This window comes from Pseudarthrobacter sp. NPDC080039 (assembly GCF_040702335.1).
GTDB lineage: Bacteria > Actinomycetota > Actinomycetes > Actinomycetales > Micrococcaceae > Arthrobacter > Arthrobacter enclensis_A.
Genome location: NZ_JBFBKY010000026.1, coordinates 1 through 51,246 on the forward strand (window position 1 = coordinate 1; position 51,246 = coordinate 51,246).

At 63.5% G+C, this 51,246-nt stretch carries 45 protein-coding genes and 4 pseudogenes; 26 read left to right on the forward strand and 23 right to left on the reverse strand.

What is annotated here, in order from left to right; translation table 11 throughout:
• The 3 genes from AB0313_RS18900 to AB0313_RS18910 all read left to right on the forward strand — a co-directional run.
• A partial coding sequence (locus AB0313_RS18900; RefSeq protein ID WP_366307518.1) for a hypothetical protein occupies positions 1 to 299 on the forward strand: 299 nt, incomplete at its 5' end.
• Positions 300 to 1,254: 955 nt separating this feature from the next.
• The gene (locus tag AB0313_RS18905; RefSeq protein WP_366307520.1) at positions 1,255 to 2,052 is read left to right on the forward strand and encodes an SGNH/GDSL hydrolase family protein; all 798 of its coding nucleotides are present in this window, start codon (positions 1,255 to 1,257) and stop codon (positions 2,050 to 2,052) included.
• Between the two features lie 65 nt (positions 2,053 to 2,117).
• Positions 2,118 to 3,212, forward strand: a complete 1,095-nt coding sequence (locus tag AB0313_RS18910; RefSeq protein WP_366307522.1) for an AI-2E family transporter — start codon at positions 2,118 to 2,120, stop codon at positions 3,210 to 3,212.
• 99 nt (positions 3,213 to 3,311) lie between these two features.
• On the opposite strand, the gene AB0313_RS18915 is transcribed toward AB0313_RS18910, so the two are convergent.
• Entirely contained in the window at positions 3,312 to 3,899 is a 588-nt protein-coding gene (locus AB0313_RS18915) for a DNA-binding protein (protein ID WP_366307524.1), read from the reverse strand.
• Positions 3,900 to 4,348: 449 nt separating this feature from the next.
• Positions 4,349 to 4,948, reverse strand: a complete 600-nt coding sequence (locus AB0313_RS18920; protein ID WP_366307526.1) for a hypothetical protein — start codon at positions 4,946 to 4,948, stop codon at positions 4,349 to 4,351.
• Positions 4,949 to 5,073: 125 nt separating this feature from the next.
• On the opposite strand from AB0313_RS18920, the gene AB0313_RS18925 reads away from it, so the two are divergent.
• Positions 5,074 to 5,424, forward strand: coding sequence for a hypothetical protein (locus tag AB0313_RS18925; protein ID WP_366307528.1), 351 nt, complete (start codon positions 5,074 to 5,076; stop codon positions 5,422 to 5,424).
• Positions 5,425 to 5,721: 297 nt separating this feature from the next.
• Here the strand turns inward: AB0313_RS18925 and AB0313_RS18930 are convergent, their stop codons facing one another.
• Positions 5,722 to 6,381: a hypothetical protein gene (locus tag AB0313_RS18930; RefSeq protein ID WP_366307530.1), complete on the reverse strand. Its 660-nt coding sequence runs from the start codon at positions 6,379 to 6,381 to the stop codon at positions 5,722 to 5,724.
• A gap of 99 nt (positions 6,382 to 6,480) precedes the next feature.
• Between AB0313_RS18930 and AB0313_RS18935 the strand changes: the two are divergent.
• Positions 6,481 to 7,533, forward strand: a pseudogene (locus AB0313_RS18935) (IS3 family transposase).
• A 65-nt stretch (positions 7,534 to 7,598) separates the two neighbouring features.
• Here AB0313_RS18935 and AB0313_RS18940 read toward each other — a convergent pair.
• Positions 7,599 to 7,838 (reverse strand): ParA family protein, encoded by a 240-nt coding sequence (locus AB0313_RS18940; RefSeq protein WP_366307532.1) that lies wholly within the window; start codon positions 7,836 to 7,838, stop codon positions 7,599 to 7,601.
• 569 nt (positions 7,839 to 8,407) lie between these two features.
• On the opposite strand from AB0313_RS18940, the gene AB0313_RS18945 reads away from it, so the two are divergent.
• Positions 8,408 to 9,349, forward strand: a complete 942-nt coding sequence (locus AB0313_RS18945; protein WP_366307534.1) for a ParA family protein — start codon at positions 8,408 to 8,410, stop codon at positions 9,347 to 9,349.
• A gap of 269 nt (positions 9,350 to 9,618) precedes the next feature.
• A complete protein-coding gene (locus AB0313_RS18950; protein WP_366307536.1) occupies positions 9,619 to 10,089 on the forward strand; it encodes a hypothetical protein in 471 nt (156 codons plus the stop codon).
• A gap of 152 nt (positions 10,090 to 10,241) precedes the next feature.
• On the opposite strand, the gene AB0313_RS18955 is transcribed toward AB0313_RS18950, so the two are convergent.
• The 3 genes and pseudogenes from AB0313_RS18955 to AB0313_RS18965 form a co-directional block, all read right to left on the reverse strand.
• Positions 10,242 to 11,984, reverse strand: a complete 1,743-nt coding sequence (locus AB0313_RS18955; RefSeq protein WP_366307538.1) for a MarR family transcriptional regulator — start codon at positions 11,982 to 11,984, stop codon at positions 10,242 to 10,244.
• 300 nt (positions 11,985 to 12,284) lie between these two features.
• Complete coding sequence (locus tag AB0313_RS18960) at positions 12,285 to 12,521, reverse strand: hypothetical protein (protein ID WP_138605593.1); 237 nt, start codon at positions 12,519 to 12,521, stop codon at positions 12,285 to 12,287.
• A 218-nt stretch (positions 12,522 to 12,739) separates the two neighbouring features.
• A pseudogene (locus AB0313_RS18965) lies at positions 12,740 to 13,494 on the reverse strand (chromosome partitioning protein ParA); the annotation flags it as partial.
• On the opposite strand from AB0313_RS18965, the gene AB0313_RS18970 reads away from it, so the two are divergent.
• The 5 genes from AB0313_RS18970 to istB all read left to right on the forward strand — a co-directional run bounded on the left by AB0313_RS18970 (position 13,478) and on the right by istB (position 18,893).
• A complete protein-coding gene (locus tag AB0313_RS18970; RefSeq protein WP_366307540.1) occupies positions 13,478 to 14,131 on the forward strand; it encodes a phosphatase PAP2 family protein in 654 nt (217 codons plus the stop codon). The pseudogene AB0313_RS18965 and the gene AB0313_RS18970 sit on opposite strands and share 17 nt — an antisense overlap.
• Before the next feature lie 32 nt (positions 14,132 to 14,163).
• Positions 14,164 to 15,249 carry a YihY/virulence factor BrkB family protein gene (locus tag AB0313_RS18975; RefSeq protein ID WP_366307542.1) on the forward strand — a complete coding sequence of 362 codons (1,086 nt, stop codon included), beginning with the start codon at positions 14,164 to 14,166 and terminating at the stop codon, positions 15,247 to 15,249.
• A gap of 146 nt (positions 15,250 to 15,395) precedes the next feature.
• On the forward strand, positions 15,396 to 16,280 hold the full coding sequence (locus AB0313_RS18980) for a multidrug DMT transporter permease (protein WP_366307544.1): 885 nt from the start codon (positions 15,396 to 15,398) through the stop codon (positions 16,278 to 16,280).
• Positions 16,281 to 16,392: 112 nt separating this feature from the next.
• Entirely contained in the window at positions 16,393 to 18,078 is a 1,686-nt protein-coding gene (istA, locus tag AB0313_RS18985) for an IS21 family transposase (protein WP_366307546.1), read from the forward strand.
• Entirely contained in the window at positions 18,075 to 18,893 is an 819-nt protein-coding gene (istB, locus tag AB0313_RS18990; RefSeq protein ID WP_366307548.1) for an IS21-like element helper ATPase IstB, read from the forward strand. The genes istA and istB overlap by 4 nt, the downstream gene beginning before the upstream one ends.
• Before the next feature lie 13 nt (positions 18,894 to 18,906).
• On the opposite strand, the gene AB0313_RS18995 is transcribed toward istB, so the two are convergent.
• From AB0313_RS18995 to AB0313_RS19005, 3 genes are all read right to left on the reverse strand, one after another.
• Positions 18,907 to 19,254 (reverse strand): DUF3024 domain-containing protein, encoded by a 348-nt coding sequence (locus AB0313_RS18995; RefSeq protein WP_366307550.1) that lies wholly within the window; start codon positions 19,252 to 19,254, stop codon positions 18,907 to 18,909.
• Between the two features lie 371 nt (positions 19,255 to 19,625).
• A complete protein-coding gene (locus AB0313_RS19000; RefSeq protein ID WP_366307552.1) occupies positions 19,626 to 20,474 on the reverse strand; it encodes a hypothetical protein in 849 nt (282 codons plus the stop codon).
• 268 nt (positions 20,475 to 20,742) lie between these two features.
• On the reverse strand, positions 20,743 to 20,919 hold the full coding sequence (locus tag AB0313_RS19005; RefSeq protein WP_366307554.1) for a CsbD family protein: 177 nt from the start codon (positions 20,917 to 20,919) through the stop codon (positions 20,743 to 20,745).
• A gap of 399 nt (positions 20,920 to 21,318) precedes the next feature.
• Between AB0313_RS19005 and AB0313_RS19010 the strand changes: the two genes are divergently transcribed.
• On the forward strand, positions 21,319 to 21,630 hold the full coding sequence (locus AB0313_RS19010) for a sensor histidine kinase (protein WP_366307602.1): 312 nt from the start codon (positions 21,319 to 21,321) through the stop codon (positions 21,628 to 21,630).
• A 101-nt stretch (positions 21,631 to 21,731) separates the two neighbouring features.
• Here AB0313_RS19010 and AB0313_RS19015 read toward each other — a convergent pair whose 3' ends face one another.
• Complete coding sequence (locus AB0313_RS19015) at positions 21,732 to 22,679, reverse strand: diguanylate cyclase (protein WP_366307556.1); 948 nt, start codon at positions 22,677 to 22,679, stop codon at positions 21,732 to 21,734.
• Positions 22,676 to 25,483, reverse strand: coding sequence for a response regulator (locus AB0313_RS19020; RefSeq protein WP_366307558.1), 2,808 nt, complete (start codon positions 25,481 to 25,483; stop codon positions 22,676 to 22,678). Before AB0313_RS19020 ends, AB0313_RS19015 begins: the two co-directional genes overlap by 4 nt.
• A gap of 984 nt (positions 25,484 to 26,467) precedes the next feature.
• On the opposite strand from AB0313_RS19020, the gene AB0313_RS19025 reads away from it, so the two are divergent.
• Together AB0313_RS19025 and AB0313_RS19030 are read left to right on the forward strand one after the other, a co-directional pair.
• Positions 26,468 to 26,644 (forward strand): DUF1059 domain-containing protein, encoded by a 177-nt coding sequence (locus tag AB0313_RS19025; RefSeq protein ID WP_366307560.1) that lies wholly within the window; start codon positions 26,468 to 26,470, stop codon positions 26,642 to 26,644.
• Positions 26,645 to 26,706: 62 nt separating this feature from the next.
• On the forward strand, positions 26,707 to 27,876 hold the full coding sequence (locus AB0313_RS19030; RefSeq protein WP_366307604.1) for an EAL domain-containing protein: 1,170 nt from the start codon (positions 26,707 to 26,709) through the stop codon (positions 27,874 to 27,876).
• 494 nt (positions 27,877 to 28,370) lie between these two features.
• Here the strand turns inward: AB0313_RS19030 and AB0313_RS19035 are convergent.
• Positions 28,371 to 28,535, reverse strand: a pseudogene (locus AB0313_RS19035) (DUF4383 domain-containing protein); the annotation flags it as partial.
• 286 nt (positions 28,536 to 28,821) lie between these two features.
• Between AB0313_RS19035 and AB0313_RS19040 the strand changes: the two are divergent.
• The 6 genes from AB0313_RS19040 to AB0313_RS19065 all read left to right on the forward strand — a co-directional run bounded on the left by AB0313_RS19040 (position 28,822) and on the right by AB0313_RS19065 (position 33,112).
• Positions 28,822 to 29,433: a hypothetical protein gene (locus AB0313_RS19040; RefSeq protein ID WP_366307562.1), complete on the forward strand. Its 612-nt coding sequence runs from the start codon at positions 28,822 to 28,824 to the stop codon at positions 29,431 to 29,433.
• A 197-nt stretch (positions 29,434 to 29,630) separates the two neighbouring features.
• Positions 29,631 to 30,380, forward strand: a complete 750-nt coding sequence (locus AB0313_RS19045) for a hypothetical protein (protein ID WP_366307564.1) — start codon at positions 29,631 to 29,633, stop codon at positions 30,378 to 30,380.
• A 38-nt stretch (positions 30,381 to 30,418) separates the two neighbouring features.
• Positions 30,419 to 31,132 (forward strand): class F sortase, encoded by a 714-nt coding sequence (locus tag AB0313_RS19050; RefSeq protein ID WP_366307566.1) that lies wholly within the window; start codon positions 30,419 to 30,421, stop codon positions 31,130 to 31,132.
• A gap of 56 nt (positions 31,133 to 31,188) precedes the next feature.
• Complete coding sequence (locus tag AB0313_RS19055) at positions 31,189 to 31,653, forward strand: cupredoxin domain-containing protein (protein WP_366307568.1); 465 nt, start codon at positions 31,189 to 31,191, stop codon at positions 31,651 to 31,653.
• The gene (locus AB0313_RS19060) at positions 31,650 to 32,132 is read left to right on the forward strand and encodes a hypothetical protein (RefSeq protein ID WP_366307570.1); all 483 of its coding nucleotides are present in this window, start codon (positions 31,650 to 31,652) and stop codon (positions 32,130 to 32,132) included. Before AB0313_RS19055 ends, AB0313_RS19060 begins: the two co-directional genes overlap by 4 nt.
• 200 nt (positions 32,133 to 32,332) lie before the next feature.
• Entirely contained in the window at positions 32,333 to 33,112 is a 780-nt protein-coding gene (locus tag AB0313_RS19065) for an isocitrate lyase/phosphoenolpyruvate mutase family protein (protein WP_366307572.1), read from the forward strand.
• A 507-nt stretch (positions 33,113 to 33,619) separates the two neighbouring features.
• On the opposite strand, the gene AB0313_RS19070 is transcribed toward AB0313_RS19065, so the two are convergent.
• From AB0313_RS19070 to AB0313_RS19090, 5 genes are all read right to left on the reverse strand, one after another.
• Positions 33,620 to 35,215, reverse strand: a complete 1,596-nt coding sequence (locus tag AB0313_RS19070; RefSeq protein ID WP_366307574.1) for a molybdopterin-dependent oxidoreductase — start codon at positions 35,213 to 35,215, stop codon at positions 33,620 to 33,622.
• 370 nt (positions 35,216 to 35,585) lie between these two features.
• Complete coding sequence (locus AB0313_RS19075) at positions 35,586 to 36,278, reverse strand: fasciclin domain-containing protein (protein ID WP_366307576.1); 693 nt, start codon at positions 36,276 to 36,278, stop codon at positions 35,586 to 35,588.
• A gap of 92 nt (positions 36,279 to 36,370) precedes the next feature.
• Positions 36,371 to 36,889, reverse strand: a complete 519-nt coding sequence (locus AB0313_RS19080; protein WP_366307578.1) for a hypothetical protein — start codon at positions 36,887 to 36,889, stop codon at positions 36,371 to 36,373.
• Positions 36,890 to 37,061: 172 nt separating this feature from the next.
• Positions 37,062 to 37,694 carry a hypothetical protein gene (locus tag AB0313_RS19085; protein ID WP_366307580.1) on the reverse strand — a complete coding sequence of 211 codons (633 nt, stop codon included), beginning with the start codon at positions 37,692 to 37,694 and terminating at the stop codon, positions 37,062 to 37,064.
• A gap of 2 nt (positions 37,695 to 37,696) precedes the next feature.
• Positions 37,697 to 38,113 (reverse strand): DUF4383 domain-containing protein, encoded by a 417-nt coding sequence (locus AB0313_RS19090; protein WP_366307582.1) that lies wholly within the window; start codon positions 38,111 to 38,113, stop codon positions 37,697 to 37,699.
• A 244-nt stretch (positions 38,114 to 38,357) separates the two neighbouring features.
• Here AB0313_RS19090 and AB0313_RS19095 point away from each other — a divergent pair, with 244 nt between their 5' ends.
• Both AB0313_RS19095 and AB0313_RS19100 read left to right on the forward strand, forming a co-directional pair.
• Complete coding sequence (locus AB0313_RS19095) at positions 38,358 to 38,813, forward strand: prevent-host-death protein (RefSeq protein ID WP_366307584.1); 456 nt, start codon at positions 38,358 to 38,360, stop codon at positions 38,811 to 38,813.
• Positions 38,814 to 38,816: 3 nt separating this feature from the next.
• Positions 38,817 to 39,161, forward strand: a complete 345-nt coding sequence (locus AB0313_RS19100) for a hypothetical protein (protein WP_366307586.1) — start codon at positions 38,817 to 38,819, stop codon at positions 39,159 to 39,161.
• 805 nt (positions 39,162 to 39,966) lie between these two features.
• On the opposite strand, the gene AB0313_RS19105 is transcribed toward AB0313_RS19100, so the two are convergent.
• A complete protein-coding gene (locus AB0313_RS19105; RefSeq protein ID WP_366307588.1) occupies positions 39,967 to 40,713 on the reverse strand; it encodes a biosynthetic peptidoglycan transglycosylase in 747 nt (248 codons plus the stop codon).
• A gap of 2,186 nt (positions 40,714 to 42,899) precedes the next feature.
• Between AB0313_RS19105 and AB0313_RS19110 the strand changes: the two are divergent.
• Positions 42,900 to 43,906: pseudogene (locus AB0313_RS19110) on the forward strand (DUF2156 domain-containing protein).
• Between the two features lie 70 nt (positions 43,907 to 43,976).
• Here AB0313_RS19110 and AB0313_RS19115 read toward each other — a convergent pair.
• The 4 genes from AB0313_RS19115 to AB0313_RS19130 form a co-directional block, all read right to left on the reverse strand.
• Positions 43,977 to 45,332: an alpha/beta fold hydrolase gene (locus tag AB0313_RS19115; protein WP_366307590.1), complete on the reverse strand. Its 1,356-nt coding sequence runs from the start codon at positions 45,330 to 45,332 to the stop codon at positions 43,977 to 43,979.
• A gap of 52 nt (positions 45,333 to 45,384) precedes the next feature.
• Positions 45,385 to 46,152: an SGNH/GDSL hydrolase family protein gene (locus AB0313_RS19120; protein WP_366307592.1), complete on the reverse strand. Its 768-nt coding sequence runs from the start codon at positions 46,150 to 46,152 to the stop codon at positions 45,385 to 45,387.
• A 124-nt stretch (positions 46,153 to 46,276) separates the two neighbouring features.
• Positions 46,277 to 46,936, reverse strand: coding sequence for a phosphatase PAP2 family protein (locus tag AB0313_RS19125; protein WP_366307594.1), 660 nt, complete (start codon positions 46,934 to 46,936; stop codon positions 46,277 to 46,279).
• A gap of 746 nt (positions 46,937 to 47,682) precedes the next feature.
• Positions 47,683 to 48,597, reverse strand: a complete 915-nt coding sequence (locus tag AB0313_RS19130) for a multidrug DMT transporter permease (RefSeq protein ID WP_366307596.1) — start codon at positions 48,595 to 48,597, stop codon at positions 47,683 to 47,685.
• A gap of 617 nt (positions 48,598 to 49,214) precedes the next feature.
• Here AB0313_RS19130 and AB0313_RS19135 point away from each other — a divergent pair.
• Together AB0313_RS19135 and AB0313_RS19140 are read left to right on the forward strand one after the other, a co-directional pair.
• Positions 49,215 to 49,505: a hypothetical protein gene (locus tag AB0313_RS19135; RefSeq protein WP_366307598.1), complete on the forward strand. Its 291-nt coding sequence runs from the start codon at positions 49,215 to 49,217 to the stop codon at positions 49,503 to 49,505.
• 148 nt (positions 49,506 to 49,653) lie between these two features.
• A complete protein-coding gene (locus tag AB0313_RS19140; protein WP_366307600.1) occupies positions 49,654 to 50,925 on the forward strand; it encodes a hypothetical protein in 1,272 nt (423 codons plus the stop codon).
• Positions 50,926 to 51,246 lie beyond the last annotated feature (321 nt).

The following is a 51,246-nucleotide window of genomic DNA, read 5'->3' on the forward strand; positions in this document are numbered from 1 at the left end:
TCGGCCTGAACCTCGGCGCCAACGCCGGTGTGGCCAGCACCATCCAAAACACCACGGATGAGAACAGCACCACCGGAACCGACCGCGGCTCGTTCACTTCAACCTCGAACCTCGGCCTGAACCTCGGCGCCAACGCCGGTGTGGCCAGCACCATCCAAAACACCACGGATGAGAACAGCACCACCGGAACCGACCGCGGCTCGTTCACTTCAACCTCGAACCTCGGCCTGAACCTCGGCGCCAACGCCGGTGTGGCCAGCACCATCCAAAACACCACCACCGGAGTCATCGGCAGCTAATCCAGCCAGCCGGAGGGCCGGATGCCATACACGGCATCCGGCCCGTTACGGTGCCAAGGTAGGCTTACCCGCCCTAGCAGAAGGCTCTGAAACAGACAATCAGTTCGGGGCAGTCCTCACCCCGGCGCTTGAGCCGGGAGACAGGCAACGTCGGCCTTGCTTCTGGGGAGCTTGACTATATGTCCTTCGAAAGTGGCGCTGATCCGCGGAACCCAAAACCTCTAGCCGCCTCATCCTCATCGCCTGCTACACCCAAAACCTCTGGGGCACCAACATCATCGTTGACGCCAGTCCCCTGCCAACCCAATAACTACTGGCCGGCTACGAGAGCCGGCTCAGGTGATGATTCCCGGCCGCGGACTATCAGGCATCATCCACACCACCACCCCACGCACGGGCCCGCGCGATGGCTAAACCAGGTGCTGGCTTGCTGACCACGCCTGGAGGGCTCACCGCCAGGCGTCGCCGACGACGTAGGCCACTTTCAACACCGACGTCCTTTTAGACCCATACGTTCTGACACCAACGAGTTTGGCTGCAAGCGGCATCCCGAACGATCCACGTAGCGCAATCTCGCAACCCGCCTACCGGAGCTGCCGGCCGGGGAAGGGGAACGCAGTGCCACACTGCTGGACACCACGCCACTACTAAGTATACTTACCAACGGCGTGTACCGGCGCGTCCGCGGACCGCACACATAAAATCCCTCCCGCAGCACCCCAGCGCTGACACCGGGCCCTCGTGACTGGGTGTTGCCCCGCAATACCCCCTAGACTCCGGCGAGGGCCGGGCCGATGCCGTGCACCCAGCACGAAAGCCCAGGTACATGATCCCGGGAGGCGGGACAGGGAGTGCACGTGTGTGGTCAGGAACTGGTGGTGACGGTCCTGGCCCTGGGGCTTCATGGAAGCCCCCGGACCCGCGCCCGCGCCCTGTGCTGTCTATTCTGGTTGTCATGGCAAAGCGATACGTCTGGGGTGGCAGCCCGGGAATCACGGTGAGTCTCGGCTTCCATTTCCGGGGGGACAGGATCGCTGTCCTGGGTTTTTCGGGCCTGTTTTTCGCTTTCGTCACCAGTGTCCTGGCCGGTTGTGTCCCTGCCGCTGATTCATCCACGGCCCGAACGAGTCCGCGGCACGACACTTCCGGCCCGGCCCCGTCCCAGAGCCCGCCGGTCACGAGGCCGGAGCGCGTGGTGGTCATCGGTGATTCCCTCAGCACTGGATACGGGACCTCCCCGGACGAGTCCTGGCCCAGCCAGCTCAGCCAGGAACGGCAGCAGCCCGGGCAGCAGCCGATGGAAGTTATCAACGCGGCACAAGACGGCGCGGGCTACCTGACCGCCGGAGACGGTGGGGAGACGTTCGGATCGGAGCTCGCCGCAAGTGTCGGTTCTTCTACGGACGTGGTCGTGTTCTTCGGCTCGGACAACGACGGAGGCCAGGACCCGGCGGACCTCAAAGCGGCGGTCACTAGCGCACTGTCCGAGAGTAAAGCCCGCGCCCCCCACGCAGTTAGGATCCTCATCGGCCCACTGACCGCATTCGAGCAGAATCAGGCCGATGTTGACCTCATTCTTGATCAGGAGCGGGCAGCTGCCCGTGAGGCAGGTGCAGTGTTCGTTGATCCGATCATGGAGCAATGGATAGCCTCGCCCGACTCTCCTTTGCTGGGCCCGGATGGCGAACACCCCAGCACCCAGGGACAGCAATTCCTCAAAGACAAGATCAAAGGCATCCTCACATCCCTGTGAAGCCCCGGCGCGCCGCTGTCCGTGCGCCTGCGCCCTTCCCGACCAGCGAAAGTGATTGAAGCTCCATGCCCGAAACTGAACCCGTGTTGCCGGCTATCTGGTCCGACGGCCTGGGCCGGGCGAGTATCCGCTCTGTCCAGGTCCTCGCTGTGGCCGCCCTGGCCTGGACTGGCATCTGGACGCTGACCCGGGTGCCTCTGGTCCTGATCCCTGTAACGATCGCCCTGATCCTGGCATCGGCCATCTCGCCGCTGGTGCGCTGGCTCGCCGGACACCGCTGGCCGCGCGGACTGGCCGTCCTCGCGTCGTTCATTGGAATCCTCGGCGTGTTCGGCGGAGTCATCACGGGCATTGTCTTCCTGGTCCGGGCGCAGTCCAGGGATCTGGCTGGCAAAGCCGCTGTCGGTATCGACAGGCTCCACGAGTTTTTGAAGACGGGACCTGTTCCGGTCAGCGACAATCAAATCAATGCGGCCAGGGACACCATCGAGCACTTCTTCACCTCAAGTTCGTTCGGCACCCAGGTACTCACAGGTGCCCGCACGATCGGGGAAATCCTGGCCGGGCTGGTCCTGATGGCTGTGATCCTGTTTTTCTTCCTCAAAGACGGCGAGAAAATCCGCAACTTCCTCATCGGCTTCCTGCCGGCCGGGAAGCGGGCCACCGCTCATCTGGCCGCTGACCGCTCGGGCGCCGTTCTGGGAGGGTATGTCCGTGGTACGGCCTTGGTGGCGGCCTCCAACGGCCTGATCGTGGGCATCGCCCTGACCGTGATGGGTATCCCACTTGCTGTGCCGTTGGCCGTGTTTGTCTTTGTCGGCGGCTTTATTCCGATTCTCGGATCCACCGCCGCGGGCACGCTTGCCGTTGGCGTCGCCCTGCTGTCCAACGGCCCCGTGCCCGCTCTCGTCGTCCTCGCCGTGATCGTGGGCGTGAACCAACTCGAACATCACCTTCTGCAGCCTGTGCTCATGGGCAAAGTTCTCTCCATCCACGGCTTGGCCATCCTGCTGGCCCTAACCGCCGGCACCTTCCTCGCCGGCATCGTCGGGGCCCTTCTCGCAGTGCCCATCACGGCCGTTGGCTGGACCGTCATCAAAACCGTGACCGGACCAGAACCCAATCCCGCGACAACGTCACCGGGCACTACCACGAACTAACCCCGGCCGGGAAGGAAAAGCGCGGCGTTCACCGTTCATGGTCAGTAACAGCCTGGGGACCTCTATCCCCCGCACCGGTGCAGCGCGAACACCTCCGCGTCAGTCCTTCTGCCTACGGATCGCATCGCGCAGCTCGTCACGTTCGGCCAGAAGACGGTCACGCTCGGAGATCAGGCGGTCACGCTCCCCCTCGACAGCCTGGGCACGGGCCTCGGACTTATCGGCCCGGGAACGCAGCTCACCCAGAGCCTCAGCGGCCGACGCTGCAGCAGCCGCAGCCCGATCACGTTCGACGGCAACCTGATCCCGCACAGCACCTACCTCTGCCCTGGCCTGGTCACGCTCAATCTCAACCTGCTCGATTTCCTCTGCCAGGGCTTTCCGTTCGGCCTCTGCCTGCTCGAGCTTGGCGTGCCAGCCCGCACGGGCCTCAGCGAACTCACCCCGGGCCAATACCACCGCCTCCCGCCAGAGCGCAGCGAAACGCACCTGAACAGCAGCAGGCGGCTCGGGCACAGCTTCGGCCAGGGCCTCCCGCTCATTCCACGCACGCGCCGCGTCAGCGGCCACCGTCATGCGCACCCCGGACCGTTCCCGCACCGCCCGGGCCGTCACGGCTATCCCCTCGGCAGCCAAGGCCTCTGCAGCACCGGCCGCTCTCAGCACGGGCGTCTGTTGCTCATCCACGGCATCCCCCCTCATATTAGTAACAAAAATAACAACGTTTCCTGTTTCCTATGTTACTACTCAAAAAACACCCCAGCTCTTACTCACGTCGTGCTGTCGCTCGGCTCGGGCCCCCCACGGACCAGGCACGCTTCCACTCTGCAAGCCGGAAGAATCCCCCATGAGGGTAGCCTCAGCCCAACGCACCCGACGAATGGTTCAGCCACCCAGCACCTGTCCACAACCGGAGTGAATTCTCAGGGTTATCCACAGCCACACCACCAACGAGGGAGCTACCCTCAACGACTCCCAAAACCAGCCGGGGATAACCCGAATTGACCCCCAACCATGGACAGCCCACCGACACGCAGCGCCCGGCCACATTCAACAAAAACGTCACGACCATAGAGCCCGGACCGCAAGCCTTCCCGCGGGAACGGCGACTGATTTATGGGCCTTTTTCGAAGAAGTCAGAAGCTTCCGTCGTCCCCGCCGCCAAAACCGCCACCGTCCCCACCGAATCCACCGGCGTCGCCTCCGAAGCTGTCATCACCGCCCATGGCATCGAAACCGCGTCCCTCACCGCCGTCCCGGTCTTCGAAAAGGCCCCCGAAGAGCGCGTTGCCCGCGATCCCACCGAGAACTCCGGCGCCGAGCCCGCGGGCAAACCCGCCACCAGTCCCACCACCGGTTCGGCCCCACGGGCCGCCGCCGTTATAGCCGCGCATACCCGCAGTCGCGTCAGCCTGGGCCATCTGCCCAGCCCGGGTCGCCAAATCTGCAGCCATCCGGGCGTACGCCAGTGCATTGACCGGATCGCTGCTCTGCGCTGCCATCGCTGAGCGGAGATTGCCCTCGGCCTCGGCGATACTTTGATGCGCCCCGGGCCCGACCGGGACCGGCAGGGAGCCAAGGTAGTTCCTGGTCCCCTCAATCCGGGCCTGCGCCGTCGACATGGCCTGCGGCAGGACAGCCGCTGCCTGCCGGGCGCGCTCCTGCGGATCCGGAGCACCAGTAACCCCGTCCAGGGCAGCAGCGAGCCGCTGCTTCAGGCTCTGAATAAATGACATGGGAAAAACCTTCCGGAACGATCCTCAGCGTCAGTGCTACCGCCTGTACCGCCAGACTACAACCGGATCACAATCACCGTGCCGGGCGACAAAGACCGGCACGATGCCGGACACTATGTTCAACAGTGCCGCCCACTCAGGAAGGCAACACCGCCAGGAACGCTTCGATCACCCTTATCGCAGCGACCGGACCAGAGGCCACGATGCCGCGCCGCGTCCCTGTCCGGACTCTGGAACCAGCAGACCTCCCCCAACTCGACCGGTTGCACCAGTACGCCTACGCCGGACAGCTCGGGCAGCGAAACCTGGTCCCGGCCACCGCATCCACGAACGAAGACCGCACCCCCACCGCCGAAGCGGCATCCCTCGTCGCTTACGGACCCGACGGCCAGATCACGGCCGCCATCATCATCACCGAACGTAACGGCGAAGCGGTCATCGATGAACTCTTCACCCACCCGGACCACCGCCGCTAAGGCCCTGGGCCGAAGAACTCCTCCGACACTGCCTGCACATCCTGCACACCCTGGGCCACACCACCGTCACCGTCACCGTTCAGGACAGCAACTCACCTGCCCTGGCCCTCTACCTCTCCAGAGACTTCCGACGAGTCCCCACCGATAACGACGAGTAGGACTGAACATCCCCGCATAACGCCCCGCTATCCCGTGGGGTACTGAAGTGAGAACTTCCGGAAACGTTTCTGTACTCACCGGGCCCGGCCCCAGGTGCTGGCGAGTTAAGAATAGGTGGCGGCCGGAAGGCTCGGGGTGTCAGCGGGCGATCGCACGACCTTCCGGGACCCGCCTGCCTCGCAGTTGGGGGACGACGAAGATGACATCGAACAGAATCGGGACGAATAATAAAGGCGCCAAGAAGATGAGGTGGTAGCCCCCCGGATCTGGCAAGGAGTTCAGTTGCGAGTAGAAGAAGTAGGAGTGGAAGACCGAGAGGAGAAGCACGGCCCCCGGGACTGAGACAGCCCAGAGACGGCCCTTCCAGGCGGGCCACAAAACAGCGAGCAGGACAACTCCCTCGGGAACACCTTGCCAAAATGGACCGATCAGCAGCCCGGTCATGTCGACGGCAATGAGGCCGGTGATTGCTACGCCGACCCGTAACCACACGGTGGCCCTCACCGGGGTGTCCTTGCCGCCGGATCGGACAATACCGCTCACTGTGCCGGCCCGGGGCAGCACAGTGCCGGCATCATCGGGCCGTGCGATCGCCGGGGTCTTCGATCGGCGCCCCTTGACCTTGCGGATGACAAAGGTTGCCTCGGAGACGATCACCACGAAATACGGCAGCATAACGAGAAGGTAGTCTTCACCGAATCCGGTCCTCCAAAGCGCGACGCTGCCGTCGATAAAGCTACCCCCGCCGCTCATCCAACGGTCGGTGCTCAGAAGCCAATAAGAATGGAAAGCCACCATAAGAAGGACCGTCGCCTGGGCTGAAACAGCCCAGGCGTGGCCCCTCCAAGCGGGCCACGCGGCAAGGAGGTCATCGCCAAGGTCCGGCAGGGCCAGAAGATGCTCAATGACGGCCGCCCGATGGTCGAGGTCATCAAGGAGCTCCAGGTCACCGAGGCGACGTGGTACCGGTGGCTGAACCAGTACGGGTCCGAGAAGAACGCCGAGGCATCCAAGCGGACCAAGGAGCTGGAGAAGGAGAACGCCCGGCTCAAGCGACTGCTGGCCGAAAAGGAACTGGCCATCGACATCCTGAACGAGGTGGCGAAGGGAAAATTCTGAGCCCCGAACCCCGCCGCCGTGCCGTGCGCATGGCGGTGGAGAAGTTCGGGGCCTCCGAACGCTTCGCCTGCAAGGTCCTGGGGCAGGACCGGTCGGCGTTCCGTAAGAAGAAGCCCGACCTGGGCTTCGAGGAAGCCCGGCTCCGTGCAGCCCTGCGCACCGTCGCCGGCAAGCACCCGGCGTGGGGCTGGCGGAAAGCGCGCCTGGCATCTGCTGGCGCAGCCGGCGTGGGACGGCGTGCCGCTGAACAGGAAGCGGCTCCGCCGGCTCTGGCGTGACGAAGGCCTGACCTGTAAACCCAGGGCGCGGAAGAAACGCCGCACCGGACCCGGCGCCGGGGACCAGAAACGCCTCACGGCCGAGTACCCGATGCATGTGGTCAGCTTCGACTTCCAGTCCGATGTGACCTCCTGCGGGCGGCACATCCGGTTCTTCAACGTCATTGATGAGTACACACGCACCGCGCTGGCGGTTATCCCGCGCCGGTCCTTCAAGGCCACAGACGTGGTCGCAGTGCTGGAGAACATCAACGCCGAAACCGGCACCGCACCGACCTACGTCCGCTGCGACAACGGGCCCGAGTTCACTGCTGAGGCACTGGTCAGCCGGTGCAACACGGCCGGCGTCGACACCGCATTCATCGACCCCGGATCACCCTGGCAGAACGGCTTCATCGAATCCTTCAACGCCCAATTCAGAAGGGAACAACTCGCCGGAGAAATCATGGACACCATGGCCTAAGCCAGGTATTTGGCCGACGAATGGAAAGCTATCTACAATCATGAACGGCCCCACGGATCCCTGAACGGCATGACGCCGAAACGCTACTAAGAAAACTGGACGCAAGAAAACCAATTAGCTATCGCATAAGCGCTGGACTGCTAACGGGGGCCCAATCAGTAACTCGTATCGAGTTCGCGCAATGTCTCGTGCAGACTCCCGAGTTTCTCTACGACAAATATGCGGGGTTCGTGCCCAGCCTCTTCTCGGTCTACCGCCCAGCGTGAAGTAGATCGCTGTCGGTCACCATCCACCACCGCTATCCGTATCCCTCGCTTCGCCAGCTCGACAGCAAGGTTGGTTACAACCGTGGACTTGCCCACGCCGCCCTTTTCACTACCCGCCACAATGATCATGCTCTGGGCCCGCGGCGTGAAGTTCTCCTTGCTCGTTGGATAGCATGAGTGATGGTTTAGGCGATCACCTAGTTGTTGCTCCAAAAGGCCCCAAATTCGGTTTCATGCCATAAGACATGCCATACGTACCGTTGGACGAAACGCGGCCGCTCCCATTCGGAAACCTGCCCAGCACTCAACAAGGAAAGCAGTTTCGTCTCGCACCTGAATTCATGTGTTACAACCCATTGGCAGCAACATGTGGTGACGCACAAGTGCCCTAGCCGGAGTTGCGGCGGGAAAACGTGTTTGGTACCCCACGTGGCACAAGGCATTGTCCAAAACATGAGCAGCAACAGCTCCTCCACTAGGAGTACAAATAAAGCTTTTCATGAGGCGTCCAGCACGAGTGCAAACGCTTATACGAGCATCACGACTTGCCTTGATAGCAACGCGCTAGGACATGGTGATCACTGTGGGCCGCACTGCCTGCCGTCGCATGCGTGTCACTACCCGTATCTACGGTGGAGTGCACCTAACGTTGAGAGCAGGACAGCATTCCAGTCGATAACTAGGAGACTATTCGGCCGATGGTACGATCACTGCAGACCCCCGTGTACCCGAGATCGCAAGGGACACCCGCCATTGACCGCGTCATCTCTCTGGCAAACGGCAAAGGTGGAGTTGGCAAAACGACCACTGCCGCCAATGTCGGCGGGTATGTGGCACTGGCCGGATCTCGCGTGTTACTGATAGACCTCGACCCCCAAGGCGACCTGGCCCGAGACCTCGGATATGAACGGCAAACGGGCAGAGAGTTTTTCCAGGCTCTCATCGCCGGCACGACGCCGTTGATCCTACGCGACGTGCGGGAAAACCTTGACGTTATTCCCGGAGGCCAAGACCTCGAAGACATTCAGGGCCTCATGGTTTCCCGCTCGAGCAGGTCCGACGCCGGCGACTTCGGCGACATGCTTTACGCCGTCCTGGCGCCGCTGGCAGATGACTACGACTTGATTCTTATCGACACCCCGCCGGGGGAGCGGATCCTCGTAGAAGGCGCCTTCGCAATTTCCAGCGCTGTCGTAATTCCTACCCGCTCCGATGATGCGAGCATCGACGGTGTCGAACGTGTTGCTCGACGGTTTATGGCCGTCCGTGACCGGAACCCATCGCTGCAGTTGGCTGGCATTGTCCTGTTCGGTGTTGGACCACGCTCTCTGCGCTTGGAACGAAGTGTCCGGGACACTCTAGAAGAGATGCTTGGCACCGTTGCCCCGGTCTTTGAGACTCGTATCAGGAATCTTGAGAGCGCAAGCGCCGACGCCCGCAGTAAGGGTTTACTCTTCCACGAGCTTGAAGGTGCCGTTACGGACGCTCAAAAGAACCGTCTGAAAGCGCTCCGTGCAGGAGAGAAGCCCTCGGATGGGTTCTTCTCCCGCAATGCCGGGGGGCTTGCTGAAGAATATGAGCAGCTGACAGGCGAGATCCTCGCCCGACTGAACGAAATCGAAAGCGGGAACCAGGCATGAGCGGCAGGCAAAGCCTCGCCGGGGCATTCGCGCCTGTAACGACTACCCGCGGTGCAGCACTCCAAGGATTGCTGGCTCCAAAGCGGGAGAGGGGAGCCACTGCCGCGGAACCAAGGCCTGAAGAGCCTACGGAGACTCCGGCCGAAGGACTTGTCCAAGCGCCGCCAGCAGAAACACGCGACCCGGCTGGAACGAGATTACCTGCCGGCGGTCCGCCGACGGATAATCCGCCCACTCAAAAGGAACGCCTTAGGGAGACGCGCCATGACTTGGCAGAGAAGCGGGAGGAGTCCAAAACCGCATCTGCCAAGACCTCAAAGGACGCTGATGGGCAGCAACCTGTTGCTAAAAAGGCAGCTAACTCGACCCGAGCTTCCCAACTGGTTTCGGGGGCACTGCGCAATGTAGGAGTCTACTTACCTCCGGAGCTCCTCGCTCAAGTAAAGGACGCCGTTTACCAAAAACGGACGACGTATGCGGACTTGCTAATTGATGCCTTCGAAGCGGTCGACGACAAACAGATCGCCAAGGAGTTCACCACGGAGACCGTACTAACCAGATCGGGCATACCGCGCCGAGCCCCGCGGAAGCGAGGAGAGGCGGGCATTCAGATCCAGCTCCGTCTCGACGGCTTGCAAGTGGCCTGGCTCGATGAGAAGGTCACCGAATTCGACGCACCGTCACGCAGTGCCTTGGTCTCGAGCGTGTTCAAGCTATATATCCAGGATTCATCGGAGTGATGTTGCTGCATCTTCCGACTGAGGCCGCGACGGAATAAATCCCGCCTTAGTTATGGCTTGAACATGGCATAGCTTATGGCACGAAATCGGACAACCGGGCGAACAGGCCGCAGCGCCAAGGGAACTGACATCTACCAAGCCTTGACCTAACCTCATCCGGTTCTACTGAAGGCCATGTCGGACAACGACCATTCGTCAGGTGGCCCCTCAAACATGTCCCACGGATAGTCATCGTCGGGGGAGAGCAGCTCGGCGACGGTGTTTAGGTTTTTAGCGAGCCATTCGCGCCAGATGATGCGATCGTTGCGGTAGCGCTGTATCTGAACAGCAACAGCTTCCAAGACCCCGAAGTGCTCCGCGAGCTGCCTGAGTGAGGTCGCGGCGACGATGAACCAAGACCGTGCGCCGTCGCGTGAAATAAGGTTCCAGCCCGCGAGGACTTCGAGGGCTTCATTTACCGCAGACCGGGACAACCTGGTAACGCTGACGATTTCGGTGGTGGACAGCCCGGGGGAGTGCTCCAGTGCTTCGTAGACGAATGCCGCCGGCAGCCCCAATTCCCGGAAGACCGGCCGGAGGGCGTGGATCTTACCTTTCTGCCACGTGGCGTCCTCAGCCGCGAACTTGAGCTCGTCGGGGACGGTAAGCATGTACAAGTCTCCCTTCGTTCCACGGGCTTCTTCAACCAAGGTGACCAAGGGATCCGTCTCGGAACGCAACTCCCGCAGGTGAAGACCGACGGTGGTGTGATCGAGACCGGTAGCCACGGCAATCGAGCGGACCCCAAATTCGATGAACCGCGATCCTGTCATATGGGCAGCCTCCCCCAGTGCACGCAGCACCATCCTTCTGGCCATACCTGTCCTGGATTGTTGGTAGTTCACTTCCCTAATCCTGAGCGCATTGCGCCAAGTCCGGATAAACCGATGCTCTACATCGGGATTTGAAATTGGCTTTGAGCCCTTTACCCCTCCCCCCTGTGTATTTGGCTGGCTTGTGGGGGATCTGTGGACATCGTCTTTCCCGTCTCCAGTGGGCGGGTTTTTGCTGAGGTAGGTAAGGGCGTTCATCCAGTCCCGGCGCAGGGCTGGGAGCCGGTGCCGGGCGGCGTACCGGGCGTAGAAGGAGGCGAGCCCGGGCCAGGTTCCCTGCAGCATCCGACGTTCCACGTCGACCAGCTCGAGGCCGGCCGCTGCGGCGCCGACGATGACCGCCTGTCGTGCATCGGAGTCTGAGGCGTACCGGTTGGTGTCGTACAACCCCGTCTGTGCGAGTACCTGCATGGTCCTGGACATGCGGCCAGCAGAGTGGTTGGTAACGGGCGCGTCGGATGTGACGGGCGTGAAGGTCTCCTCCTGGCGGAAGGCCCGGACTGCCTTGATCTCGGCGGCCAGGTCCTTGGTCATTGCAGCCCAGACCGCTGGACTGTTGGGACGACGGACGATGTCGTAGGCCATGGACAAGCTCATTGCCAGCTGCTGGTAACCGCCGCGCTTATGCGGTGAGCCGGGAGTTCTCATGCAGCCGTGCAGCAGGTTCTGGTGCGGGGTCTTGTCCAGGGTCCGGTAGCGGGTGCCCAGCGCCTCGACAAGATCACGCGCTTCAGAGAAGGTGACCCGCTGCGCCAGCGGGACGTAGACGTGGCGGCCGCCGTTGGGGGAGTAGTCCACGATCCAGCGGGCACCCACCGAGTGCAGCCAGGTCTCGACGGCTCGAACGTCGGCCTGGACCCAGTCCTGGCCAGCTACTGAGGAGTCGAAGTCAAGGAAGATCGCAGCGCAGGTGCCGTCCTTCCCGAAAATCCGGACCGCGGCGGGAACAGAGGGAAGAGCCTCCGTGAGGTTTCGTTCATGTTTTTGCGGATACGACTTGCCGGCGTCCTTGGAAAGGCGCACCCGCGGCTGGCCGGCCAGCCGCGGTGTTAGAGCTGCCCATGCTTTAGATGCTGTGTCTCGTAGATTTGACACGCCTCTAGCTGGGCATGCTGGAAGCACGGAGATGTACTGATGTACGATGTGAGTAATCCTTTCGGGGATTGAGGTACGAAAAAGGGCCGATCCTGCCAGATCGGTTTTATAGCAACACAAGGGATGGCCTTCTCGGGTCCTCCACGACTTACAATCTGATCCGCCGGCAAGCAATCCAGAGGTTAAGTCTCAAGCTTCGAAGGCCCGCCTAGTGTGGGCCTTCTTTTGTTATGAGGCGATGCGAATGGGCAGCTCCTGCTGATAGTCGTCTTGGTCGAGGGCGGCCAGATCTTCCTTCAGTTGTGGCTCGACAACGGACAGAAGGTATTCCGTGACGGTCAGGCCCTTATGGGCTGCCACTTTGGCGATACCGTCAGCAGTGGGTTCGGGTGAGCGAAAACCAATGAACTTACGCAGGCCTTTGCTGGGGCGCCCGCCGCCTCGATTAACTGCTACTGCCGTCATTTGCTTGTCCTTTGATTTTGTAGCCGCCGCGTAAACGGCTACAGCTTCATCGTTGTATTGCCTGCCACCAAGACGACTTCCATGTCCCTGCGACTGCTCTGAAACTATCACTGGCCAGTAACGCCTCTGAGGATTTGTTTTCAGAAAACGGAAGCGTGTCGCCTTTGTGACCTGCTGCTTTGGCCTTCTTGGGGTGGGGAGCATCGGCGGAGCGTGGCTTAGAAGCCCTTGGCCACGGCGGCCGCTGCGGCGAGCCAGGCGCGTTGGGTGGGGGGTTGGAGGGCGTCGTAGCGGATGGGTCCGTTGACCAGTGCGGGGTCGTAGGGGATGCGGACGACGGCGCGTACGTGCGGGGTGAAGGCTTCGGCAATCCTCCGAGCTTCGTCTTTGGCGCGTTTGAGCGCGTCGCCGCTCATGCTTCGTTTGGCATCGGTGGATTCGGAGACGATAGCGACGGCGTTGCGGGCCAGCTCGGCGTCGTGGCCACCGCGGGATTCGAGAATTTGGAGGGTCAGTCGGGCGGCTTCGGCGCGGTCTTCGATTGCTGTCACTGGGACGACGAGCTGGTTGGCGTGATGGATCATGCGTCGCCAGTTCGCGGCGCGTGCGGTGTTTCCGGAGTCCATGACGATCAGCCGGTAGTAGCGGGTGAGTACCTGGTGGGCGATGTCCACTTCTTCGGCGGTCACTTCGTGGTCGCCTTCATCATTTTCGTCCGAGCGCAGGACGTCGAACTTGTCCGAGGTCTGGTGGTGGACGAAACCGGGCGATCTCGGCCGTTGGTGCTGGGGGAGAGCAATGCCTGGGATGAGTCGATGAGATCAAGGACGGTGTTGTTGTGGCCGCCCTTTTCGGTGCGCCAGCCGAGGGTGCCTTGGGATTCGTTGTTGTCCCAGGCGACGGTCGCTGCGCCGCTGTAGCTTGGCCCGCACGGGGCACTGATCCTGATCTTAACCGTGGGGATACTGTTCGCCTCTTTGCTCGCGTTCGCCACGGGGTCCGTGTATGAAGCGGTGACGGACGCCGATGGTGTGGCGGGCTTGGATCACCCCGTCCTTGCTGCTGCGATGAGTCTGCGCAGCCCCGGGCTGGATACCGCGGTCACCGCTTACACGGATGTGGGTGGGACAGTCGGGATGCCCATCCTGGGTTTGATTGCCACCACCTGGTTGGCCGTGCGGCGCCGTTCCTGGACCCCAGTGATTTTGATCGTGACGGCCGCGGCCGGGTCCTTGTTTATGACCATTGCCGGGAAGCAGCTCATCGGCCGGGCGCGGCCCCCGCTCAGTGACGCTGTCCCGCCATACGAGTATTCCCCGTCATTTCCCAGTGGGCATTCGCTGAATTCGTTCGTGATCGCCGGGATCGTGGCCTATGTGATCATTCTTCGTTGCCGCACCCGGCGGAGCCGCGTCATCACGGTCACGGTGGCAGCGGTCTTCGCGCTGACTATCGGGTTGAGCCGGGTGTTCCTGGGTCACCACTGGCTCACGGATGTGCTGGCCGCCTGGACCCTCGGCGCGGCGTGGCTTACCCTGGTCATCACCGCCCACCGGCTCTACCTCACGACCCGAAAAACAGAAGCCGGCGCCGCCGGTGAACACCGATGACCTGGCGTCGCCGGCTCAGCAGGGTGAAATCCATGGCAGGTGATCAAGGACGGAACACCAGTTCCGCTAAGGCGCGCACGGCCCCGCCCCCGGATGACGCCCGTAAGCCTGAGGCTCCGCCCCAGCTCAGAAAACAATTCTGGAGCTACGGCATCAAAAGGACCATCCGGGAGTTCAGCAAAGACCAGTGCCCGGATCTTGCCGCAGCCTTGACCTACCACGCAGTGCTCTCAGTGTTCCCGGCCTTGCTGATTCTGGTCTCTTTACTGGGCCTGATAGGACGGGGAGATGAGACGGCGTCAGCTCTGCTGTCCGTTGTGCAGAAGGTCGCGCCCGGTTCGGTGGACTTCATCAAGGCCCCAGTCCAGCAACTCACCCACGCCCCGTCCGCCGGTTTCGCCCTGATCGCCGGGATTGTCGTGGCCTTGGGGTCTGCTTCCGGCTATGTGGGTGCTTTCGGCAGGGCGATGAACCGGATCTATGAGATCGACGAGGGGCGTCCTGTATGGAAGCTGCGCCCCACCATGATTGCCGTGACACTGGTGGCGGTGATTTTGGTTGCCCTGATGGCCGTCATGCTGATCGTCTCCGGCCCGATAGCAGAGGCCGCCGGCCAGGCACTTGGCATAGGCGATGCCGGACTGTTGGTCTGGAACATCGCCAAGTGGCCCATCATTATCGGGCTGCTCATGGTGGTAATAGCGATCCTGTATTACGTCACCCCCAACGTGAAACAACCCAAGTTCCGCTGGATCAGTATGGGTTCCTTCGTCAGCCTGGTCGTCTTCGCCCTGATTTCGGTGGTCTTCGGCCTGTACATCGCCAATTTCAGTAACTACGAGAAAACGTACGGCACCATCGGCGGGGGAATCGTGCTCCTGCTGTGGGTCTGGATCCTGAACATGTCGTTGCTGTTCGGTGCCGAGTTGGATTCCGAAGTCGAACGCGCACGGGAACTTCAGGGCGGTATCGAAACCGAGGAATCCATCCAACTGCCCCCACGCGACACTAAACGAAGCGACAAGCTTCACGAAAAGGAGCAGGACGAGATCAGCACAGGCCGCCTTTTGCGGGAGGAACATGGTGATCAGGACCCCGGCGACACCACTTCTCCTTAATTGCCACTGGCCAGCACAGGGACACGCCAGCCTGGATCAGGTGGTCCCGAAACACAAAACCGAAGTCGATTGCGACGGGGATCGTCAAGGTCAGCGTGTCAGGTGGAACCGCCCCTGACGAACGGCGGAATAGGTAGGGTCGGATCATGATGCAGGTTTCCGCCGTGTCCGCTTTGTCGTCGTATCACTGGCTCGGCATCCCGATTGCTGTTGCTGGGGCGGTTCTGCTGGCCCTCGGCACTCTTTTCCAGCACAGCGCCGTTGAACGCCAAGGTGCCGCGCCGGGCCGGGCGGCCGGGAGTATGGGCGGCGGCCGCTTGCAGGCTCTGGTGCGCAAGCCGGCGTGGCTGGGCGGGACCGCCATGCTGGGAGCCGCGATCCTCCTGCAGCTGACCAGCCTGAGGTTCTCGCCTCTGATCGTTGTCCAGCCCATCGGCGCGGTCGCCTTAGTCGTGACGACCCTGGCCACGGCAAAGATCACCGGCAAGCCTCCGGGGCGCCGGGTACTCACATCGGTGGCTCTGTGTATCGGCGGGGTCGGTGCCTTCGTGACCGCCGCTGCCATCTCCGCCCAGGACGTTGAGATCAGCGACCGGCACCTGATAACCATCCTCGTCATGCTTGGGATTGTCCTCGCCGCGCTGGGGGCGGGGTTTGGCCTGTGGCGTCACCGCTGGGGTGCCATCGTCTTCACTGCCGGGGCAGGGATCCTTTTTGGGTTCGTCGCGGCCCTGGCCAAGACCGTCATCGGCCGGCTCTTGCAGGGGAATTTCGAGTGGCTCTCCCTGACGTGCCTGGCAGGGCTGGTCATCGCAGCCCTGTCCGGTTCCTTCCTGGTTCAGAACGCTCACACCCGGGGCACACCGGAAATCGTGGTCGCGGGCCTGACCGTCATCGACCCGATGGTCGCTGTGACCATCGGCATCACGGTCCTGGGGGAAGCTGATACCGCCTCACCTGCAGCGTTCCTGGCCTTCATCCTGGCGGGTGCGACAGCCTGGTTGTGGCAGTTTGAGTTGGACCCGGTGTGACGGTTTGATTTGAGCCCACCTGTCGACTCGCCGGGTAGCTTGTGACGGTTTGAGTTGGACCCACCCCAGCGTTGTTCTCATCTGATTGGTTTCCAAGGGTGGAGGGCATGGGATGGGGTCGAAAGTGGAGTTGTTTGCCAGAATTCGCCGGGACGCGCGGGTGGAGGGATTGTCTATTCGTGCGCTGGCCCGACGCCACGGGGTAGGGCGTCGGATCGTGCGGCTGGCGTTGGACTCGGCGGAACCGCCACCACGGAAGACGCCGGTGCGAGTGGCCCGCCAGCTGGAGCCGGTCAAGGTACTGATTGATGCGATGCTGTTCGAGGACCTTCAGGCGCCCAGGAAACAGCGTCATACCGTCCGGCGGATCTTCGCCCGCCTCGCTGATGAGCACGGATTCTCCGGTGCTTCCTATTCGACTGTCCGGGATTATGTCCGGGTGAAGCGTGCGGAGATTGAGGCCGCCGCTGGGCGGGGACCGGAGGTCTTCGTTCCTCAGGAACACGCGCCCGGCGCCGAGGCCGAAGTCGATTTCGGGGACGTGTGGGTGGATCTGGCCGGGGTCCGGACCAGATGTTATTTGTTCGCTTTCCGGCTCTCTCATTCCGGTAAAGCCATCCACCGGGTCTATCCGACGTGTGGCCAGGAGGCCTTCCTGGAGGGCCATATCGACGCGTTCGAGATGGTCGGCGGCGTCCCGTCGCGGCATATCCGGTACGACAACCTGTCGAGCGCGGTAGCTAAGGTCCTTTACGGAGGCGGCCGGCAGAGGATCGAAAACGAACGTTGGGTGCTGTTCCGGTCCCACTTCGGCTTTGATCCTTTTTACTGCGAGCCTGGCATCGCAGGGGCTCATGAAAAGGGCGGGGTCGAAGGAGAAGTCGGCAGGTTCCGGCGGAATTTCCTGACCCCGGTCCCGGCCGTTGATTCCCTGACCGAGCTGAATAGGAAAATCCGGGCATGGGACGAGAGTGAGGACCGTCGGCGGATCGGCAACAGGATCAACACGGTGGGCCAGGACTTCGCCGCTGAGCGTCCTTTCCTGGCGCCGGTGCCGGTTGAAGGGTTTGATCCGGGACTTGTCCTCACCCCACGGGTTGACCGCTCAGCCCTGATCAGTGTCAGGACGGCCCGTTATTCCGTTCCGGTCCGGTTCATCGGCCGCAGAGTGCGGGTCTCACTGCGGGCGACCGAGATCCGGGTCTTTGATGGCAGAACACTGATCGCCACTCATCCGCGCACGGTTGCCAGGGGCGGGCAGTGCGTTCAGCTGGATCACTATCTGGAAGTGCTGCGCATCAAGCCCGGCGCCCTGCCGGGCTCCACCGCCTTGTCCCAAGCCCGCGCTTCTGGTGTTTTCACTCCGGCCCATGACGCTTTCTGGGCAGCGGTCAGGAAAACCGACGGCGACGCGGCAGGGACCAGGGAACTGATCGATGTTCTGCTCCTGCACCGCTCGATGGAGGCCCGGGACGTCGTCGACGGAATCACCGCAGCCCTGCAGGTCGGGGCAGTAACGGCCGATGTCGTCGCAGTGGAAGCCCGCCGGGCAGCAGCCGAACGCGGCACGGTGCGGGGCCCGGTCGATCAGAGAGGCCATGGGCCGGCGGAAATTGTTCAGCACCGCGTTCTCAGCCTCACCCAGCGGCGCCTGACAGACCCGGCGGCAGTGATCGCCGGGTTGCCGGCCGACAAACGACCGCTGCCATCGATAGCGGCATACGACCGGCTCCTCCGACTCCCGGACCGCGCTGCGGCCCCCGGTCCCATCCCTGCCAGAGAAGGAAACGCATCATGAGTCCCACCTCACCGGTTGTCATTACCCAGACGCTGCGCCGCCGGCGCGGGATGACGGAACAAGCCGCCATGGCCGCCGTGGAACAGGCCTGCCGCCGTCTGCGCCTGCCAACGATCAGGACCGTGCTTGAGGAAGCACTGGCCGTTGCGGGGAAAGAACAGCTCTCCTACCAGGGATTCCTGGCGGAGTTGTTGCTCGCCGAGTGTGATGACCGGGACCGGCGCAGCTCACTACGGAGAGTGAAAGCGGCGAACTTCCCGTGCGATAAATGGCTCGGTGACTTCGACTACGAGGCAAACCCGAACATCAACCAGGCCACGATCAATACCCTCGCCACCGGGGACTGGATCAGGAAAGGCCAGCCGCTGTGCTTCATCGGGGACTCAGGAACCGGGAAATCCCACCTGCTCATCGGTCTCGGCACAGCCGCCGCGGAAAAGGGATTCAGGGTCAGATACACCCTGGCCACTAGGCTGGTAAACGAGCTGGTCGAGGCCGAAGACGAAAAAGTCCTGGCCAAGACCATCGCCCGCTACGGCCGCGTCGATCTGCTGTGTATTGACGAATTGGGCTACATGGAACTGGATAAACGCGGCGCCGAGCTCCTCTTCCAGGTCCTCACCGAACGCGAGGAGAAAGCGTCCGTGGCCATCGCAACCAACGAATCATTCTCCGGCTGGACCAAAACCTTCACCGACCCCCGCCTCTGCGCGGCGATCGTTGACCGGCTCACGTTCAAAGGCACCATCATCGAAACCGGAACGGACTCCTACCGGCTGGCCCACACCAAAAACCAGCAACTCCTGGAGGAATGAATACCCCTGGCTGCTATCCCCAGAAAATAGGGTCCCCGCTCTTATCCACATGATCCAGCAGAACCTGAAGACTCGGGCTGGGGGCAAGGAACCGGTACTGATGGAACTTCAGATTCCGGTCACGCCAGAACAAGGTCCACAACCCTGTCTTCTTCGTAAAAGACATCCGCGCTATCGGGAACCGCGACCACTCCGTCTGCCCACCCTCATCCCACGGCGGCCGGCATTCAAGAATCGTGATGTGACGGGCACCGACATCACACTCCACCCGCATCTCATCCCTGAACCTCGCAGGGACCCGCTCAGCACACCAACGGCGCGCACGGGCAACATCAAGCTCAGGCAATCCGGAAGAAACCATACCCACGATAATCCCAGAAGCACCACCAGGTGGGCTCAAATCAAACCGTCACAGTGGGCCCAGAACTACTTGACACAACCAACAGCCATCGCAGGAGTCATCCTCCTCTCCACCGTCAAAAAGCACGAGGATGCGCCAGCCCCGGAACAGACCTAGAAGGTCGAGAGGGTGGTGGGTGGACATGATGTCGCCTTCCCCAGCGGTCCGGATCGGCTGGCTGCGTAATCCTGTGGTTTATAGTTTCCGCTGGTCCTCCACCGCAAGACCACATAATCCGTGTCTGGCCTTCAGGCGCGCTCTTTTCGGACGCCCGTTTTCAGCCACCCCCTCGAATGAAAAGCCCCAACTGGTCCCTTAGCGCCGGGTCGTGGCTACTTGGCGGCGGGGGCAGTAGTGGCCACGGTAAGGCCTGGATCGGTCTGTCCGTCAGCTCCGTACGCGGCGCTGCCCGGGCGTGCCGTCTGGGCGGACTGAGTCGGAGCCAATGACGGCTGCGAAGTATCTTTACCGGCAGGGTCTGTCTGCTTCGAGGTTGCCTGGCTGGTGGCGGTTGGCGAGGCTGTGCTTTCCTCGGTGGCTTTGGTGGCGCCCGCCGTCGGCGAGGTGCTGGGGGCGGGCAGCTTGGCGCCCGGATCCGCATCCTTCGCCGGAGCGCTACCGGTATTCCCAGTGCTTGAGGCCACCTGGGCGATACCGGTTTGGAGAGTCTCGGTGCCCTTCGACAGGGACGTTCCGGTAGCTGCCTGGACGCCCACAACGGACCCGAGGCCAATCACGAAGATCGCTGCGCTACCAAGGGCCATTCGGCCCCGAGTAGGCAAGGACCTGCCTGGCTTCGTCGCCAAGGGAGGAGCCGCTTGTTCGAGTGGTGTGGGGAGCGCCGAGACCTCGCTGGAGGTGACCCGGATGGTGCTGGCCGTGACTGGAGGCTGGCCAGCCGTGGTCCTGGTCGCGTCCTGGCCGCGGCGGGGCACGACCCGCATGAGTTGCTCGTGGCTCTTTTCCAGGGAGGTGCGGAACAAGGGCACGGCAACGGCGGTGATCACACTAAGGATAAAGGCACCGATCACGGTCCCGCCGAGTCCAAGGTGCCCGCCGATGACTGATGCTACTGCGGCCGCACCACCGCCGGCGATGACCTGTGTTGGGCTCAAGTCAAGGCCCCGCTTGGGCTTGGAGTCGTCGGTTGCTGCTTCAGGGGTGTCGTCGTTCTTGATCATGGTTCCCAGGTTGGTCTTAGCGGAAGTTCCGCGCCGAGGGTCAGTAGACGGACTGGATTGCGCACCGTCCTCTTGGCGCTTGGTCTTTAAGATTTCCACGCCCAGCAAAGAGTTTCAGCGGCCACGCCGTGAACATGATTAATGACACATCGGCCCACACGACGTCCTCCGTCCGCGGCAAGCGCCTGAGCAGCAGTAATACCCGGCTGGCCCTTTCTGAACACGAAAATGGGCGCGCCCAAGTGAGCGCGCCCATCCTTAATTTAGGTCAGTGCTTTTTGAAGGTGTCCTTGATCTTTTCGCCAGCCTGCTTGAGGTCGGCCTTAACCTGGTGGCCTTTACCCTCGGCTTTCAGCCGGTCGTTGCCACCGGCGTCGCCCGCGGCTTCCTTGCCCTTGCCGTGAAGTTTCTCAGCGGCGTTGTGAACCTTATCTCCGAGTCCCATGGCCCTGCCTCCTGCATTGTCGCAACCGCTCACTGCGGCTGTACCTCCAGTAAGCATCCCCCGGTGACGGTTTTCAAGGCAGGCCCTCGCCGGCGAGCACGCAGCCGATGCCGTCGGCCACAGTTTCCAAAAGCCCTTCTACCCTCATTGGGCTCCTGAGGGCTGGTGACACCGACCATAAGCCTTGGCCGGCGTCCTATCGTTCTGAGAGGAGGCGGCCGCAAGGGTGTTGCCTACCACTCGCGGCGGCACTGGCGCGATGTAACCTCTACAACGTTGGCTACATGCGGACTCAGGACGTCAGGTTAGACTCTCAGCCCCTCCCTTAGGCGTGTCCCGAAACCAAGTTTTGGACCCAATCCTGACGCCTTGAGCACGCCCATCCGACGTCAGGTTGGGGTGTACCCTGATCCAACGGTCAGACGTAGCTATTGGCTTAGCAGTCCCGCCTGGGGCGGAATTGTTTCCGGCTTCCGCTTACAACGTCAATTGCGTCCTCATTACGGACCGCTGAAGGACTTCCTCAGCGTTGGTCGGTGTTTGTCCCGGTTCGAGTGCCGGGACGGGGTTCCAGTCCGATGGCTGCATAGCATTGGGTTGGGTTTGGCGACGTGTTCCAGGATTGCGGCCGCGCATGGAGGTCGGCTCGAGATTTCCGGGAATCCCGGTGAGGGCACGACGGTCAGTTTGTTTCTCCCAGCGGATGGCTAATTTGCTGCCTACGGCAGTGGCGGGGCCCGGGGACGACGGGGTGGTAGCTGATTGGCAGGGCCCGGGAGCGCGTTGCCGATGGGGTGCCGGGAGGTGGTGTCCTAACGGGGCTCCGGTGCGGCGGCCGGGTTCTGTGGCCGGTCCCCGGCCGCCTGGATACGGTTTTTGCCTGCGTTTTTTGCCTTGTACAGCGCGTCGTCGGCTTCCTGAAGCAGACGTGTGCCGCTGGGTCGATGGCCGGGGGCACTGGCTGAGACTCCTGCGCTGAGGGTGAGGAAACCGGTCGTGGTGCCTTGGTGCGGGATGCCAAGGGCCGAGACCGCCGCGAGGAATCGTTCCAGGGCGCAGATTGCTTCGGGAAGTCGTTGGTGGGGGAGCAGGAGCAGGAATTCTTCGCCTCCATACCGGTAAATCCTGTCGCTGTCGCGCGCTTGGCTGGACAGCACGTTAGCGACGGCTTGGAGCGCAGTGTCTCCTGCGGGGTGGCCGTAGGTGTCGTTGTAGCTTTTGAAGTCGTCGATGTCGCAGAGAGCGACACAGAATCCCTGTGCATATCTGGCGCTTCGGCTGTGCAATTCTTCGAGGTCCTCGGAGAGTGTGAGGCGGTTGCGGAGCCCTGTCAGTGGGTCGGTGCGGGCCTGCTCGGAGAGCGCGGCGCGACTTTCGGCGAGGTCGGTGTGGAGGGTTGTGACTCTCTGGGCGGTGAGGAGCCGGGTGTGGAGGTGGAAGGGGTCCAGGGGTTTGGTGACGTAGTCGTCGGCTCCGGCGTCCATGCCGGCCAGGACGTCATTCCGCGATCCGTGGGAGGTCACGAGGACCAGATAGGTGTAGGTGTCGGTGTCGGCGGTGCGGATGGCGCGGCAGAGGCTGAGCCCGTCCATTCCGGGCATTTTCAGGTCTGTCACCACCACGTGCGGCTGATGGCTGCGGTAGAGCTCCCAGGCAGTATCGCCGTCGGCCGCGGTGATGCACTCGTGTCCGGATTGTTCCACCGCTGCCCTCGCGACCAGCAAGGACCCCGGGTCATCATCAACGACCAGCACCCTCATAACGGACGGGCCGTCGCGGCTGTCAGGGCCGTGTCGACCCGTTCGAGTTCGGTCACCAGGCGTGCGAGGAGTACGGCGGCGTGGGGTTCGGCGTTCCGCCCTTCGCGTTCGAGTTGGTCGCAGATCGCCGCGGCCCCGGTGGCGCCGATGTTCGCGGCGGCGCCTTTGAGCTTGTGGGCGGCCTGTGTCAGGGCGTCTGCGTCCTGGTCCAGTATTGCCTGTCGCAGGCTGTCCACGCTGGGCTTTATACCTTCTCGGAACGCCGCTGCCGCCTCGGGCAGCAGCCCCTGGGCGTTGCCGCCGCCGAGGTTGCGCAGGATTTCCAGCCGTCCCGGGTCCAAAGCGTGCTCGCCCTTTGGGGGCACCGTAGAAGGGGCCCATGTGGTGAGGAGCTCTGCCAGGCGGGTCAGATCGACGGGTTTGGTGAGGTACGCGTCCATTCCTGCGGCCAGGCATTTGTCGCGGTCTTCAGCCAGGGCTCCGGCCGTCATGGCGATGATCGGCAAGTGCCGGGAGTTCCGGTCGCGGCGGCGGATCGTGCGGGTGGCCTCGAAGCCGTCCATGACGGGCATGTGGCAGTCCATCAGGACGGCAGCGTAGCTGGTTTCCGCGGTGGCGGACACTGCCTGGGCTCCATCGTCGACGATGTCGGCCGTGTAGCCGAGTCTCTCGGCCATGCTTCTGGCGACCAGCTGGTTGACTTCGTTGTCCTCCACGACCAGGATCCGGCCCAGCGAAGGCGACGTCGGCGGGCCCGGTTTCGACGCTTCGAAGAGAGGTGCCGGGGCCGGGGCCCTGTCGGGGGCCATGGTTCGCAGCAGCCGGTCGTACAAATCGGAGCTGCGGACGGGCTTGGTCAGCCATTGCCGAATCCCGGCGGCCGTGAGCTCGGCGCCGGTCACCAGCATGGTTGAGGTCAGCATGATGAGTCGGGTGGATCCCAGTTCTTTGTCCGCACTGATACACCGTGCGAGTTCCAACCCGTTGGTGCCGGGCATGCACATGTCCAGAACAGCGACGTCGTAGGGACGCCCAAGAGCCTTTTCCTCCCGGAGCCGCACCAGGGCTTTTTCCGCGCCGTCGACGGATTCCGGGACCATTCCCCACCCGGCAAGCTGGGACTGGAGGACGAGCCGGTTCGTGGCGTTGTCGTCCACGATGAGGACCCGTAGCCCCGCCAGCGGCGCCGGGAAGTCTGCCGCGGCATCTTCGGCCGGCGCCGCCGCGGGCAATGGGATCGTGACCCAGAACGTGCTGCCCTGCCCGGGGGTGCTGGCCAGCCCAATCTGCCCGTTCATCGCCTCGGTGAGGCGTTGGCAGATGGCCAGGCCAAGACCGGTACCGCCGTACCGGCGGGTGGTGGAGGCGTCAGCCTGCGAAAACGACTCAAACAGGCGACTATGGTCTGAGGGATCGATTCCTATGCCGGTGTCGCGGACCTCGAAGCGCGTGACGTTTTCGCCTTCGTCGCCGGCGACGCTGACCCGGATGGCCACTTCTCCGGCCGGGGTGAACTTCACCGCGTTGGTGGCCAGATTCAGCAGGATCTGACGGACCCTGCCGGCGTCGCCCACCAGACGGGCGGGGAACTCGGGGCTGCAGTACCCGATGAGTTCCAGCCCCTTGGATTGTGCCTGTTCACTGAGAAGGGCCGCGACGTCGTCCACGAGGCGGCGGGGGTCGAACTCGATGAGTTCGAGATCGACCTTCCCGGCCTCCAGCTTGGAGAAATCAAGGATGTCGTTGATCAGGTTCAGGAGCGCCTCAGCGGCGGTCTTGACCCCTTCCAGGTATTGCCGCTGGGTTCGATCCAGGTTGGTTCCCAGCAGCAGTTCCGTCAATCCCACAACGCCGTTCATCGGGGTCCGGATTTCGTGGCTCATGGTCGCGAGGAACTCAGATTTCAGCCGGCTGGATTCCACCGCGGATTCCCGCGCGAGCCGAAGCTCCGTTTCGGTGCGCCGCCGATCGGTGATGTCCTGGGCAATCGTGGCGACACCATGGATACCGTCACTGCCCATGATGGGGGACATGGTCACGGACACCGGAACGACGCTCCCATCCCCCCGCACCCGCTCAGTTTCATACGTGTGTGTTTCGCCGTCCCTGCCGGCAGCGGTCCGGAACGCCTCTTCCTCGGCTAGGAGGTGGGCGGGGATAAAGAAGGAGGAGTGTCTGCCGATGGCGTCCCCGGCCCGGTACCCGTAGATCCCTTCCGCCCCGGGATTCCAGCTGGTAATAACACCCTCAAGGGTTTTACCCACGATCGCGTCGGCCGTGGAATTGACGATCGCACCCAGACCTTCCAGCTGCGCGGTCCGCAAAGCCACCTTCGATTCAAGGTCCCGGGTCAAGGTGATGTTCTGAAGGATAATCACCACCTGACGCACGATGACCAACGTCAGCACCAGCACACCGGTGACCAGCAGGAAAGGATCATTTTCAGTTCGCAGGCGGCCCGGGGACACGGCCGCGGCGCCCAGGACCGGAACATACGGCAGCAGTTCCAGAGCCAGCGAGTAGATCCGGCGGTCGCCTGTGCGGCGCACCCCACGGGGGACCAGCGGAGCGAGCGCGATCAGAAGGAACGCGGCGACCCACCAGGCCGCCAACGGGGTCCCTGTCAGGCCGGTGACACCGTTGAAGGTCAACTTGACATACGTGCTGTCAGTAAAGGCGAGGACGAGCAGCCCGCCGCCGAGGCACAGCCATCGGGACCGGTCCTCCCGGGCGCTCCGCATCGTCAGGACCAGGACCAGGGACACCAGAACCACGTCAACGATCGGGTATGCCACCCCCGTCATGTGACCGAGGAATTCCTGGTCCGCAGCCTTATACACCGGTCCGAGAACCGTGGCCCAACTGACATACAAAACGGCGGCGGCAATGACCGAAGCATCCAGAAGAGTCCGCAGCAACGCGGCCCCAGAAGACCGGAACCTCGGGAACAAAAAGAGAGACACGGCTGCAGGCAGGGAATACCCGATGAATCCCGCGTCCGCCAACGAAGGGAAGGGGTACACATGATTCAAGGTCAGCCCGTAAAACGTCCATAACCCCTGCGCCGCCAACCAGACCAGCACCGCAACTGCCATGATCCGCCACGCCCGCGCCTCACGGCCTGGACCCCGCCCAGCCACCCCGCAACTGACCAACGCCAAGAGGGCAGCCAGCAAAATCGAGAAATCGCCGATCACCTGTGCAGCCGGGGTACGGGGGCTTGCCTGCAAGACCCCGTAAAGGCCGGCGACCGCGGACGCGGCGGCAACAAACAACCACACCACCGGGAGACGCGTCCCCCGAAGCCGCTGACCAACTGATGACCATAGTGATAACACGCGGAGTCCTCCCACTGCGGCTGCACTGAACTGAGACCCAGACCACCGCTGACAACATTCTACGGCGCGGCCGGAGCGCCGGCAGGGAGCACCTCGTCGACAATCAGGCTGCCAGGTTGGGAGCGCCATTCGTCGGCGAGGTGCGGGCCGTACTCAGCGCAACAGGGTTCGCTGCCGCGATGCCTGGTACTGCGTCGAGCAAAAAACGGTGAGGTGTCAGCGGGCAAGCCCTGCACAGCCGCTACTACGCCGCCGTTGAACGTAAAGACAGGGGCTCTGCAAGCATCGGCCACGCGAGCGGCAATAGTTGAGGCCCGTGCGGCACGTTCGCAAGCATTTTGACATGGGCCGTTACGGGGTGCGGGGTGCATTACTCATGGGTTACGAGGCCTACCATTGCACGGGCCCAGTGAGTTATGGTGGCATTCGTTGGTGGAAAAGGGGGCATCGATGAAGTCATTCGCCTGTGGTGACGTGGTACCGGGGTGCGAGGCTACTTGGGTGTGTAGCACCGAGGATGAAATTGTTGTCAACGTGGCCGCCCATGCGGCTACTTCCCACGGAGTGGTTGAGTTGCCCGCGTCGCTCGTCCGGTCCGTGCGCGAGGCCATCGTGCCGGTAGGCTGACCTTGACAGAGGCCGGGGCGCCCTTCAGGCCCGTCGGGTCCGGCCCTTCCGAGTGGGAACGGATGCTGGACGCAGCCTGCAGGGGCGAAGGACTGTCCACGGCGTACCAACCCATTGTAGACACCCGGCATGCTACGGTCGCAGGCTATGAGGCTTTAACCCGATTTTCCGGCTTCTCCGAGCACAACCCGGAGGTTTGGTTCAGGACGGCCAGGGCATTGGGCCGGTCTGCGGAACTGGAATCAGTCGCGCTGCGGACAGCATTGAAAGCTCGGCCGCAGTTGCCGAGGAATTGTTTTCTGACCCTTAATATCTCCCCCGATACGCTGTCCTCCGGGCCTGTGAGAGATGTATGGGACGGTGAAAAGGGTTTGGGCGGCCTCGTCATCGAACTGACCGAGCAGACCCCAATCGAATCCTATGAGGGGCTTAGACCCGATCTGGACCGGTTACGGGCCTCGGGAGCTTCCATCGCCGTAGATGACGCCGGGGCCGGGTACGCCGGGTTGCGGCACCTGCTGACGCTTCGTCCTGCAATGATCAAGATCGACCGGGACCTGGTCCGGGGTGTTGACCGCGATGAAGCCCGCCGGGCGCTGATCGGAATGCTGGGGGCCTTCGCGGACCGGATCGACGCGTGGATACTGGCCGAAGGGGTGGAGCGTGCCGAAGAGTTGGACGCCCTCGTGTCGCTCGGTGTCCCTCTGGCCCAGGGCTATCATTTGGGGCGCCCTGCACCGCCATGGGCACCCATGGCGCCGGGAGTCGCTGGCCAGCTGGCAAGGAAACGACGGAGTCAGTTTCCCTCACCGCGGGAACTGACCGTCCGGGACGTCGCCGAACCGTCAGTAACAATTGCAGACCCGGCGACAGTTGGCGAAACGTTCGCCGCTGACCCGTCGCTCCAGTCCGTGGTCTTGCTCGACGCCAACCAACGCCCCGTGGCCGTCCTTCGCCCCGACACCGCACTCAATGGCCTAGCGATTGCCGGGATGCGGATAAATCTGGACACACCCCTGAAAGAGGCCCTTACGAGGTCGATGACTCGGTCCCCGACGGCCCGCTTCGACCCCCTGCTCATTACTGACAGCGCTGGTCGCTTCGCAGGATTGGCCCGCATGGAACGGATGATCACCGCCCTGACCGGGGCCGAGCACCTATCGGGCTACCAGCCGGACGGACGGCCAACGGACACATACACCGCACACACGGGTGACCCACACCCACGGTGACCCTACGTGCCACGGGAGTGGCGTTTCGATATTCCACCACCGCATCGGCCCTGCCGGGGGAGCACCGCCGTGCAATGAACGCGTTGAGCCACGGCGCCCCCGCCGGCGCGTGTATCCGGCGAGCCACCTGGGAGGCACTGGAGAGGCGCGCAGTATACCCGGTCGTCCGACTGCCGTCATAGATGGACGTAAGCCCGTGGGGGAGCCTCTCACCCCTGCCATTCTGAAACGTGGATATTGGCCCTTTCGTTCAGCGCCTCAAGGAGCGGGGGGTCAAGTCGTGGGCTGCGGTCTTGGCGTGCCACGCAGGGTCCCGGCGCGCTCCAAAAGCCTAGGAGCGGCATCTGTCAGAACGTGGACGTCGTGTTGCAGGACCGCAGCCTGTACCCGCGCAAGCCCGAAATTCCGGACCGCTACGAATGGCAGGATGTCCGCGCAGCGCTCAGCAATATCCGTTGCCCCGGCCATCGATGATGCTGTTTGCAAACTCAGCATAGGTGGATGACGCTGTGAAAGGGGTTTACCGCGAAGATGATCAGGTTCGCCCCTTCGGTGGCGAAGAACCTGATCCCGGAGGTGACGGCGAAACCGGCAAGTCCGACCAGGAGGTAGACCGCGCCGAACACGGTGGCGAGGAGCCTATTGGGGGATGTGCGCATGATGGGGGAGCCTTTCAAAACAGGGCACTCAGCTCAGCAAAGTGTGTGAAGCAGACGGCCCGGTTGGAAGAGGGTTCCCCGGGTCGGGGATTCTCGCCACTGATTCGTCATCACACGATCAACGGATGGGCCGTAACCCTGGACGACGGGTCAAGTCCGGCCGTGCACGGACCGGAAGTCATGAACGTGGTGCAGGGCCAGTCCGGGAGGCCACCGGTGACGAATGCCCGGTGGCGGGGGCGGTAAGGTGTCGGCCAGGACTACCTTTTGGAAGGGCGTGTGCTTCATGGGACTCGTAAGTCCGCCGTCACGAACTCCCACGTCCCGGGGGCTCGTGATGGCTGTTGCGGCGGTCTCGCTTCTTGCCGGGTGCGGTGCCGGTCCCGGCACCCCTGCGCCAGGTCCGGCTGTTTCGGTGGCTGCATCCCCATCGGCGTCGGTGCCCCTGTATATTCCCGTTGCCGCGGCCGGTGGGCCCTCGGCGGAGGCGTTGATGGTGTGCGGGGAGGAAACCCGGGCCAATATCGTCAGGATCCTGGCACTCCCGTCCTCTCCCGGCACCGCAGCGTCCTGGGCGGACAAACTCTATACCTGCACCTACGCTTTGCCGGGCGGTGCGCTCGTGCTCTCGGTCAAGGAAGCAACGGGTCCGGATGCCGCCCATGCCTATTTTCAGGATCTGCAGCGGAGCACGGCTGGGGCTGCTCCGATCGAGGGGCTGGCGAACCTGGGGTTCCCGGCCTTCCAAACACCGGCGTCCGCGGTCTTCGTCAAGGACAACTTTGTGTTGACTGTGGACGGGGCGGCCCTGCCGGACACGCTGGGACCACACCAGGTCACCCGCGCCGCTTTCGCGTACCAGGTTGCCACCACGGTCCTGGCCTGCTGGTCCGAATAGTTGAGCCCGCCCGAGCATCGCCCCTTCCGCCGAGGTGCCAGCCGGGGGTGTTTGGGCAGGTGAAAGGCTTCAAGGGCAGAGAATGGACTTTCCTGACCTTTGCCCAATCCGTGACGTGGGGCACAACGAACCGTTAGTGTCACAGTTATGCGCGTGCCCATCAGGGGAGCGTTCATCATCAATGGAGGAAACAAGTCATGAAGAAATCAGCTTTCCTGATTGCCCCGGTCCTTGCCCTGGGCGCCCTCGCACTCTCCACCAGCCCCGCTCTCGCCGCCGACAACACGATGTACCAGGCGAACCTCGCCGCGATCAACGGCAGCTCCGCCACCGGAACGGTGATGATCACCGTCAACGGTGACCAGGCCACCGTCACCGAGAAAGTCTCCGGACTCCCTGCCTCGTTCAACGGCAAGCCCTATCCCCACGTCCAGCACATCCACATCGGCGCGAAGGGCACTTGCCCGGACATGTCCGCCGACACCAACAAAGACGGCGTGATCAGCACCACCGAAGGTGCCCCGTTCTACGGCGGGATCGGCGCGACCCTGTCCACCAGCGGGGACACCAGCCCCGCAGCCGGCACCGACCTGGCCATCGCCCCGTCCGGAGCGGCTTACACCTACTCCCGGACGATCACCCTCGACGCCAAGACCGCTGATTCGCTGAAGGCCGGCACCGGCGTCGTCGTCGTCCACGGCCTGGACCCCGCCACCCTGCCCGCAGCAGCTCAGAAAGAACCCAGCGACCTGGTCCCCTCCCTGCCCCTGGCCGCAACCTCACCGGCACTGTGCGGGACCTTGAAGGCCATGCCCGCGGGAGCCCCCGGCACCGGCATCACCACCCCCGCACCGGCCGGACCTGACCTGGGCCTGCTCGCAGCCGGCGGCGGCCTCGTCCTGGCAGCCGGCGGCGCCTACGCCCTCCGCCGCAAGATCGCAGCCTAAAGCCTGATCAAAGGCACCAGGAAACAAACAGGGACCTGATGGGAACTGACACCAGCAGCCGCCGCGGACGCACCATCGCGTCCGCCCTGCTCCTGGCCGCCGGAATCACCACCACCGCCCTTGGCCTCCACGCCGAACCACCCACACCCGGCCCAGCCAGCAGCACCTCCGTACCGGCCCCCGCCGCCGCACCGTCCACCGACCCAGTCACCACAGCGGCCCCACCCCTCCCGCATGCCGCCGCTGTCCCTTCCGCAGCTGTCCCTGCCGCACCGGACGCGGCCTTGCCCGCCTCCGTGCCGGTCCGGATCGAGGTGCCCTCCATCGGCGTGGATGCGGCCCTGACCGCCGTGGGCAAGCAAGCCAACGGCGAAGTCCAAACCCCCTCCGGGGACCCCGGCGCACCCGGAGGCTGGTACCAGGACTCACCCACCCCCGGCCAGACAGGATCCGCGATCATCCTCGGCCACGTCAACACCACCACCAGTGACGTCGGCCTGTTCTACCGGCTCCACGAACTCACCCCAGGCCAAACCATCACCGTTATCCGCGCGGACCATATCGCAGCGGTCTTCACCGTCGACAAAGTCGACGTCTACCACAAAGCCACCTTCCCTACAGTGGAGGTTTACCAGAACGCGGACCGCCCAGAGGTCCGCCTGATCACCTGCGGCGGGTACAACCCCGCCACCCGGGAATACCTGGACAACACCGTCGCCTACGCCCACCTGACCTCCAGCCACCCCGCCTAAACCCGGAACCGCTGCCCCTGCCAAGAGCGCCCGTCAGCTCCCTGAAAGGGAACCCCATGAAGACGATAAAGACCCCGCAACGTCTCGCCCTTGCCCTGATCGGAGCGGCAACCGTCATTGGCGCCAGCGCCTGCGCGACCACCGGGGGAGGTTCCAGCTCATCACCGGCGTCCCCGACCGCCATGGCTTCCTCGTCCGGATCCATGGACGCCGGAATGGGAGCTTCCCCGATGGCATCGTCAATGGGAGCCTCCAGTGGATCCACGGGCACGAGCGCCGACCTGACAATCCACATCAAATCCTTCGCCTACACCGGCGCAGACCGTGTCCCGGCCGGGTCAACGGTGACGGTGATGAACATGGACAACGAAGCGCATACCGTCACCGCTGACGACGGCTCCTTCGACGTCATCGTCAAAGCCGGGACCAGCACCACCTTCACCGCCCCCGCCAAAGCAGGCACCTACGCCTACCACTGCACCTACCACTCCAACATGCACGGAACGCTGAGCGTCAAATGAGCCCGGACCCACGCCCCGGACCCGCCGCCAGGAACACAGAGAACACCAAACCCCTGAACCGGTCCGGCCGGGCCAGTGCTGCAGAGCTGGCCCTGCGGCTCCTCACCGCAACGGCCCTGGGCGTGGACGCCGTCGTGCACGCGCGCCTTGCCCCGGGCTACCAGGCAGCCGCACCCGAAGGGCTCGGTGAGGGCAACCTTTTCCTCGCCGAGGCCGCCGCTGCGGCGGCAGTCGGGCTGTACGTCCTGATCCGCGGCAGCCGGACCGCCTGGGCCCTGGCCATCCTCACCGCCGGTGGAGGCCTCGCCGTCCTGCTCCTCTACCGCTACATCGACGTTCCCGCGTTCGGGCCCTTCCCCGCCATGTACGAACCCATCTGGTTCTTCGACAAAACCCTCACCGCCCTCGCCCAGGGCCTCGCGAGCGTCCTCGCGGCCACTGCACTCGTTCTCCATCGGCGCGCTAACGCAGCGCCTTAACCAACAGGGCTCAAACCACAGCCGCAGAAAAGACCTCCTGCCTGTCCCCCGACCGGAACACCGCCGACCCCGGCACCCCTGTTCAGCCGGGAATGTGGACGACACAAATCTGCCGCACGGCATACTCCTCCCCCGCTCGGGGGAGGTTAACGACATCCACCAGATTCCCTACCAAATGACTGATAGTTCGGAGAAGAAGAATGACCGATACGAACACTTCAGAGCGCGCCCAGCAGTTGAAAGCACTTCACGAGGCCCCTGAGATCCTGCGGGTGGTCAACGTATGGGATGCGATCAGCGCAGCAACGGTCGCGGCCCTGCCGGAGACAAAAGCGATTGCCACCGCCGGCCACTCCATCGCCGCTACCTACGGCTACGCCGACGGCACAATGCCCCTGGAGACCGCGCTGGCCGGGATCAAAACAATCGTGGACGCCGTCGATCTTCCCGTTACGGCCGACCTCGATGATGGTTATGACAACCCTGGCGAAACGATCCGCAAAGCCATAGGGCTCGGCGTCGTGGGTGCCAACGTTGAAGACCGGCTTCGGCCCTTCGATGAAGCAGTGGCCCGGGTGCACGCCATCATGGCTGCCGCGAACGATGAAGGCATCGACTTTCAGCTCAACGCCCGGACGGACGCGATCGTGCGGGCCGGCGACCGTCCCGTCAAGGACAGCATCAATGACGCCATCACCCGGGGGCGCGCGTTCCTGGACGCCGGCGCCGCGCTGGTCTTCGTCCCGGGAGCACTCACCCGCGACGTCATCGAGCCGCTCGTGGAAGGACTCGGGCGCGGAAAGCTGTCAGTGATCGGCGCACCCGGCGCCCTGCCCGCAGCAGACCTGCAGGAACTCGGCGTCGCCCGGGTCTCCTACGGCCCCTTCACCCAGCGAGTCGCCCTGCGCGCACTCCGCGACGTCGCCACCGACCTCTACGGCACCGGTGTGATTCCCGCCGACACCCCACCCCTGAACTAGCAACAGGACATCCGCCGCCAGCATCCTGGCTTCTTCCGACCATAAAGCCGCTGTCAATTGCAGAACTCCTCGGCATAGCACCTGCGATCCGCCGGACGCCGGTGGGTGGCCATGGGGGACGAGGGGTGTGCCCGGCGCTTCTGCAACGTGACGCCGGGTTGCTGTCTGAGGGTCGGGGTTTTCGACGTTCCCCCTGCTTCGCTGCCTTCAGCCTGCCCCAGCGCCGGCTCGGCTCTATGCACAAATGCAGCTCTACTCACAGATCACGGGGAGTGGGCTTCCGGGACGCTGGGAGCGAGTTCGTCGTCGAGGTCGTGCCGCGGACGCAAACCAGCCCCTAGGCTCGCACCCATTTCTTCGGTGTCAGCGGCAACTTTGAGCTGATTGCAGACGGTAAAACTGACTGACCGTTCCCGGCGGTGGTTTGACCACTGGCGGCAGGCATCTTTGAACAGCAGTAGGCCGTTTTTAGTGTCGGCGCGATCGAAGGCCTGGTCCCCCGCCGCGTTACTGAATGGTGACCATCACGGACTGCCAGCCTGACGCACCGTCAGGGACGGGATCTGCGCGCTGGTCCGTCTGCACTTGCCCTGTACCGTCGGTGGCGCGGACCTTGATGTAGTGCGGGCCCGGCGTGGCATCCCATTCGAAGGACCATTGCCGCCACGTGATACTGGAGGCTTCCGTGGAGAGGACCGTCTCGGTCCATTCGCCGTTGTCGATCTGGATTTCAACCTTGGTGATTCCCCGGGTCTGGGCCCAGGCAGTACCGCCAACGGCGACTTTTCCTGCCGGAACCTTGGCGAAGGACTTGGGAACCTCCACGCGCGCCATTGTCTTGATGGGGCCGCGTTCGGACCAGCCACGCTCGGTCCAGTATGCCTTGTTGTCCGCGAACCGGGTGACCTCCAGGTCCACCACCCATTTCGTGGCGGAGACGAACCCGTAGAGCCCCGGGACCACCATCCGTACCGGGTAGCCGTGCTCGAGGGGTAGCGGTTCGCCGTTCATGCCGATGGCCAGCATGGCGTCGCGCCCGTCCTGCAGGACCTCCAGGGGAGTGGAGGCGCTGAAGCCGTCGATGGACTTGGAGAGCACCATGTCCGCCCCCTCCTTGGGTTTCGCCCGGGCCAGGACGTCGCGGATGGGCAGGCCCAGCCACTTGGCATTCCCGGCGAGGTTGCCGCCCACGGGGTTGGAGACGCAGGTGAGCGTGACGTGCGATTCGATCAGGCTGGCGTCCAGCAGGTCCTGGAACGTGAGGGTGACCTCCTGCTCCACCAGACCGTGCACCCGCAGTTCCCAGTCGTTGACGTTGATTTCCGGGACGCTCAGGGCGGTGTCGATCCGGTAGAAGTCGGCGTTGTCCGTCAACCAGGGCGTGACCCCGGGGACGGGGGACTGCACGCCGGCGGGAACCGCGGCTGCGGCTTTGGCCGGGGCAGGCAGCGTGAGCGCGTCCCGGGCCTTTGCCACGTTGTTGCGCGCCGCTCCCAGCAACCGTCCGCCCGTGGCGGCGATGCCGGCTGCCACCGCGGTGATCCCCGCCGCAGCGAAGAAACGACGACGGCTGGCGCCTTCGTGCCCCAGCCGGGCATCGGCGTCGGCTGCCCGGTCCGCGGGAGTTTCCGGCCAGGGCTTGCTTTCCTTCAGCCGCCAGAGGGGTGCCATCAGCAGGCGGAGGACCACCAGGCCCGCGACCGTCCCCAGCACGGACGGTATGGCGTCCACTCCGCTCACGCCGGCACGCGTCACGACACAGGCAACGATCACCGCGCCCATGAACAGGACGCCCAGGACGCCCAGCGCCCATTTCCGGTAGGCCACGATGCCCAGGATGCAGGCGAGCAGCGCGACGGTCAGTCCCATGCCCACGAACAGGGCAGTCTTGTCGTTGGTGCCGAAAGTGGCGATCGCGAAGTCCTTCAGCCGCGGCGGCGTGAAGTCGATGAAGGTGGACCCCAGGGCGAACAACGGGGTTGCCCTGGCGGTGAAGAAGGCGCCGAGCAGCTCCGCAACGGCAAGTACGACGGCGGCTGCCACCACACCTGCCAGGGCGGCCAGGGCGGAGGGGCCGGTCAAGCGGTTCCGAAGCTTTGTCATGGTGGTGGTTCGGAGCGGCGGGTAGTCCGGATTGACCGCGTGGGCAGCGAAGGACCCGGCAATCGATCTTGATTAACGAGCCCACGAGCGGGAAATCTAACGCGCGTCTATTCGGTTTCGCCTGCATTTGCTGCAAGTTACAACATGGGTGACCGCTGGATGAGGTAGCGCGCGGGTCTGGCTTACGGGCGGTTTGGCTTCTGAAGGCTCTGGACCCTTACAACCGCCCGTCATAGTGGCGAAGGTTTCATTGCAAGGCCGTGAGGGCCTGAGCCCGGTGGGGTACCGTGCTCAGGCCCTCACGGCCTTACTCGTTTGCCTAGGCCCAGCAGATGTCTTTTAGGTCACAGGCGGTCTCTACAGGCCTGTATTACTTGGGCATGAGTACGGAGTCAATCAGGTAAACGGTGGCGTTCTTGGTCTTGACGCCTCCGCAGATGACGTTGGCGTTGTCGACCTTGAGGTTGTCGCCGCTGCCGGTGACGGTCACGGAGCCGCCCTGGACCGTCGCGTGCGTGCCGGCGATCTTATCCGGGGTGATCTGGCCCGGGACTACGTGGTAGGTCAGGATCTTGCTCAGCAGGGCATCGTCTTTCTTCAGGGTGTCAATGGTGGCCGGGTCGATCTTCTTGAAGGCGTCGTCCACCGGGGCGAAGACGGTGAATTCGCCGCCGTTGAGGGTGTCCACCAGGTTGACCTTGGGGTTCAGCTTGCCGGAGACGGCGGCGGTGAGCGTGGTCAGGATCGGGTTGTTGGAGGCTGCCACAGCCACCGGATCCAGCGCCATGCCTTCCACCGAGCCCGCACCGGTGGGAACCTGCTTGGCGTAGGCCGCGCAGCCGGGGCCCACCAGGTTGGCGGCCGGGGCCATGGTTCCTGTGGAGGCGGTGGCCGAGGCTTTGGCGGACGGGGACGCCATGCTTGAGCTGGGGGAGGATGACATCGGCGCAGACGACGCCGAGGATCCCGAGGTGCTGCCGGAGCCGCCGCAGGCGGTCAGGCTGAGCAGGGCGGCGGCAGCAACGCCTGCGATCGTAAAGGTGGTGCGCTTGATTGTCTGCATTTTAGTTCTCCTGGAGGTGGCATGGTGCTGAGGGGGACGATGATGAGCCTTGTTTGCGTATGGTCCATCGGCACCTGCCCTTGGCTGGTGCCTCAATGACTATTCGGCCGGGGCCAGGATGCGGATGGGTTAGAGCCAGGGAATTTTCGTGGACCTGTGGATTCCCAGGCCGGGCAGTCATCGTGCCGGTGGATCACCGGGGTGAGCGATCTCTCGCCGTCGTCGTGTTGATCTTGCGTGTAATGGTGCGGATTCCGGTCTTGGGCTTGTTGGGCAGCGTCAGCAGGGCTGAGGCAGCGGAAAGGTTTGCGTTTGGTCTTGGGCGGTGGGGCCGGTAGCTGAGCCAGGATCCTGGGCAATAAGTCGGTGGTGGGTTCGGCGTTCAGCGACCCGTACGTGAGCGCCAGCGCTTCATGTGTTTGTGCCACGCGGAGAAAAAATTGCTGTCGTGCCGGCTCGGGGCCGGATCGAAGAAAGTGTTCCAATGCCTGCTCAGCCTGTCTGCCCAGGCAATCCGCGGCATACAGCTCGGCGAGGTCCAGAACCCCGCCGCTGACCAGGTCATAGGTGATGTCTTCGGTAAGTGCTTCCGGGCTGTCATCAGGGATCATGGTTTGCTTCCCGGACGCAGCGTGCGGTCCATGCTGTCAGCACAAATGCCCGGTTCGGTTTCGGGGAGTTTCCGGCTCCTGGAAACCCGGTGGACCGGGTTGGCACGTGCTGCTCCTCTTGCTGACGGCGCAGTTTCACGCAGGGCCCTGGGACCGAAGGCGGCGGCCGCCACTAGTGGTGGTGCCCTGTCGGTGGGCTGAGGTGAGGGCTCGTGTGTTCCCCGTGCGGCACAGCGTGGTTACCGGCGGCGGTTGCTGCCAACCCGGGGGTAGTGATCGCCGCGACAATAAGAGCAGCAGCGAAGATCGCCGCCAGCAGCGCTCCGGCGGACGGTTGAACCGGTGCCTGGCTGGGCCGGGAGGTGGGCTGGCGGGCCAGCCAGCCCACGGAAGCGAGGATCAAGAGTTCCAGGGCTGCGGCGGATAGAGCAGACCCGTCAAGGGAACGGGGGGATTGGTTGGGCCCCCAGAGGCCATTGACGATCGCGGCCAGGTGCAGGAAGACCGCGACCGGCACCACACGCAGAACCGCCCTGATCCGAATGGGGGAGCCACGGCGGAGACTTTGCACAGCCCAAACCGACAAACCAATGCCCCAAAGGAGCGTTACTGTGCCGCCGGCAATTGTCCAAGGGGTTCCGGCCGCGCTGAGCAGGGAGGAGCTGATGCCGAAACTGATGGTCCCGGCACCAAGGCCGGCAAATGCCGCGAGGATACTCACAGCCTCAGCTAGGACCGGGGCGCGCACCGGGACCACCAGCTTATTGACGGGTAACAGCTTCCCCGCCGGGGCAGCGGAGCTCATGCTCAGCGCACTCCCGCAGCGGTCCGTGGGGCGAGGGCCTTGTCCTGGGACAAGCCGACACCGAGCAGCAGGACCGCGCTGGCCAGGTGCAGTACGTTGTCCGCGCCGTTAAGGGCGATGATATTCAAGGACGTGTTAAGCAGGAACAGTCCCACAATCCCGACCAACAGGTACACGGCGCCTACCGCCGTGTTCACCGAACGTGCCGCCGGAACGGACTTCAGCCCCGCGAGCAGCAACGCAGCGCCGATGGCAAGGTGAATGACGTTGTGCAAAGGGTTCACGGCAAAAATAATCAGGAGGGGTCCTTCGGTCGCGAAAAATCCAACGCCGGAGGTGACCGCGAAACCGAGAAGACCGACGAGCAGGTAAACGGTACCGAAAATGGTGGCAATTAATCGGTTAGGGGAAGTGCGCATGACGCATGAACCTTTCAGAGCGGGGCCCTTGGCAGGATCAAAAACCAGGGCCGCTAGTGTCAGGCCCCGGACGGGGACCTCAACAACAATTCGACGCCGCACCCCCATCGGATTGGCGCCCTGCCTCCGAGGCCGGGGCGGCCATGGTCCGCAACTACGTGCGGGCACGTCGATGCAAATGACCGGGGATTACGCGGGCTATCCTTGATGGACTTCAGAACATGATCTGAAGTAGAGTTGAGTCATGAGCGCCGTAGCCACTTCCCGAACGACATTTCAGTCTTCCGAGCTAAGCCGCGCTTCGGCTGAGGCCTTTGCTGCTGCATCCGATCACCCGATTCAGATCACTCGCCGCGACGGTGAGTCTTTGGTGCTGATGTCTGAGAGCGCTGACCGGGCGCGGGCTTCTCTGCTTGAACTGGCCGCGCAGCTGATAGCCGTTACCACCAGTACCGAGGGAAGTCTTGCGACCCGGATGAGTGATCGGTTTCCTTGGATGCTTGCCTTGAGCGAGGCAGACCGCGATGCCTGCTCCGCAGACATCGTGGCTGCGGCGCGGGCCTCTTTTGCCACCAACCAGCCCCATCTGGCCGTCGCGGAACTCAGTGCCTGGCGTGAGACGGCAATTGCCATCGCCGCCGGGCTCGGCAAGGAAGCCACCGAATGGCTTGATGACGCCGAAACTGTCGAGCGTCCCTGAGGAATGGCGAAGAACGAAAAGGTCGAGAGACCGACTAAGAAGAGCGACTATGAGCTTCGGTTCGCCTCTGTGCAGGCTAAACGCGGCTGGACGGATCTGAAAGCCACGACCAGGAACGCCTTGGTGGATTCGTGGGACTTCCTGACGCGGACGCCGCAACTGACGACACCGACCAACTACCGACTGCGTGGTGAGCTGGGCCGCCTAACACGAGACGGTGTTACTCACGACAGGTGGCAGCACAAGCCCACCCTGAAAGGTGATGCACGCATCTGGTTCTACGTCGTGGGCCAGACTGTTTACTTGGAACAGGTCCATACGAGCCATCCAAATGAAACCAAGTCATAGCTGTCCGACTCAACGAGGCTACCTATGTACTCCCTTGTGGCGGTATCGGCGGTAGCCGGGTCGTCGGCTAGCACAACGACGTGAACCAGAAGCCGGTGTTGCTACTGAGAGTGGAGCAGCGCGGGCTGTTTTCGGGCGGCCGGAGGGCTCTCCTCATCCGGTACGTGCTATCAGATGCGGCGTTCAACGTTTGCGTCAGAATAGCGGCGACAGCCCGGTTAATTGACACTGGCTCATGATGTTCTCAGACGCCACTCTGACAGTGGGGGGCCAGAAGACCGAGGCGCGTAAGGGTGAGAATCGCCCGAATAGACCGATAAACGAGGGCCTGATGGAATGCGTTTCGTGCAGGGGCCGGTGATGTCACCTCCTGCCGGCGGGTAGGTATCTGGGAACAAAAGCGGACTGCACCGGGAGGCGAGTTCTCCCTTGTCAGCTGCCCTCACGTCAGGTTGGGGTGTAGTTCAAACCACCCTCTCGTTCGAGAACGCCGTGTCGGGGGCGGAATCTTCAGCCCGTTCTGTCGTGCTTGCTCCAAGTCGAACCACACTAAATCGACGTTTCCACCGCAATGGGGCGGCGAACTGCTTGGCGGTCCCGGACAGACAGAGCGTGTTTGAAGTGTGTTCCCCAGCATTCTTGAGGACGGTCTCGGGGATCCCGACCCTGACGAGGCAGCCACGTCTGGCGGGTCCGCAGAAAGCAGCGGTGGGGATGTTCTCGGGAGCTTTGAACGGAGATCTGTTTCGCTGCTGCGGACGGACTCTGTTTGCCGGGGCACCGTTATGTTCGTAGGTGGGTGGTGTTAGCCGGCTTCGTTGTTGATGCGGTCTCGGACGCTTTGGGGCATCGTTGAGCATGCGTCGGCGCCGGACCTTTCATCTCCGTGGCTGTCGGCGGTGTCGGTGATCCCGACTGTGGCGACGGTGGCCTCCCATCCGCCCATCCCGGCGAGCTGCCGGGGAACCCACACGTTCGCGGCTCCATTCACGAGATTCCAGACGGCGGGGTGAACTCCGTTGCCGAGGTAGATCCCTCCGTTGGGATCGCGCCTGACGAGGTCTGGCAGCGGCAGGACGCCCATCAGCTGGGCCGACTGGTAGTCGGTCATGTTCCACGGCGGTGTTCCGAAGTAGTACCAGCTCGCGGCGCAGATTCCGTAGAGATGAGGCCCGAACTGGGCATAGTTCAGGTATAGCTCGAGGGTCCGCGGGGCGCTCAAGGTGTAGCTGAACTGTGTGGCCAGAACGGCCTCAATCCCTTTACGGACGGCGCTCTGGTCGTCCCAGAGGAAAATGTTCTTGACGAGTTGCTGCGGGATGGTGGAACCGCTGGGGTCGGGCTGTCCTTGGAAATACGCCTGTGCTCTGGCTTGGAAGTCCGTCAGGTCGAAGGCGCCCTTACGGATGCCGAGTTGTTCGTCCTCGTGGGCGATCGTTGCGGCGAGCAGGTGCCGGCTGATGTGGTTGATCGAGACGAATTGGTAGACGGTAGGTTCCCCGGCTTCGAGCATGTATGCGGTTCGGGTCGGGGTGATACCTATCGCGAACATGAAGGCGAGGATTTGAATCAGGACCAGGGGGCCGACCAGGGCTAGAAGCAGATTCCTGTGCCACGTGCGTTGTCGCCGCTTGCCTGAGGGTGGCTCCGGTTCGGGGGGTTGGGCATTGGTCTGCGCGGAGGCGGACAAGGGCTGAAGGTTTTGCTCCGGGGGTATGGGTGCCGAAGTGCTCGGGACCGGATAGCTGGTGACTTTCGGACGCGCTGGTGGGGGGCCGAGGGGCGGAGTGCTGTCTCGCGCGGTCGTCCGGGGCCAGGTTGGGAGTGGATTGTTCATCGGTCCGCCTTCGCTTATCGCCCGGCATGTTTCACCTCCGGGGTGGGGCTGGCACAGTCTAGCGGGACTCGCTGGCAACATCGCCGCGGGTGAAGGGACTTGCAAGGGGAGGCTGGGCCGTAACCCGGATGCATGGCGTCAGCTCAGCAAGAACCTGTGATCCTCCGTGGCTGTCAGGCTGGGCTGCGGCGGCGTGGCCTGCCAGCATTCACTGGCCCGATGCCAGACTCCCCGCACTCGCGCTGAGGGGCCGGGGGCCGCGCCGGGGGTGCAGGTGGTATTTTGAGGACCGGCATGCGCCCTGAGTTGTGAAGTTCGTGAAGGGAAGTCTTTTGTCACGTTTGCTTCCGGGGTCCGGCTCGGTGGATGGCGGCCGTCGGCGTCTGGGGGGACGGGTCCTTTCGACGCTCCGGGGTGCTCCGGTGACCGTGGGATTTGTTGTCCTCTTTTGGCTGCTGGGGCTGACATTTTGGTCCGCTGGCTCCAGGGTTGCAGCTGGGTGGGATTCGAGCGTGGCGGTGACCGTGCACACCGTTCAGGGTCGGTGGTGGACGGTGATGTCGTCGGCCTTCTGGGCTCCGGATCTGTTCGGTTATGTGCTGGGTACGGTGTTGGTTCTGGGTGTTGGGTTGCCTGTGGAACGGCGCGTGGGCAGCGCAAGAGTGGTGGCTGTGGCATTGTTGGCGCAGGTCGCTGGTGTCCTGGCCACGATGGCGTTCTGGCAGTTGATTCGCCCGCTTGCAGGTGAATGGCTGATGGCTCGGATGTATCTTTTAGGACCGGGCCTGATGGTCTGGGGTGTGGCTGCTGCCGGTACGGCAGCGATGGGGACGTTGTGGAGGCGACGCCTTCGTCTGGGCATTTTCGCTTTGTTGGTCCTCCTCGCCCTGTACAGCGGTGGCTTCGCCGATCTGGCCCGGCTGGTAGCCGGGGTGACAGGGGCACTGCTGGGACCCTGGTGTTTGGGTCGGCGGGCCCGGAGGCAAATCTTCGTGAGCAGCCGCCACGAGGGCAGAGTCCTGATCGCCGTGCTGGTAGCGGTGTCCGCCGTCGGGCCGGTCATCGCCGGCCTGGTCCCGCACGCAATGGGCCCGCTGTCCGTGCTTCGCCTTCTGTTCACCGGCATCGAACCCGTTGATGCCCAGACAGTGCAGGATCTGTGCACCGCTGAGGGCCAGCGCAGGGAATGCGAGGCTGCCCGATTGCAGCTCAGGGCCGGTGCGGGCGGCCTGTTCATGGCCATTGTCCCGTCCGTGTTGTTGTTGCTCCTCGCCGAGGGGCTACGACGTGGACGGCGGTTTGCTTGGGGAGCTGTCCTGGTTCTCCAGTCCTGCCTGTCGGCGCTTTCACTTCTCGTTCTGATCCAGGTACTTCAATCAACAGGCCAGGACTCCGTAGCCGGCGAGGTGGCCGCTGCGAACCCTCCAGGCGGTATTCCTGCCCATCCACTGTCTTTGGTGGTCCCGTTGCTGATGCCGCTTCTGCTCCTGTCGGTTGTGTTTGCGTGCAGGCGGTTGTTTCCGGTGGCTGCTCCCCCCGGCACCTATCCCCGGCTCACCACCCAACTGCTGGGGCTCGCCTTCGCTTTGGCCGTGGTTTATGTCGGCGCCGGTCTGGCCCTGGCTCAGGACTTCAGCCCGGTTCCGACCCCGGCGGCGCTGCTTGCCGATGTCCCGGACCGGTTCCTCCCGCTGGGTTTCGCGGTCGACGTTCCGCCGGCATTTTTTCCCCAGACATTCCCGGCCATCGTCCTTTATGAAGGGATCGGTATCGTATTTTGGGCGGTGACCGGTGCCCTGGTGCTGCGAACCTTCCTCAGCAGCCGTCCCGCCCGCACTGGGGATGACAAAGCAAAAGCCCGGGCCATCTTGAAGGCAGCGGAGGGCAGCTCCATCTCATGGATGACACTGTGGTCCGGAAACACGTACTGGTTTTCAAGCGCCGGGGACAGCTTCATCGCTTACCGCGTCATCGCTTCGGTGGCGCTGACCTTAGGGGGCCCGGTCGGCCCGAAGACCCGGACCACCGGGCTGATCACGGAATTTTCGGCGTATTGCAGGGCCAACGGGTGGACACCGTGCCTCTACTCGGTTCCAAAGGACGTCAGGGACGAAGCCGTAGCTCTTGGCTGGGAGGCTGCAGAGGTTGGCCAGGACACCGTCCTGCCCCTGGAGAATTTGTCCTTCAAGGGAAAAAGGTTCCAGGATATCCGCACCGCATTGAACAGGGCAGCCAAAGCAGGAATCCATGCGGAATGGATCAATTATCCAGCAGCTGCCCGCGGAATCCAGTCCCAGATCCAGGAAGTCTCGGAAGAGTGGGTCGCTGAGCGCAACATGCCGGAAATGGGCTTCACCCTTGGAGGACTTGATGAACTCAATGACCCGAAGTTCAGTGCCTGATCGCGGTTGACGGCAGCGGCAGGGTACACGCAGTGACGTCCTGGCTGCCGGTTTACCGGCACGGCCACATCACCGGCCGGACCCTTGATGTCATGAGGAGGCGAAGTGACGGGTTCAGACCCGCCATCGAGTTCCTCATCGCGTCGGCGGCGAGCAGTCTGCGCGAGGAAGGACTCCGGTTCATCAGCCTCTCCGCCGCCCCGTTGGCCAGGACACCGCCCAGCGGAGCCCCGGACCAAGACACCACCAGTGCAGAGCCCAATGGCTTGGAGCGAATCCTGAACGCTCTGGGCTCGGCCCTTGAACCTGTTTACGGTTTCCGGTCCCTCCTGACTTTTAAAGGCAAATTCCACCCCCGCTACCAGACCCTCTTCATGGCCTACCCTGACTCAGCCGCCCTCCCCGGCATCGCCCAAGCGCTCACACGCGCCTACATCCCTGCCCTCACATTCAAGGACACACTCCAACTCCTGAGCCGCATCCTCGGGCGTCACAAACATCCATGACTCCCTCGACCACAGCATTGGCTTGGAGAAGGGCGTGCACCGGTCGGGGAACGTTCGATGCCGCTGCCATTTACGGCACCGTGCCGTATCTTCGCATGAGCCAGTCAAGGTTGTTTTGCAGGCCGGCGCTCCAGGCCTGCCATGTGTGTCCGCCTGGGACCTGTTGCAGCTGGATGTCCATCCCCGTGGCTTTGGCCGCGTTGTAGACGGTGATTCCCTGTGGACGGTAAAAGGAGTCATCGGCACCGACGGTGACGACGCCTGCCGAGCCGGGGAACCGGCCTTTTTTCAAGACGTCGACGGCGTTCTGGCGGGCGAAGGCGGCACCATCGCCGTCAAAGTATTTCTGCACCAAAGCGCTCCTGCCGCCGTTGATGGTGGGTTGGTCCTCACCGGAGATATCGAGAAAGGTGGGGTATGTATCGGGATAATTGACCCCCAGCTGAAGGGCGCACGTGCCGCCGTAGGAGAAACCCGCGATGGCCCAGGAACGGGCGCCCCCGCGTCCGGCGGCCAGCGAGGACTTAACCCAGGCGGGCACGTCCACGGCGAGGTAGGTGGCGGATTTCCCTAGTTTGCTGTCGAGGCACAGGGGAGGGTCGCCGGCATGGTTACCGCTGGCGTCCGGCATGACCACCACGGGTGCCAGACCCTTGTGGGCCGCAGCGTACTGGTCCATCACAAGGTTGATCTGCCCTGACGCGACCCAGTCCCTGCTGCCGCCCGGCAGCCCGTGAACCAGGACCAGAACCGGGAGATTCGGGGCGTTCTGGAGTTGGTAGGCCGGCGGCAGGTACAGGTACGCTTCGGATGCCGGCAGTTTGCTCAGCACCCCCGGAATCTGTGCCGAGACTACCCGGCCGGCCATCGGCATATCCGCAGGTGGGGTCCATGTTGACTCCCGCACCGGGGGTGACGGGGTTGGATCGGCGGAAGCCCCGGTTGCCGGCCCGGCCGGTTGTGGAGCCTCCAAAGCGCTAATGGGCGCCTTGGGGTGTCCCAGTAATGCCCCGAGGGTTGGATACTCCCCGAAATACTGGTTGGTCAAGGACGCTGCGGCAAGAACACATGCCAGTCCGGCGGCTGCGGCTCCCAGCTGCCCTCGTGCCCGGCCCCGGGCCACAGGCCCTGCGCGGCGTCGGTCGCGGGGGGTGCGCTTGCTTCTGCCGACAGCCAGGACCGCGCCTGTGACCGCCAGCCACGCCCACACGTAGAGCGTCACCGGCAGTGGTGCTCCCCAAATGTTCCACACGCCCTCCGTCGATATCCGGACCGCCGCGACCGCTGCCCCGGTAACGGTGAGCACGGCCGGCCCCGTGTGAAGGACGTGGCGTCGGGAGCCCGAGATCAGCCACATCAGCGCCCCTACACCGCAGAGCAGCAGCACAACCGGCACCGGACCGCTCACCAACGAAATCGAGTACACAGCTGGAGCCTATAGGCTGCGGCTTGGAAATCCCGGAGCCTATGAGCCTTGTTCAGCTGGCGAGGGCGGAGGTAAGTATCCGCCTCATTTTGTCACGGAGGAACTTTTGTCCCTTGGCACTGGGATGCTCACCGTCCGGTCCAAGCAGAACGTCGGCGCGGCCGCCCAGCCAACGATCTGCTATGGGATCAATGAACTTCACCCCGACATTCCCGGCCGCGGATGCTTCGGAGCTGCACACGTCGGACAGTACCTGATCCATTTCCTCGCTACCGGACAGTGGACCGATCGCGACGAGAATGGCTTTGGGAGCCCGGGCGGAGGCGGCGTCGAAGGTCGACGCGACCGCCGCTTTGAGCTCCTCCGGGTCTGCCCCGGTGTCGTTGTCGGACCCAAAAAACATGATCACGTCGGTGGCAGGGGTAACTGCTGCCTCGACTTCCATACGGAACGTGTCGCCGTCGGCACCAGTGGCCAGATACCCGCTTCCGTTTTCAGCGGCATTCGTGATCTTAAGCGATCTTTTGTCAGGCAACGGTGCCGACTGCAGGAGTTTCGGCCACGCCTGTTTTGGTGACGTCCCCAGCCCTGTGCTCAGCGAGTCTCCAATCACAACAACCCTGAGGTGGTCTTGTGACCCCGTTGTCCCCGACATTGGCATGCGCACGGATGTCTTCGATGCCAGGGGCGTGGGTGTCGCGGCTGCTTGCGGGAGCGCGGGCTGTTGGTGGACGCCGGCAGGAGCGCTTGCGTTCAAAACAACCAGCAGCGCAGCTCCGGCGACGGTCATCGTTGGGAGGCTTCGTGTGGACAAATGCATAATGTCCTCCAACCCGGTTCAGCAACGACAAAATCCAATAAAAGCAATTAATGAAAATTCTAATTGTAGCTCGTCATCGGAGCGCAGAGCGGTTGGTCACTCCCCGCCGGGCCGGGGGCGCAGCTTAACGCAGGACCGGGGCTTGCTTGGCGCGGCTGGTCAGGTAGAGGCGGTGGGCGGTGATGACCAGGGCGAGCCAGGCGGCCCCGAGAACCCATGCGGCCAGTACGTCGGTGAGCCAATGGTGGCCGAGGTACACCCGGCTCAGCCCGATCGTGACGGCAAAGACGGCGGCTGCAGCTACGGTCGATGTTCTCGCCCGTCTGGTCCTTTGCCTCAGGATGAGCAGGTAGGCCACGATTCCGGCGATCACCAGGGCATTGAGGGAGTGACCGCTGGGAAAGGAGGCGGAGTAGTCATAGGGTGGTACGGCATCAGAAATGTTTGGCCGGGCCCTGCCGAAGAACTGTTTGCCCGCCACGGTCATGGCCAATGACCCGGCTCCTGCTGTGACGATAAGAATCACGGGAGTCCACGAGCGCCTCTTCAGCGCCAGAACCAGGACGGCAATCACGGCGAGAATGGGCATGCCAATGGTGCCGCCGATGTCCGTGTAGGCCGTCACGATCAAATCCAGTGCAGGGGAGCGCAGGGACTTGCCTGCATCCAGGGCCGGGCGGTCCAGGACCGCGACACCATCGGTTTGGACCACCGACTCATACACCGCCGCGAACACGGCAGTGAGTACCGCCGCTACGGCCAGTCCCAGCAGCAATATCAGCATCAAAGCACCGTGCGGGCCGAGCCGACGGCTCGCTCGATGGAAAAGACCCGCCAGGAACCGGCCGCCCCTTGTGTTCCAATGAGTGAGGTCCTGGCCGCCGACAAACCTGTCATCGTCCAGCTCCCCGGAGAAACCCTCTCCAGCACCTGTGCGTGGTGTATCAGCCAACTCGGAGTCCAATCCCTCTAAAAACGCGCTAGCGGGTAGCAATAATAAGCAACCTTACTATCGGTTGCAGTCCTGGACCAGGTATTGGATCTGCCATTGATGAATGGCCGGGCAGCAGAAGCCGGAACGGCGGCCATGGAGGCCTGCTGAGATCTTGGCTTTCGAAGTCTCCCCGGTAACCCCCAGCGCCGAGCGTGAGCGGTCCGAGTGCCGATGACTATGGCCGCCGAGGCGGCGATTGCGTCAAATCCGTCCCCGAGTCGCCAACCTGCCGGGACAGTACACCAAGTTGGGCCGGGCCTGGCGCCGGTCCAACTAAGGCAGGGGACGGGCAGACCATCGAAGGCTGCTGCCGGCCGTTCCCGCAGCCGAACCGCCTAGGCACCGCTTCCTGCCGGCAGCTGAGGGAGTTCGCGGCAAGTCCTGCGGTCCGAATGGCGTTCGGCGAGTGCCGCGGTTGGCAACGGGGCAGATGTCGTGCGGGTGTCACGGGATCGGAATGTTCGGCCGGGCCCGGGCCGAACGTCAGCGCAGCCTTTTGCGGCGAGGCGATCAAGGCAGCAGCAAGAGTGCCGGGGTTAGTCGCGGGCCGGGGTGGCCGGTCCTGTTTTGACGGTAGCGAGGAGGATGACTCCGGCGACGGCTGTCGCGCCGGCGAGGGCGAAGCCAAGAAATGCCTGCGGCGGGGCGGCGTCGGCTTCTCCGAGGACGGTGATGCCCAAGGTTACAGCGATGAGCGGGTCGATGACGGTCAGACCGGCGACAACAAGTTCCGGGCTTCCCCTGGTGTGGGCATTCTGGACCAGGAAGGTCCCAAAAAGCGCGGCAGCCCCCAGGCCGGCGAGGCAGGTCAGGGACAACCATTCGAAGTTTCCTTGGAAGAGCCGGGCGATGACGGTTTTCGCCAGCCCGGCGACGAACCCAAAGAGGATCCCGGCGCCGGCGGTGAACACGACAGCACTCCAACGGCGGCGCCAAAGACCGAAGCCGGTGCCGAGTGCGGCAAGGATAACAGCGAGCAGTCCCAGGATGGTGACCAAATGCCGGTCGCTGATTTCAACATCCTGCGCAGAGAGGGCCGCGACGGCCACAAACGCACCCACGCCGCCGACACAGAGTGCCACAGATGCCAGTGCCCGCCGACCCGGGGAGCGGCGGGTCATTCTGGCGGTCGCCAGGGTCGTAACCACGAGCGCCACCGCACCGATGGGCTGCACCACAATCAGGGGCGAGAATCTAAGGCTGGTGAGCTGCAGGAGGATCGCTGCTCCGAGCATGCCTGTCCCGGCGAGCCAGACCGGTTTGCGCAGCAGAGCCTGCAGCCGGCCCCCGCCCATACTCCCGGCTGCCCGGCCTGGTGCAGGGCCCTGGTCATCGACGGCCTTGTGCTGAAAGATGGTGCCGAAGGCCAGCAGAACGGCCCCGGCCACCGCGATCGGGATGCCAAGCCAATGGTAGGACGACAGGGCCGACACGGCGGAAGCCTCGATCATACTCCGACCCTACCGGCACTGACTCCTCACCAACACAACCAGGGCCCCGTGGCCCCCGTTCTGCCGGGCTCGAGGTTCATCCGGGCGCCCGGTCCGGACTCAGGCCACACCGGGGAAGTCTTCGAGGAGAGCAACCTCAAGGCCGGCAGCACCCTGGGCCTGCCGGAACGCTGCCAGGTCGGCGGCGAATTCGGGACGGAAATGCATAGGACGATGTCCCTAGGGCGCAGCGTATTGCCGACCTGATAGTCCATGTGGCCTGCGCCGGCTGTCGCTTCCCAGGTGATTATGGCTTTGAGCCCGGTGTCGGCGGCCGCTTTTTCGCATGGTGTTGGAGTAGGCACCGCCCGGTGGACGGAACAAGGCCACGCCGCCGCGTGAACTGCTGCTGGCGTAGGCCTGCATGGCCGTGATTTCTGTTTATCCCCGCCCGCCATCGTAGTGGTTGCCCAGGCCGACGCCAGTGCGGGAGCCCGGGAAACCCGCAGGACGGGGGTGCTTCCCTCCGCGGCGATGCTGAGCCATCAGGTTCTTCTCAGGGTTCTCCGTCACAGTGAACCATGACCGCCCGCACCGGGAGGCCCGCCGTAGCAGCCGTTCACGAAAGGGACATGGACATGAGCGTCAGAGACCTCAAAACCAGGACAAAGATCCTCCTAGCAAGTGCAGGCATTCTCGGTCTGGCCGGTGTCGGCCTCGGGGCCGCGAACGCCGCCACGCCCCCTCCCGCACCCGTGACCACACAATCGGTGGCGGCAGACGAAGCCACACCGGGTGATGTCGCGGACGCCCCGGATGCCGCCGAGGCACCAGATCCCGCGGACGGGCCGGGGACACCCGGTGATTCCGGAACGAACGAACAGACTGGTGACTCCACCGATCCCGTCGACGCCCCCGACGCCCCGTAGCAACACCAATATAGGGCCCGATCAGGTTGGGCCTCGGGAGCCGGTGCGCAGTGCGGGTGCCGGGCTATTTGCAGGTCATGAAGAATTATTCGCCCGGCTGCGTCTGTTGAGCAGTTCCACCACAGCGTCGAATGGAAGCGTGCAGTTCATGAGTACACGAGAGATGACATCCACGCCCTCCACCGGGCAGATGTTGAGCAAGGTCCCTGAGATCACGGTCTGGTTCTGGCTTATCAAGGTCCTCTGCACGACGGTGGGTGAGACGTTCGCTGACTTCATCAACGTCGAACTCGGCGTCGGGCTCGCACCCACGGCACTCATCTTCACCGTTGTCACGGCCGTGGTGCTCACGGTTCAGATGCGCCTTCGACGCTACGTCCCGGGTGCGTACTGGCTTACGGTCGTGGCGATGAGCATCACGGGTACCCTTTACACCGATCTCCTCATCGACCAGGCGGGTGTGCCGCTCTGGGCCAGCACGGGCCTTTTCTCGGTGCTGCTCGCGGTGGTCTTTGCCATCTGGTTCAGTAAAGAACGAACCCTCTCCATCCACAGCATTGTCACCAGGCCGCGTGAAGCTTTTTACTGGCTCGCCGTTCTGGTCACCTTCGCCCTCGGGACGGGCCTGGGTGACTGGACTCTGGAGCTCACCGGGTGGGGCCCTGGCATCTCGATCCTGCTGCCCCTGCTCCTGATCGGGGTCGTCACTGCGCTCTGGCGGTTCGGCGCGAACCCTGTACTCGCCTTCTGGGTCGCTTACATACTAACTCGCCCCCTGGGGGCGAACATCGGCGACTGGCTCGGGCTCACACCCGCCGAGGGCGGGGTGGGTCTTGGCACCCTGCTGACGAGCATCATCTTCCTCACCGCGATCCTCGCCACCGTGGTGTATCTCTCGGTCAGCAAAGCGGACGTCGTCGAACACGCATCCGGGAAGACGCCGCCGGCAGCGCCGCCCGCCCGGCAGCGGACGGCTCTGGGTATCCTCGCCGCAGTCGCGGCCGCCACCATCGCGCTCCTCGCTTACACCAGCAGCCTCCCGCACACGAGCGCTCTCGCCGAAAAAGCCAGCGCACCCAGCTGTGGTCCCGGCTCCGCTGCGCTGACCCCATCCGAGGCCCAACGGGCGGCGCAAACACACTTCCCGTCCTCGAACATCACCGAGTTCCGAACCATCACTTCCGACACCCTCGCCCTCGTCCAAAAGGGTGACCAAGCCGCCGCTGCCGCGCGTGCCACCGACCTCGAGACAGCCTGGGACAAGAACCAATCTGCGCTCAACGCCGCCGACTGCGGGGCATGGACTTACATCGATAAGCAGATCGATCCCGTCCTCTCCGCCGTACGGTCACGCACCCCCAACCAGGAGACAGAACAAAAAGTCCTTACTTCCCTCCTCACCACGCTCGGAGGCGCCTGATCCTGCCAGCGAAGGCCGATTCCCAGCTGGCTTCACTCGATACAGATCTCCCCGGCTCCAAGGAGGGATTGCAGGGGCTGTCGCGGACTACATATTCTGCGGCGTGCCGAAAAGGGTTTCTGCAAGCAGATAACGACGACAGGAACGGGAGCAATTGATGAGCACGGGAATGAACGAACCCGAAGAGGCAGCGAACGACGACAGCCACCCGGAGGCAGCACCGGCCCCCGGGAACACCGCAACGGCTGCGGCGTTCCAGAACAATGGAACAGACCGCGTGGGCGGCCAGCCTGCCGCGAACTTCGATCCGGAGGAGCGGCA

Bases quoted from the DNA above. Each gene is read 5' to 3' on its own strand.
- AB0313_RS18945 (WP_366307534.1), top strand. From the start codon at position 8,408: ATGGTACGATCACTGCAGACCCCCGTGTACCCGAGATCGCAAGGGACA.
- AB0313_RS19065 (WP_366307572.1), top strand. From the start codon at position 32,333: ATGACCGATACGAACACTTCAGAGCGCGCCCAGCAGTTGAAAGCACTT.
- AB0313_RS19090 (WP_366307582.1), bottom strand. From the start codon at position 38,113: ATGCGCACTTCCCCTAACCGATTAATTGCCACCATTTTCGGTACCGTT.
- AB0313_RS19125 (WP_366307594.1), bottom strand. From the start codon at position 46,936: ATGCTGATATTGCTGCTGGGACTGGCCGTAGCGGCGGTACTCACTGCC.
- AB0313_RS18930 (WP_366307530.1), bottom strand. From the start codon at position 6,381: ATGGTGGCTTTCCATTCTTATTGGCTTCTGAGCACCGACCGTTGGATG.
- AB0313_RS19005 (WP_366307554.1), bottom strand. From the start codon at position 20,919: ATGGGACTCGGAGATAAGGTTCACAACGCCGCTGAGAAACTTCACGGC.
- istB (WP_366307548.1), top strand. From the start codon at position 18,075: ATGAGTCCCACCTCACCGGTTGTCATTACCCAGACGCTGCGCCGCCGG.
- AB0313_RS18960 (WP_138605593.1), bottom strand. From the start codon at position 12,521: ATGACGGCAGTAGCAGTTAATCGAGGCGGCGGGCGCCCCAGCAAAGGC.
- AB0313_RS19030 (WP_366307604.1), top strand. From the start codon at position 26,707: ATGCTGGACGCAGCCTGCAGGGGCGAAGGACTGTCCACGGCGTACCAA.
- AB0313_RS18920 (WP_366307526.1), bottom strand. From the start codon at position 4,948: ATGTCATTTATTCAGAGCCTGAAGCAGCGGCTCGCTGCTGCCCTGGAC.
- AB0313_RS19000 (WP_366307552.1), bottom strand. From the start codon at position 20,474: ATGATCAAGAACGACGACACCCCTGAAGCAGCAACCGACGACTCCAAG.
- AB0313_RS19100 (WP_366307586.1), top strand. From the start codon at position 38,817: ATGGCGAAGAACGAAAAGGTCGAGAGACCGACTAAGAAGAGCGACTAT.
- AB0313_RS19045 (WP_366307564.1), top strand. From the start codon at position 29,631: ATGAAGAAATCAGCTTTCCTGATTGCCCCGGTCCTTGCCCTGGGCGCC.
- AB0313_RS18905 (WP_366307520.1), top strand. From the start codon at position 1,255: ATGGCAAAGCGATACGTCTGGGGTGGCAGCCCGGGAATCACGGTGAGT.
- AB0313_RS19075 (WP_366307576.1), bottom strand. From the start codon at position 36,278: ATGCAGACAATCAAGCGCACCACCTTTACGATCGCAGGCGTTGCTGCC.
- AB0313_RS18975 (WP_366307542.1), top strand. From the start codon at position 14,164: ATGGCAGGTGATCAAGGACGGAACACCAGTTCCGCTAAGGCGCGCACG.
- AB0313_RS19140 (WP_366307600.1), top strand. From the start codon at position 49,654: ATGAGTACACGAGAGATGACATCCACGCCCTCCACCGGGCAGATGTTG.
- AB0313_RS19120 (WP_366307592.1), bottom strand. From the start codon at position 46,152: ATGCATTTGTCCACACGAAGCCTCCCAACGATGACCGTCGCCGGAGCT.
- AB0313_RS19020 (WP_366307558.1), bottom strand. From the start codon at position 25,483: ATGACGGGGGTGGCATACCCGATCGTTGACGTGGTTCTGGTGTCCCTG.
- AB0313_RS18910 (WP_366307522.1), top strand. From the start codon at position 2,118: ATGCCCGAAACTGAACCCGTGTTGCCGGCTATCTGGTCCGACGGCCTG.
- AB0313_RS19085 (WP_366307580.1), bottom strand. From the start codon at position 37,694: ATGAGCTCCGCTGCCCCGGCGGGGAAGCTGTTACCCGTCAATAAGCTG.
- AB0313_RS19070 (WP_366307574.1), bottom strand. From the start codon at position 35,215: ATGACAAAGCTTCGGAACCGCTTGACCGGCCCCTCCGCCCTGGCCGCC.
- AB0313_RS19095 (WP_366307584.1), top strand. From the start codon at position 38,358: ATGAGCGCCGTAGCCACTTCCCGAACGACATTTCAGTCTTCCGAGCTA.
- AB0313_RS19130 (WP_366307596.1), bottom strand. From the start codon at position 48,597: ATGATCGAGGCTTCCGCCGTGTCGGCCCTGTCGTCCTACCATTGGCTT.
- AB0313_RS19040 (WP_366307562.1), top strand. From the start codon at position 28,822: ATGGGACTCGTAAGTCCGCCGTCACGAACTCCCACGTCCCGGGGGCTC.
- istA (WP_366307546.1), top strand. From the start codon at position 16,393: ATGGGGTCGAAAGTGGAGTTGTTTGCCAGAATTCGCCGGGACGCGCGG.
- AB0313_RS19080 (WP_366307578.1), bottom strand. From the start codon at position 36,889: ATGATCCCTGATGACAGCCCGGAAGCACTTACCGAAGACATCACCTAT.
- AB0313_RS19135 (WP_366307598.1), top strand. From the start codon at position 49,215: ATGAGCGTCAGAGACCTCAAAACCAGGACAAAGATCCTCCTAGCAAGT.
- AB0313_RS19015 (WP_366307556.1), bottom strand. From the start codon at position 22,679: ATGAGGGTGCTGGTCGTTGATGATGACCCGGGGTCCTTGCTGGTCGCG.
- AB0313_RS19050 (WP_366307566.1), top strand. From the start codon at position 30,419: ATGGGAACTGACACCAGCAGCCGCCGCGGACGCACCATCGCGTCCGCC.
- AB0313_RS18980 (WP_366307544.1), top strand. From the start codon at position 15,396: ATGATGCAGGTTTCCGCCGTGTCCGCTTTGTCGTCGTATCACTGGCTC.
- AB0313_RS19105 (WP_366307588.1), bottom strand. From the start codon at position 40,713: ATGTTCGCGATAGGTATCACCCCGACCCGAACCGCATACATGCTCGAA.
- AB0313_RS19055 (WP_366307568.1), top strand. From the start codon at position 31,189: ATGAAGACGATAAAGACCCCGCAACGTCTCGCCCTTGCCCTGATCGGA.
- AB0313_RS19025 (WP_366307560.1), top strand. From the start codon at position 26,468: ATGAAGTCATTCGCCTGTGGTGACGTGGTACCGGGGTGCGAGGCTACT.
- AB0313_RS18995 (WP_366307550.1), bottom strand. From the start codon at position 19,254: ATGGTTTCTTCCGGATTGCCTGAGCTTGATGTTGCCCGTGCGCGCCGT.
- AB0313_RS19060 (WP_366307570.1), top strand. From the start codon at position 31,650: ATGAGCCCGGACCCACGCCCCGGACCCGCCGCCAGGAACACAGAGAAC.
- AB0313_RS18940 (WP_366307532.1), bottom strand. From the start codon at position 7,838: ATGATCATTGTGGCGGGTAGTGAAAAGGGCGGCGTGGGCAAGTCCACG.